A 57,671-nucleotide genomic window follows, 5' to 3' on the forward strand; every position below is an offset into this window, starting at 1 on the left:
GGGGGCTGTACAGAGGGAATGGTTAGATCGACTATAATACCAAATATCGTTCCCTCTCCCATAGGGAGAGGGGGCTGTACAGAGGAAATGGTTAGATCGGCTATAATACCAAATATCGTTCCCTCTCCCTTTGGGAGAGGGCTAGGGTGAGGGTAAAAATTACTGCCGATATCCATCCAAAAATCTGGCTAATCTGCCTAAAGCATCTTCTAGCGTGGTGACATGCGGCAAGGTCACAATACGGAAATGGTCAGGCGCATGCCAGTTGAAACCACGTCCATGCACTAACAACACTTTTTCTTGACGTAACAAATCCAATACCATTTTTTCATCATCATAAATATTGAATTTTTTAATGTCAATTTTCGGGAACATGTACATGGCGCCGTTCGGTTTAACGCAACTTACCCCAGGGATTTGGCTAATTAATTCATAGGCTTTGTTACGTTGTTCCAACAAACGCCCACCGGGTAAAATATACTCGTTAATGCTTTGATAACCGCCCAATGCCGTTTGAATGGCATGTTGCATTGGATGGTTGGCACACAAACGCATAGAGGCCAACATATCCAAGCCCTCAATATAGCCTTGCGCATGATTTTTCGGGCCGTTCAAAATCATCCAACCTTGACGGAAACCCGCTACACGGTAGGCTTTGGATAAACCGTTGAAAGTGATGGTTAATAAATCGGGAGCAAGGGCCGCAATATGATGATGAACGGCATTGTCGTACAAAATTTTGTCGTAGATTTCATCCGCAAAAATAATCAAACCATGTTGACGAGCCACGTCGACGATTTGTTCCAGTAATTCCTTGCTGTATACGGCGCCTGTTGGGTTATTTGGATTAATCACCACAATGGCTTTGGTGCGGGCGGTGATTTTGCTTTTAATGTCCTCAATATCTGGAAACCAATCAGAGGATTCATCACACACATAATGCACGGCTTTACCGCCTGCTAGCGTGGCGGCCGCTGTCCAAAGCGGATAATCAGGCATGGGGATCAACACTTCATCACCGTTGTTTAACAAGGCTTGCAATGACATGGTGATTAATTCCGACACGCCGTTACCAATGTAAACATCATCTACGGTGGCACCTAGAATATTTTTCGATTGATAATATTGCACAATGGCTTTACGTGCGGAGTAAATGCCTTTGGAATCGCAATAACCTTGAGCAGAGGGAAGATTGCGTAAAATATCCACTAACACTTCATCCGGCGCCTCAAAGCCAAAAGGGGCGGGATTGCCGATATTCAGTTTTAAAATTTTATTGCCTTCTTCTTCAAGGCGAAGTGCCTCTTTGTGTACGGGGCCACGAATGTCATAACAGACGTGTTCTAATTTGTCGGATTTTGGAAAAAAGTCCATATCATGTCCTTGGCTTGCTTAAAAATAACAGAAAATTAACCGCACTTTACCCTGATTTTGAACAGAATAAAAGATTTACTAAAAAAAATTTTTTATTTGCGGTAGAATAGACGCCATTTAACGGATATTTTACATAAATTTAATGGAAAACCTGTGTGCTGGCTTAATTGAGCAGATTCAAGCCCATCAATTATCAACACAAACGACGATTACGCATTTTGTTTCTGAGGCGACGGTTAGCGTTGCGTTATTGGCGTGGCTGAAAGGGCAACAACTGTACCCACAATTTTATTTTGCTTATCGTGATGAACCCGTATCGTTGGCTTGTGTAGGCAAGGTGCGGTGCTTTTCGGATGCGAATGTGGCGCAGCAGTTTGTTCAGCAACAGGATTTAGCGCTTGTGGGCGGCTTGACTTTTGATAAGCAAGCGATGTTTTGGTTGCCAAGATTGTTGTTGGAATGCGAGGGAGAGACCCTGTTTATTCATGTTTATTGGGATAATCAGCAAGATTTTGAGGCAGAACAACAGGCTTGTTTGCAAGCGGTGAAAACCTTGGAAAATATCACCGCACTTCAGACCACGAATCAAACCTTGTCGCAATCCGTACAACAGGCGGCACAGAAAGCAGATTTTGTGCAGTGGACGAATTGGGTCGGGCGTGCTTTGCAGGCGATTGAACAAGGGCAATTTAGCAAAGTGGTGTTGGCGAACCAAACGACGTTTTCCGCTGAACATGAGATTAACGCCTATGATTTTTTAGCGGAAAGCGAGCGGAAAAATATTGGCTGTTATCATTTTTTATTGGCGCAACAGCCCGAGCGTGTTTTTGTCGGTTCCAGTCCTGAGCGTTTATATGCACGTCAAGGGCGTCAACTTCAGACGGAAGCCTTGGCTGGTACGGCGACGATTAGTGAGAATGCAGTAGATAACCAACAACAAGCGGATTGGTTATTAAATGACAGCAAAAATGATCATGAAAATCGCCTAGTTGTGCAAGGAATTTGTGACAATTTACAGCCTTATATGAAACATCTTCAAGTCAGTGAGGTGGAACTGAAAAAATTGCGTCAAGTGCAACATTTACGCCGTTGCATTCAGGCAGAATTAACCCCACAGGCAACCGATGCAAACTGTTTACAAGCGATTCATCCTACGGCTGCCGTGTCTGGTTTGCCGCAGCAAAGTGCGGTGCAATTTTTGCAAAAAATGGAAAATTTTGACCGCACTTGGTATGCAGGCACCCTAGGTATGATGCGCCATACGCAGGCAGAATTTTGTGTTACGATTCGATCTGCGTTTATTGAACGCAATCAGCTATCAGTGTTTGCAGGCGCAGGGATTGTGGCGGGTTCTGAACCGTTGTTAGAATGGCAAGAAATCGAACGCAAAGCGTCGAGTTTGTTAAGTTTATTACGTATTGAAGAATAGAAAAGAGAACAAGAAATCATAAGAGAGAGCCTATGTCAGCCGTGAGTACCTTTAATCGTTGTTGGTCGAAAGTTATTTTAGAAACCCTTGTGCGTCAAGGCGTGCAACATTTTTGTATTGCACCGGGGTCACGCTCGACACCCTTGACGTTAGAGGCGGTGCGTTTACAAGAGCAAGGAAAGGCCTATTGTCATTCCCATTTTGATGAACGAGGATTAGCCTTTTTTGCCCTTGGTTTAGCCAAATCCACATTGGCGCCGGTGGCGGTGATTGTCACTTCTGGTACGGCCGCAGCGAATTTGTACCCAGCAATTGTTGAGGCTCGTCAAAGTGCGGTGAAATTGGTGATCTTAACCGCAGACCGCCCCGATGAATTGCTAGAGTGCGGTGCAAATCAAGCCATTTTACAAGCCAATATGTTCGCCCCTTATCCTGTGGCAACCGTAAATTTACCTCGTCCAAGTCAAGACTATCCAGTGAAATGGTTGGTGTCTAGTTTAGATCAAGCAGGCTATCAACAATACAAACAAGCGGGCGTGGTGCATATTAACGTTCCTTTCGCAGAACCCTTATACGATGCACAAATCAACGACATTGATAGCCATCCTTGGTTGGCGCCAGTGCAACGTTGGTTAACCCAAAGTAAACCTTGGGCGCAACATCAAGAGGTGCAACAAGAAGTGATGATGCACGAGCATTGGGATGATTGGCGCACCAAAAAAGGCATTGTGGTGGTGGGGCAGTTGCCACAAAAACAAGCCATGGGTATTCGCACTTGGGCGGATAACATGGGGTGGATTTTGTTAACTGATATCCAATCCAATGTAGAGCCAAGTTTACCTTATGCCGATATTTGGTTGGCGAATAAAACCGTGCGTGAAAAATTATTACATGCGGACATTGTGGTGCAATTTGGTTCACGTTTTGTGAGCAAACGTATTCATCAATTTTTAGCTAATTTCAACGGTGCATTTTGGGTGGTGGACGAACATGCCGAACGGGTGGATCCGCATCATCATCAGCAAACTCGTTTTCATGCCAAAGTGCATCATTGGTTGCGAGCGCACCCTGCGTTACGCCAAAAACCTTGGTTACTTGAGCCTTTAGCCTTGTCCAATTTCTGTGCCAGTTTTATAGAGCAGCAAGTGGGGGGTGGATTAAATGAGGCCGCCTTAGCGCATCATATCGAACGGATTTTACCGAAAAATTGCGCCTTGTTCCTTGGCAACAGCCTCTTTGTTCGTTTAGTCGATGCGTTGGCAAAATTATCTGACAGCTATCCTGTTTACACCAACCGTGGTGCCAGTGGCATTGACGGTTTATTAGCGACGGCGGCCGGTGTCGGTATCGGTGGCAATCAACCGGTGGCAGTGGTGTTAGGGGATATTTCAGCGCTGCATGATATTAATTCCTTGGCGTTATTTAAGAAAGTTAATCAACCAACGGTGATTTTTATTATTAATAATAACGGCGGGGCGATTTTTGATATGTTGCCCGTGGAGCAAGAGGTGAAAAATGCGTTCTATCGCTTGCCACATCAAGCCGAATTTGCGCAAGCCGCCGCCATGTTTGATTTGAAATATGCTCGTCCTTATACTTGGGCGGATCTCGGTTCGGTATTAAAACAAGCCTATTCACGCAAAGAAACCACGGTGATTGAAATTAAAGTCAATCCAAGTGATGGTAGCAATACTTATAAGCGTTTGATTGAGCAGATTAGTTATGCAGTGATTGGTGCCTAAAAATAGCATAAACAAAAACGACCCTAGGGTCGTTTTTTGATGCTTATTTTTCCATAAAGCTCGAATTTTGCTGATACACATCAAGGAACAGCCCCAAAGGTGGACGGCTAGACGACTCTGGCTGATAAGTGCGGTCGTATTTCTGATAGTTTCCTTTATTATCAATATGATATTGTGTACCGTTTGGCGTAATAATCACATTCCAACGGTAATTAGAGACCAATACCCACTCGCTTGGTGATTGGGTGTGGTCGAATAAATTATGCCCTTGGGTGTAATCTGCATTGCTGTTTTTCACCCAAAATAGGTTATACATCAAGGCCGGCACCACATCAATATGACTGGTGAGTTTGTCCTCCTCACCGGTATTCAATTCTTTCCACGCCACAATCATTGGCACATGAATTTCTTCTGGCGCAAAATAATTAAGCAATTCTTCTTCGGTTTTTTGGAACGAATAACCTTGCTCACCTGTGATAATCACGGCCGTATTCTCCAATGCCTGTTGAGCGTTTAAATCGGCTAAGATAAGGCTAATCTGGTGATCTAATTGCGTTAATTGCGCCTGATAAAAGGCTTGTTCTTGTGCCTCAGTCGGCAAGTGTTGCTGACGAGTGAGTTCTCCAATATCTAAATTCAAATAGCTAAACCAAGGTTGAGCGGCCGATTTTTGTTTAAACCAAACTTGCCAATTTTGCACCGCACTTTGATTATCAATTTGACTATTTTTCGCCTTCAGTTTGGGTAATTTCATCTGATGAAATAAGGCTTGGCGGAAAATGCTCGGTTTAAAATTTGTGGCGGAGAATAACCCGAATTGATAGCCATCTTGTTGCATTTTTTCAATCAAGACCGAGGTTTGTTTGTGATTTAACAAACTATCGGTATAGTTCGCATTTAAGCCATAGAATAAACCGGTAATCGCCGCATTATTGCTACTGCCCGTGGTGTAATGGTGCGTAAATTGCGTCGCTTTTTCGGCAAATTCCGTTAACGCTGGCATTTTTTCTTTTTGCACCGCATCTTGGCGTAAGCCTGATACCGTGATAATGAATAAATTAGGTTTATTTTCAACGGGTTCGTAACTCAATGCCTGTTTCGGATAGTGGATCATTGGCGTATCGGGACGCCCCTCTTGATCTAAGGTGGTTTCGTATTGTTGTTTATCTAATAAGCCGTGTTTTTCTAAAAACGTGCGGGCAGTCATGGGATAAGACAACGGGAAATTGGATTTTTGCATGGTAATCGGGCGATATAAATAAGCGTCCGCCCAAGCATAGATTAAATGCGTGGTAATAAACAGCCCCGTCAATAACACACCGACGCCACGGATCCATTTTTGCCGTTCTAAACTGCGTAATTTATACCAAGCCCAACGGGAAAACAGCATTTGCGCCAATAGCATTAACGGCATAGGCGTAAAGAAAATCTGCCAATCTCGTGACAGTTCGCCATTTTCAGGGTTAACCAGCAAATTCCATACCACGCTAGAAAGGTGCAAGTTAAAACGTGAAAAGACTTCAGTATCGACTAACAATAACGTCGTGGCAATGGTGGCAATAATCACGCTCACGCCACGGAAAGTGCGTTCATTTTTAATGATAAAACTGAGCGGAAACAGCACCAATAAATAGGCACCAAAGGCAATAAAACTAAAATGGCCGAGAATGCTGATAAAGAAATAAAGTCGTCCGAGAAAAGTATGTGGCCAGTCAATCAAAAAAGCGTAGCGAGAGCCAATGGCGACCGCCCAGAGAATATTAAAAAAGGCAAACCAATGTCCCCAAGAAATTTTTTGGGACGTCTGTTCACGGTATTGTCTGCCATTTTTAATCCAAAACATAACGCACTCTTAACTTTGTTATTTTGTGGGTTTGACGGAATTGATTAACGCCTCAGAAAAGGCTTGGGCGAGGGCCTGTTGTTGCTGTGTCCCCACGCTACTGATCAGCAAATTCGTCACCATATTACCTAACACCATTAAAGACAAATCCACCGGTGCTTGATGTTTTTCTAACACGGCGATCATTTCATTTAAGATTGCATCTACTTGTTTATCTTGATATTTTGATTTGCTAGCCATAATTGTATTTATTTTCTATCATGTATTTGCAAATACTACCACATTTTTAGCCAAAGTGCGGTTATAATTAACAGGATTTTACTATTTTCAAATAACAAAGAAGAAAAAATGAGCATTACCGTTAATCAAATTGTATTACATCAAATTATTAAAACCGCCAGTGAGGACGAAACTTCGCCGGTGAAATTAGATAGCATTTTACGTGAAACCTTGTTGCCAATTACGCCAGAAGTGGAGCAATTAATGCTTGAATTACATCAAGTATATCAAAGCAAAGCCAAAGGCTATGGTGTGTTCCAAGCACAATCGGTTTTTGCACAGGCACTCAATCGATTACTGGAAAAAGAAACGGATTTTTTACCGTTTAGCTATCAATCGACTCAACTTTTAGTCAATGAATTGGGCAAATATCCCTTTGCAGAAAGTGGTACGTTCGTGTTGTGTCAGTATAATTTCTTGGCAACGGATTATTTATTTGTTGCGCTGTTGGACAGTCGGATCAGCATGTTAGTGGACGAACAATTAGAAATTCACCGTACCCAATATTTGAACATTAACCAATTCGATATTGCCGCACGGATTAATTTAACGGATTTACGTGTGAACGCCACCTCAAACCGATATTTGACCTTTATCAAAGGCCGTGTTGGTCGCAAAATCAGCGATTTCTTTATGGATTTTCTCGGGGCCGAGGAGGGGTTAAATCCGAAAGTGCAAAATCAATGTTTATTGCAAGCGGTGAGTGATTATTGTGAACAGGGTGAATTGAGCAATGAGCAGACACAAGCCGTGAAAAAGCAAGTGTTTGATTATTGCAAAGGACAAATTAATTGCGGTGATGATATTGAATTACGGGAACTTTCTGAAGAATTACCCACTCTAAATGAGCGTCCTTTTGTGGAATTTACCCAACAGCAAGAATACGGCTTGGAAGAGAGTATTCCGCCTGTGGCGACAGCGTTGAAATCCTTAACCAAATTTTCTGGTTCAGGCAAAGGCGTAACCTTGAGTTTTGATGCGTCGTTGATCAATAATCGCATTATTTGGGACGAACAAAATGACAGCCTCACGATTAAAGGCTTACCCGCGAATTTGCGTGATCAGTTACAGCGGAATATAAAAAATTAATTTGGCAATAGCGTTCAGATTCGGTATTATCACAATCATAACAACGATTAATAAAAAGGTAGAAAAATGCAGTTAAAATCCATCACGGCGGTGATCGCACTCGCTTTAAGCGTTTCAGCTTGTTCAACTGTCAATAAAATTGTTTATCGCATTGACGTGCCACAAGGTAACTATTTGGAATCCTCCACGGTCCAAAAAGTGCAAGCGGGCATGACCAAAGAACAGGTGCAATATTTACTGGGTACCCCTGTGTTAATCGATCCATTTAGCAATAACACCTGGTACTACGTTTATTTACAACAACATTCTTATGAAGACCCTGTGCAACACAACTTTATTGTGAATTTCGATAGTAAAGGTATTGTCATCAGTACAGATTTAGATAAACCCTTGCCAGATGTGGAGAAACAAGAAGTGAATAACGCCATTATTGAGGCGCCAGAGGGCAGTGCTAAACGTTGGTGGCAGTTCTGGAAATAATTAAAATCTAGTATGATTTTTACCACACTTGTTGATAAGAAAGTTCAATTACAGAAATAATTTCGTACTAAAATAGGGGAAAAAGATGAAATGGTTGAAATTCATTGGTATAGCAGTGTTGCCTACTTTTTTATTATCAGCTTGTTTTACGGGTATGTTGTGGAATTCACCATCTAAATATAGTAGTACACCTTCCACGATTGACAAGAGCAACATATCTCATTTTGGACAAACAAAAGAAGGTTATTTAGTCTTATCGGGCGATAAATATGTTCTGATTGATGAGGATATAGAAAATAGTAAACAATGGTTAGCAGTATTAAATTCCCCATTACTGAAAAATTTAAAACTTGAATTATACAACTATGGTTCAGAGAAACAATTGGATATTTGGTTGGACGAAAAGACTCAACACTATGAAAGTGTCCATCTGGCATTATCTTATAATCAACCTAATATGGAATTGAAAAAGGAGCTTGAGTCCCTTGGGTTTCAATATGTTCTTCCTAGTAAGTATTCATATTTAGCTCTCCGTTCTAAGGGTAAGGTATATAAAAACGATCAGTCAATCATTAATGCCCATATGAAGGTGTTGCAACAGCCATTTAATATTAGATTTATTCAGCATTCAAAAACAGAACAAGCCGTAAATAAAACTCTTGATACTATAGAGAAAGTATCTATGACGCCAGTTTCATTAATACTTGATACGTTAAGTTTACCATTTATGATCGGTAGTGCTGTTTCTAATTGATTTTATAGATTTTTGCGATGAACTTTACAGTTAAAAAAGGCTATTCTTGTGCGAGAATAGCCTTTTTCACTCCTCTATAATATCTATAACGAATACACAAAAATCACCAAAATCAAAACTGGAATGACATATTTCACATAGTTAAACCAAATCGTGGTGAGTTTTTCGCCGGCATTTAACTCTTGTTTGGCTTCGTCTTTTAACACAAACCCCACAAACAAAGCACAGCCAAGTGCGGTTAAAATAAACAGGATATTGCCACTGATATAATCGAAAGCGTCAAAAATACTGCGTCCGATAATGGTGACATTGCTCCATTCATTATCGCCTAACACAGAGGGAACATTGCCCAATAAGAATGTCCCGCCCAATACTAAGGCAATGGACATTTTGCGGCCTAAGCGGGTTTTTTCCTGTAATGCGGTGATTAGCACTTCATAAATAGTTAAGGAGGTGGTTAACGCCGCAATGATTAATAAGCCAAAGAAAATCACCGCAAAGATGGAACCGCTCCACATGTGGGAAAAGACGATTGGCAAACTTTGGAATACCAAGGTTGGGCCTGAGTTTGGTGCTACGTTAAAGGTGAATAATGAGGGGAAAATCATAAAGCCCGCTGCTAACGCAATCAGCGTATTCATTACTGCTGTAATCGAGGCGGTTTTGACCAGATTTTCTTTTTTATCTAAGTAGCTGGATAAGGTAATCAGCACACCAAAACCAAGGCTTAAGGCAAAGAAAACTTGCCCTAACACAAACACAAATAATTCTTTGGTGATTTTGGAAAAATCGGGTACCAAATAAAATTCAATCCCTTGTCCGGCGCCCGGTAATGTGATGTTACGCACAATCATGACCAACAAGAAAATAAACAGAATGGGCATTAAATATTTCACCGAACGTTCAATCCCGTCCATAATCCCTTTGGCTAAAATGATATAGTTCGCCAACACAAACAGGGCGGTATAACCTAAAATGGTCAACGGGCTGTTGTGAATGTAGGTGGTGAAAAATTGTGCGGTGGTGTCTGGGCTAACGGGGGCGGATAAATCCAAGGAGCCGTTAATAATGCTCCCAATGTAAGTGAGCACCCAACCGCCTAATACCATGTAATAGGCCAAAATACCAAAGGAGCCTAATAATCCCATATAGCCTAAGATTTTCCAACCTCCATGAATGGGTTTACCATTCGCCGTGCCACTAAACGCATCCACCGCATTTTTGTGCATGCGGCGACCAATCACATTTTCCACTAAAATCATGGGAATACCAATGACAATCATGGCAATGCAAAACAACAAGACATAAGCACCACCGCCGTTTTCCCCGACTAAATACGGGAAACGCCAAGTCGCCCCGAAGCCCACAGTAGCGCCCGCCACCGTCAGCACATAGGTTAAGCGACTTGACCATGTTTGACGTTTTTCTGTTCCATTTACCGACATAAGATTCCTCTTTCCTAGATAAAGCACACTTTCCACGATGTGATAAACATAGCGGAAAGTGCGGTTAAAATTTAATTAAAAATTAATGGGTTAAAGCTGTTTTTGGATCCACATAGTCTAAATCTAACGCATCCGTCACCCCTTTGAAAGTACAGTGACCGCCGTAAGTATTGAGGCCTTGTAACAAGGCGGGATCGGCAAGACAGGCTTTCGCAACACCGAGTTTGGCAATTTCTAAACCGTATTGTAAGGTGGAATCCGTTAAACCGAGCGTAGAGGTGCGTGCGACGCAACCTGGCATATTGGCCACGCAATAATGGATCACGCCATCTACTTCATAAATCGGATCAACGTGGGTGGTGGCTTTGGATGTTTCAAAACAACCACCTTGGTCAATCGCAACGTCGACTAACACAGAACCTTTTTTCATTAATTTCAGATCGTCACGGGTTAATAAGTGCGGTGTTTTTGCCCCAGGAATTAACACCGCACCAATTACCACGTCTGCCTCTGGCAATAAACTAAGAATATTACCACGAGAACTGGTCAATGTTTTAATTTTCATTGAAAAAATTTGATCAATATAGGCTAAGCGAGCAGCATTTATATCTAAAATGGTCACATCTGCACCAATGCCCACGGCAATTTGTGCGGCATTTAAGCCCACCACGCCACCACCGAGAATGACCACTTTGGCTTTTGGTGTACCCGCCGTACCGCTTAATAAAATCCCTTTTCCGCCAAAGGTTTTTTGGCTATATTTGGCGGATTCTAAGGTGGCTAAACGGCCTGCAATGGAACTCATTGGCGCCAAACAAGGCAAACCGGTTGGGGTTTTAATGGTTTCATAGGCAATGGCTTGAATTTTTTTCGCAAGCAACATTTCTGTTAGCGGACGATCAGCGGCAAGGTGAAGATAGGTATAAAGAATTTGATTTTCACGGAAATAGTGGAATTCACTTTCAATCGGCTCTTTCACCTTAATGATCATCTCACTTTTGGCAAAGAGCGTGGCTTTATCCGTTAATGTGGCACCGGCAGCTTGATAATCTGCGTCGCTAAAACCAATTTCAGCCCCCGCATTATGTTCAATGTAAACCGTATGACCCGCCTCTACATAGGCTTGTACGTTGGCGGGGGTTAAGCCCACACGGTATTCTTGTACTTTGACTTCTTTTGGACAACCAATAATCATAATTTCCTCCTGAACGGAATGTTACTGACAAATAGTTTAAATAAGGATGTCATATTTTCTTAACATCTGGGTAACATTATAAAACGTCAAAAGAGAAATTAATGTGAAGTAGATCACAAATTCTGAAATTAATTGCTAAATATTGATAAGCTAATAATATATTGTATTGATTATCACAATATAATTAAGAATTAAATTCTCCGGCGACGACGGTGGAAATTCTGGCTTGCCTTGCTTTTGGTCGCTTTTACGGGCAACGTCACGGCAGAATGCTCAAGGCGTTTAACACGGCGAAAATGACCTAAAAAATAATGTACGGAACTGGCAAGAATCACGCCGGCTAAGAAAATAATCAATAATTCGCCATATAATTGGTGAAAAATCTGGTTAATTTTGCTTTGCGTGGTTTGTCTGTATTTCGCATCAAAGGTCACCCGTAAAAAGCCCTCTAAGCCATTGGCGGAATAAATGGGTTCCACGATTTGTTGGGTGAGTTTGTCATCATTCGACTTGTCGGTGAAGGTTGGACCATGGTTACTTTGTGCCAATAATGCGCCATTGGTGGCGTATAATGAGGCATCAAGGACAAAATTTTCTTTGGTGAGATTATCCAAATTTTCACTTAATTTGTCTGTATTCGCATTATTGACTAACAGCATGGAAAAGAAGTTGGTTTGTTGGCGCACCAATAAATGGGACAAATTGGCCACTTGATTAACACTGGCTAATTGTGAGCCGATTTGAAATTGTTTCACGCCAAATAAAATCACCCCCACCACGCCGAGGCATAAGCCAACAATCAGCAAAAGTAAACTTGATTTGACCAGTTTCTGTTTAACGATTTGCAAGTTATTTACCCAAAATAATGTAGAATATTGTATGATTGTAACATTCCAATAAAAAATTAACAGGATTTCTTATGCAAACAGTTCTTGAAAAATTGTCGCCTTTTCCCACCGCACTTTTAAGCGATCAACCGGTGGCAGAAAAAAGCGGTTATTCTATTTTATTTAGCCCTGATTTACGCCATGAAAAATTACTGGCATGGCAACAAAAGTGCGGTGAAAATTTTCAGATTTTTGACGGTTGGGAGATTGCCGGCAATAGCGTGCTGTTAATTCAAGGCGAATTTAAGCCCGAATTTATTGCTTATGCCCATGAATTACAATTAGATGCGGCGGTGATCAATTTTCACGCCAAATTAAGCCAAGCGGGCTTGTTGGTGATGGATATGGATAGTACGGCGATAAAAATTGAATGTATTGATGAAATTGCCAAACTGGCCGGCACAGGGGAAGAAGTTTCCGCCATTACGGCGGCGGCCATGCGAGGTGAATTGGATTTTGAACAAAGTTTACGCCGTCGAGTAGGCACCTTAAAAGGCGCAAAAGAAAGCATTTTAAGCGAAGTTCGCCGCCATTTACCCTTAATGGAGGGGTTACAAACCACCCTCACTGAATTACAAAAACAGGGCTGGAAAACAGCGATTGCCTCTGGTGGCTTTACGTATTTTGCGGATTATTTAAAAGACTTTCTCGGTTTAGATTATGCGGTGTCGAATCAATTTGAGATTGTGGATGGCGTGCTGACCGGCAAGGTTAAAGGGGATATTGTGCATGCCCAATATAAAGCCAATGTGTTACAACAATTAACCCAACAATTTCAGATTGATCCGCAAAATACCGTGGCCATTGGTGACGGCGCCAACGATCTTGCCATGATGAGTGTTGCGGATCTTGGCGCCGCATTTCATGCCAAACCAAAAGTACAACAACAAGCGCAAGTTGTGGTAAACTTTGCGGATTTAACAGGGTTGCTGTGTTTACTCAGTGCCAACGATCATATTGCTAATTTAAATCAATAGGAGAATAAAAAATGCCATCATTTGATATTGTATCTGAACTCACTATGCACGAAGTGCGTAATGCGGTGGAAAATGCCAACCGTGTATTAAGCTCACGCTATGATTTTCGTGGTGTAGAGGCCGTTATTGAACTGAATGAAAAAAACGAAAGTATCAAAATTACCTCAGAATCGGATTTCCAACTGGAACAGTTGTTAGAAATTCTTATCGGTTCTTGCGTGAAACGAGATATTGACAGCACTTCGTTAGATGTGCCAACGGAAAGCGAACACCACGGCAAATTGTATTCCAAAGAGATTAAATTAAAACAAGGTATCGAAACCGACATGGCGAAGAAACTGGTGAAATTAATTAAAGACAGCAAAATCAAAGTACAAACCCAAATTCAAGGGGAACAAGTGCGTGTGACGGGGAAATCTCGTGATGATTTACAGGCGGCTATTCAACTCGTGAAAGTCGCTGAATTGGGACAACCGTTCCAGTTTAATAATTTCAGAGATTAAGGTTTTTCTCTTTTCAATTTAAATGAGAGAGTGCGGTGAAAAAATGTTGCGTTTTTGAACCGCACTTTTTTTGTAAATTTTTTGTAAAATTCCCAAAATATTTTTTAAAAATATGACAGAGATCACATTTTTTTAATAAAATTTGGAGTAAAATTTCTTTCGCTGTAAGGAAATAAATTAAAACTTCAAATATTAAGGAGATTATTATGAGTACTCTCAATTATTTACAAAAAATCGGACGCGCCTTGATGGTGCCGGTGGCGGCATTGCCTGCGGCGGCATTATTAATGGGCGTGGGGTATTGGCTTGACCCTGATGGTTGGGGTGGCAATAGTCAACTGGCGGCATTGTTGATTAAATCGGGCGGTGCGATTATCGATCAAATGCCGTTCCTCTTTGCCATTGGTGTGGCCTTTGGTATGTCAAAAGATAAACACGGTTCAGCGGCGTTGTCAGGATTGGTCGGTTACTTAGTGGTAACGACCTTGCTTTCCCCTGGTGCGGTGGCCCAATTACAGGGCATTCCAGCGGATCAAGTGCCAGCCGCCTTTAATAAAATCAATAACCAATTTATTGGGATTTTAGTCGGGGTCATTTCGGCGGAATTGTATAATCGTTTCCACACCGTCGAATTGCCGAAAGCCTTGGCATTCTTTAGCGGTAAACGCTTAGTGCCGATTGTGGTGTCATTGGTGATGATTTTGGTGGCCTTTGTGCTACTTTACGTCTGGCCAGTGATTTTCGGTGGTTTAGTGTCCTTTGGGGAATCCATTAAAGATATGGGCGCAACGGGTGCGGGTATTTATGCGTTCTTTAACCGTTTGCTCATTCCTGTGGGCTTACACCATGCGTTAAATTCCGTGTTCTGGTTTGATGTGGCCGGTATTAATGATATTCCGAATTTCTTAGGTGGCGCACAATCCTTAGCGGATGGTAAAGCCGTTGTGGGGATAACGGGGATGTATCAAGCCGGTTTCTTCCCAGTGATGATGTTCGGTTTGCCTGCTGCTGCCTTGGCCATTTATCACAGCGCTAAACCGGCCAAAAAAGCACAAATTGCCTCCATTATGTTTGCGGCGGCTTTGGCGTCATTCTTCACCGGTATCACAGAACCCCTTGAATTTGCCTTTATGTTTGTGGCGCCTGTGCTTTATGTGGTACATGCCTTATTAACTGCGGTGTCGGTTTATATCGCGGCTAGCATGCACTGGATTGCCGGTTTTGGTTTCAGTGCGGGGTTAGTGGATATGGTGCTTTCTTCACGCAATCCGTTGGCGGTGAACTGGTATATGTTAATCGTGCAAGGTTTGGTGTTTGCCGGTATTTACTATGTGTTATTCCGTGCCGTGATTAAAATGTTTAACCTCAAAACACCGGGTCGTGAAGATGACGATATGGCAGAAAACGTGGTGACAACAGGGGATCAACATGCGAATCATGACCAACAAGCCGTATTGTTTGTGAAAGCCCTTGGTGGTAAAGAAAATCTCAGCAATATTGATTATTGCACCACCAGATTACGTTTAACCGTGCAAGATATGACAAAAATCAATGAAAACCAACTTAAAGCGCTAGGTTCGAAAGGTGTGGTTAAATTGGGTGAAAATGGTCTGCAAGTTATTCTTGGCTTAGAGGCAGAATTTATTGCGGAAGCCATGAAAAAAGTCAGTTAATTAAGCTGAAATCGACAGCAATGCCCTGTGGAATAACAGGGCATTTTTTTATCGGGCTTGCAAGAAATTCTGCAGAATTTCTGCAGTAAAGGCTTTGCGTAAATAAAAGCCTAACGGCAAAGTGTCGATCAGTTCGCCATGTTTGCCAATGCCTTTTGTGAGCGCTCGGCTATTGGCGCCTTTGGGGCGTAGCTGCAACACTTCGCCTAAGGTGGCGTTAATTTTTTCCACGTGACCGAGAACAATATATTCCATCAATTCTTCCCAATCTTGTCGAAGTCGTTGTTCTTGTTGTGGGTTCGGTTGCCATAGAATCGGCTGACCAATATAACGCTCGGCCAGTGGAATAGATCGTTCGCCTTGCACGGGGATCCACAACACTTTACTGAGTTTATGTTTTACATGTGAATGTTGCCAGTCCACGCCAGAATTTTGTACTAATGGCGCAAGGCTAACAAAAGTGGTTTCTAACGGATAGCCTTGTGCATTAATGGGAATGGTTTTTAACTCAATGCCCAAATGTGCGAAATCTTGCTCGGGCTTACTGCCAGCTTTGGCCCCTAAAGCGGTTTCAATCAGCTGACCGACCCAACCTTTATCTCGTTTTAAATCTGCAGGCACGCTTATGCCCAGTTCCTCTGCCAATTCGGAAAAAGTTAAGCCAGCAATGGCATTGGCTCGTTGCAATAGGGCTTGTTCGGTGAGTGGGGAGCTGATTTTTTTCATATCAAAGTGCGGTGTATTTTTTCAATAATTTTTGTTTCACATATTCCACGCCCTTATTCACATAAGGGATCTGTTCTAAATCTAAGAGATAACGTTTTGTCGGTAAACCGCCACCAAACCCCGTGAGTTGGCGATTTTTGCCTAGGATTCGGTGACAAGGAATAATAATGCTAATCGGATTACGCCCCACAGCCCCGCCTACGGCACGTACGGCTTTGGGGTTGTTTATCTGTTGTGCTAACTCCGCATAACTTAAGGTTTGACCATAGGGAACTTGACGTAACGCTTGCCAAATACGTTGCTGAAATGGCGTGCCTTGTGGCGCTAAGGGAATGTCCGCAAAGGTTTCCGGTTCGCCTTGAAAATAGCGGTCAAGTGCGGTGCAAATTTGTTGAAAAATCGCTAAATCGGGTTGATATTGCCAACGTGGATTGGGGGCAATTTGTTCAAGCTCAAAGTCTACATGGGTGAGCTGATTATTTTCCGTTAAGATTAACAGTTTGCCAATGGGGGAGGCGTAATAGCAATAGTGGATCATGATGTTTCAATAAAAAAGGGCGTAAAGATTACGCCCGATTATATGCTAATTTGTGATCAATTAGAAACGATAGTTTACGTTTAAGCCGTAAAGGTTAGCCGTGGCTTTCACTTTCACATCGGTGATCACACCTGATTGGCTTTCTTGGAAATGGTTTTTGCTGCCACGTAAGTGAGCGAAACCGACATCAACCGATAAATCTGGTGTGAAACGATAGGTTGCCCCGACGCTGTACCACATACGGTCGGTATCTGGAATGGAAATGGATTGATGATCGCCAGCAGCCGTTTCATCATAAGCCACACCCGCACGTACGGTTAACGCATCTGTTGCATGATAAGTTGCACCTAAGGCTAAACGAGAACTATCACGGAATTTTTCAGTTTTTTGGAATAATTCTTTACCAGAAGATCCCACCGCACGCAATTCTTTGAATTTAGACCATTCGGTGTATTTCCAGCTATAATGGAAAGCGAATTTATCGTTCACTTGGTGGAAACCCGAGAATTCCCAGTAAGCAGGCAATGGTAAGGTTAATGAACCCGGTTGGTTGCCTTGGGTGTAAGATCCGATGTAAGCACCAGAATCACTGTAATCGCCTTCAAAATCAATATCAATTTTGGAGTGGTAGGCTAAACCAAAACGGCTTGTTTCTGTGGCTTGCCACATTAAACCTGCGTTCCAACCAAAGCCCCATTCATCGCCTTCGATTTTACGTAAGGTAGCAGAAGATGGATTAGCGGCTGCTGTTTGGGCGGATGCAATGGCTTGCTGTGCTGCCGATTTGTAGCCTGCTGCCGCAGCGTAATCGCCCCCTTGTGCAGCGGCTGTGGCGTAGGCCGCATTGGTTTTGGCCGCAACAAGATAAGGTGCAGCGGTTAATGAGCCTAAACGACGCTCAATGATGGCATCTGCATAAACGGCATTGACACCTAAACCTAAGGTTAAACTATCTAATACTTTATAAGAACCGCTCAAATTAAAGTTTAAGGCAGTTAAATCGGTTTTTCCTGCGATAAAGCCAGCAGAATAGTTATCATCATATTCTGTTGCTAAACCATAGTTCACATTTAATCCACCACCGATTGCAAATTTATCGTTGATCGGGGCAACAAAATAAATGTTAGGCACGAGAGCACCTTTCGCAATGTCTTTGGCATTTGCATTAGTATCGGCACCTGTGCCATATAATGTAGTACCCTCAATATCAATATTTGGATCCACATAAATTGCACCTAAAGAGAGTTCAGGGCGTTTGAAAAGACTCATTAACGCAGGGTTTGTTGCGACTACGCCGGCATTATCTGCAATGGCTGCCTCACCAGAATAGGCACGGCCTAAACCTGAGGTTGAAATTTCAGCTAATTGGAATGCGGCGGCATTGGCTGCGCCTGTAGCGGCCAATAAAGCAGAGGATAGTAAGGTTTTAGTAAAAAGATTTTTCATGGATTTTCCTAGTAAGTAGTTAACATTTCTGTAAAAATTAGTCGAATTCTAATTAACTCAACAAGATAGTTCAATCTTTTTTGCCCATTAGACAGCTGTTCCGACCAGTTGACAAAAAAGGCATTGCTGCCTTATTTATTCGTGATAAACTGCGCTGAAACGATTTAATGATGTCAACAAATAAAGGAAAAAACATGTCAAATAATCTTGCTCAACGAATCGAACAAACCAGCCGCTGCGGTTCAAAATCCAAGGCCAATGGTTTTTTTGATGGCTCGGAAAGTGCGGTGAACATTTCACAGGTTTTTGTGAGCCAACAAGAGGCCGAACAAGCCTTAGCTTATTTTACCCTACAAGCTAAACAGATAGAAAGTGAACCTTGTGAAATCTATAGTGACATTCAAGCACAGGAGAACGTTTTTACATTAACGCTACATATTCAATTTTGCTGTGAAGTGGAAGCGGTATTATTTCAAATGAAAATGTAGGTCGGATAGTGTTATCGGATTTTGCTTATTTTAATGCCAATTTGATCTAAAAAAATTTCTTAAAAAATATTGTAAAAATTCAAATTATCGTGTTAAATCTGCATTTATTATGGGGTTTTTCTTTGTAGGTTTGATTATGTGCCAATTATTAGGAATGAATTGCAATACACCAACGGATATTGTCTTTTCATTTGAGGGATTTCGGCGCCGTGCGGGGTTGACGGATAGTCATTCTGACGGTTTTGGGATTGCTTTTTTTGAGGGCAAAGGCGTACGCATTTTTCGTGATAATCGTCCCGCCGCCTTGTCGCCGATTGGGGATTGTGTTAAACAATATAAAATAAAGTCATTAAACGTAATTGCCCATATTCGCAAAGCTACTCAGGGTAGCGTGGATATTGAAAACACGCACCCGTTTATTCGGGAAATTTGGGGTGAAAATTGGGTGTTTGCGCATAACGGCAATTTGCACGATTTGCCCGATATGACGGGCAGTTTTTGCCAGCCAATTGGTTCGACTGATTCTGAAGCAGCGTTTTGTTATATGGCTGAAGTGTTAAAAACACGTTTTCAGCGTAAACCCGCTGAACAGGACATTTTCTTAGCGGTGCAAGAGGTGACGGAATTTTTATCTCAGCACGGTACGTTTAATTTTATCCTGTCGAATGGCGAATGGATGATCGCCCATTGTTCTACCAACCTCCATTATTTGACCCGCCAAGCGCCTTTTGGCAAGGCTCAACGTATTGATGACGAGGGCGTGATTGACTTTAATGATTACGCCAAAGAGGGCGACAAGGTGACGATTATTACCACGTTTCCTTTAACCAAGGATGAAAAATGGACCAAAATGCTCAGTGGTGGCTTTGTGTTTTTCAAAGATGGCGAGAAAGTGAAAGAGATTATTGGCGTAGAAAAAGCGATTATTGATGATGGCACCTTGGGTGATCGTCAGGTCAATGAATGTTTATAATGTCCCTTAGGGCATGGTTAAAAAGAGGCATAACGTCAAATGTGATGCCTCTTTTTTTGGGTGAAATTTACGGTGTCTAAAAAATAATCGGTAGATTGATGATTTTTTTCTTCTTTTGAGTGTTCTGTTTATCTGGTTGAAAAATAAAGGTAAATTATGCGATTTTAAGCGTCGCTTGAATGTTTTTCCTTGTTATCATTGAACCAGTCACAATTTTATCCACAGTCCATAAGAATAAATCACACCGTTGTTGCTAAGTTAACCGATTTTGTCAACCTGTACAGATCGAATTGTGCATGATTCTGTGGAAAAGTGCGGTGTCATTTACGCCTGATTTTTTTATGGTGGATCTTTAAGCAAAAAGCCCAAATGCCTTGTCTAATAAAATGTTTTTGTGTGCTAAATGGGATTATCTTCTTTTATTCAAGGCTTTTCCCCATGTTATACACAGCGTTATACACAAGGCCAAGAAAATGCGCTGATGAAGATAAAAAGAGATAGAGTATTGGCTAAAATCACAGATTGTGCCATAATCCAACACAATACATTCAGATTAGCTAATTTTAAGGATAAACGATAGTGATCGATAGCGATGGCTACCGTCCCAATGTGGGTATTGTCATTTGTAATCAAAAAGGGCAAGTGCTTTGGGCAAAAAGGTACGGACAAAATTCGTGGCAGTTTCCGCAAGGGGGGATCAATGATAATGAAACGCCTGAGCAAGCCATGTACCGTGAATTATATGAAGAAGTGGGATTAACCAAAAAAGACGTTCGTATTGTTTGTTCCTCTCGGCACTGGTTACGTTATAAGCTACCGAAACGTTTGTTACGCCATGACAGTAAGCCGATTTGCATTGGACAAAAACAAAAGTGGTTTTTGTTGCAGTTAATGAGTGATGAACAAGCACTTAATATGAATTGCAGTAAAACCCCTGAATTTGATGGTTGGCGTTGGGTCAGTTTTTGGTATCCGGTGCGTCAAGTGGTGTCTTTTAAGCGTGAAGTGTATCGTAAAGCCATGAAAGAATTTGCTTTGGCGTTATTTGATCCACATAAAACGGATGTGCTGTTGGTTAATTCTAAAGTGACAGCAAAAGAAAAAGCGTCAGACAGCGTGCAAGAGATGCCGAAAGAAACCGCAAAAGACAACCCGAAAGAGAGAGCAAAAGGCATGCCAAATCGGTCGCCTTATTACCATAAATCTCAACAAAAAACCAAGAAAAAACGGAGATATTAAGATGTTATCATTTTTACTGATCTGCCTCGCCGTGGGCTGTGTGGTCGGCTTTCTCGCTGGCTTATTCGGGATTGGCGGTGGCTTAGTGATTGTGCCGGTGTTGGTGTATTTATTGCCCATGATGGGGATTCCTGATCCGATGTTGATGTCGGTAGCTTTGGGAACCTCATTCACCACGATCATTATTACAGGCGCCTCCTCCGCCTATAATCATTACAAATCGGGTAACATTGTTTGGCCATCCTTAAAGATTTTTGCGCCCGCTATTATGGTAGCCACTTATTTAGCCAGCTTTTTTGTGAGCCAACTGCCTAAAGCATATTCGAGTAAGATTTTTGCTTGTTTAGTGGTGTATTTAGCGATCAAAATGATCTTGTCTGCGAAATCTAAAATGCAAAATAAACCGTTAACCACGCAATCTGCGATTATTGGCGGTGGCTTGATTGGCATTGCCTCCAGTTTTGCGGGCATTGGTGGCGGTGGTTTTATTGTGCCATTCTTAAATGCAAGAGGCTATGAAATGAAACAAGCCATTGGTTCTTCCTCTTTTTGTGGTATGTTGCTCGCAACGTCGGGATCCTTAAGTTATATTTCCAGTGGTTGGAATTTAGAGAATATGCCTGATTGGTCACTTGGTTATGTGTATTTACCCGCCGTGTTAGGCATTACGTTAACCTCCATGTTTACCACTAAATTAGGCGTGATGGTGACCAATCGCTTACCGGTGGCGACCTTAAAACGTTGTTTTGCGGTATTTTTAATTTTTGTGGCATTAAAAATGTTAATTAGCTAATTCAAAAGGGAATTTATGCACGATTTTATTCATTTACCTTATATTGACCCCGTTGCCCTTTCACTGGGTCCGATCCATTTACATTGGTACGGCGTGATGTATTTATTGGGCTTTGGCTTTGCCTATTGGCTCGGTATGCGACGGGTTAAACAGTCGCCACACACGTGGAATACCGATCAATTCGATCAACTGCTTTATGGCTGTTTTGCCGGCGTGATCTTAGGTGGTCGTATTGGCGACGTGTTCTTTTATAGTTTTGACAAATTCCTACAAGATCCGCTGTATTTATTTCGAATCTGGGAGGGCGGCATGTCGTTCCATGGTGGATTAATTGGGGTGATTGTAGCCATGATACTCATATCCATACGCCAAAAACGTAGCTTCTGGCAGACGGCAGATCTGATTGCACCGCTCGTGCCATTTGGTTTAGGCTTAGGCCGTTTAGGCAATTTTATTAACAATGAATTATGGGGCCGCCCCGTTGAAAATCTGGACGCCGTGCCTTGGGCCATGTTCCCCTATGGCTATCAAGGTGACATTCCCTTGCACCCCTCACAATTATATGAGGCGATATTAGAGGGCGTGGTGTTATTTGTGATGTTAAATTTATTTATTCGCAAGCCACGTCCAATGGGTGCTGTGTCAGGGTTATTCTTGATTGGTTATGGCTGTTTCCGTTTCTTGGTGGAATATGTGCGAGAAATCGATCATCACGTGAATACGGCGCAAGATCTGATTACCCGTGGTCAGTTGTTGTGTTTACCGATGATTATCGGCGGGCTGATGATTATATGGTGGGCATACCGTAAAAGTGCGGTGAAAAATTAAGGAATTTTTATGCGACAATATTTAAATTTATGCCAACGTATCATTGATGAAGGCACGTGGATTGAGAACGAACGAACAGGCAAACGTTGTTTAACCGTGATCAATGCCGATCTGGAATATGATGTAGCGAATAACCAATTTCCGATTATTACCACAAGAAAAAGTTATTGGAAAGCCGCCATTGCCGAATTTTTAGGTTATATCCGTGGTTATGATAATGCCGCCGATTTTCGTCAACTGGGTACAAAAACTTGGGATGCGAATGCCAATGAAAATCAGGCTTGGTTAACTAACCCGAACCGTAAAGGCACGGACGATATGGGGCGTGTCTATGGCGTACAAGGTAGACGTTGGCAAAAGCCAAATGGCGAAACCGTAGATCAGTTGCGTAAAATCGTCAATAATTTAAGTAAGGGAATTGATGATCGCGGTGAGATTTTGACCTTTTTAAACCCTGGTGAAATCGAGCTAGGCTGTTTACGTCCTTGTATGTACAGTCACACGTTCTCTTTGTTGGGGGATACCCTTTATTTAACTAGCTATCAGCGTTCTTGTGATGTGCCATTGGGTTTGAATTTCAATCAAATTCAAGTATTTACGTTCTTGGTGTTAATGGCTCAGATTACTGGTAAAAAAGCCGGCAAGGCTTATCATAAAATTGTGAATGCGCATATTTATGAAGATCAGCTTGAATTAATGCGTGATGTGCAGTTAAAACGTGAGCCGTTTCCATCACCGAAATTAGATATTAATCCAGAGATCAAAAGTCTTGAAGATTTAGAGACTTGGGTGACAATGGATGATTTTAAAGTGGTGGGGTATGAGTGTCATGAGCCGATTAAGTATCCGTTTAGTGTTTAGCCTTACTTTTCTTTGCTTGTGCAAAGAAAAGTAACAAAAGAAACACACCCCGACTTCACCGCTTTTCTGAGCTTATTTGGTATTTTCTTCACGCTAAATTTTGAACTCGCTGCGCTCAGACAGTTCAGACGGGACCCCAATTTTTGACCGAGCGTAAATAAAAGTGCGGTTGAAAAATAGATATTTTTTTAAGCTACTCCGTAGCTTGCACTGAATTTTATTATTTCACCAATGGGGTCCCCATGTTTGCCGCCTGAAAAGGATTAAATTTGTAGGAAAAGTTGTGCTGTTTGAGCGAAGCGAGTTGACAACTTTTCCGTTAAGCAAATTTAATCCTTTTCAGGAAACAAGGCAAAGTTGGGGCGTGCTTTCTTTTTGCTTACTTTTGCTTTGCACGAGCAAAGAAAAAGTAAGTCGCCAACGGCGAAACCCGATTTAAAATAAAAAGATAAATATGAAAAAAAACCAACCCCAACTCGATCAACATTTCATTCAACACGCCCTCGATCTCGCCCAAAAAGCCCAAGATAATGGCGAAATCCCCGTGGGTGCCGTCCTCGTTGACGAAAACAACCACATTATCGGCGAGGGCTGGAACCAATCTATCACTCATAACGATCCCACCGCTCATGCTGAAATCATCGCATTACGTCAAGGAGCGGAAACCCTCCAAAATTACCGCCTACTCAACACCACACTCTATGTCACTCTCGAGCCTTGTACCATGTGTGCCGGTGCTATTTTACACAGCCGTATTAAACGCCTTGTTTTTGGTGCCTATGATTATAAAACAGGGGCAGTCGGTTCACGCTTTCATTTCTTTGATGATTATAAAATGAACCATGTTTTAGAAATTACAGGGGGCATTTTAGCGGAAAAGTGCGGTGAAAAATTGAGTGATTTTTTTCGGCAAAGACGTGAGCAAAAACGTCAAGCTAAATTAGCTGTAAACAAAAACAGTTAAAATTGACTTCATACCCTAATATTGATAGAATTTCCAACAACGAGAGTATGGAGAAAAGACCATGATACAGCAAGAGAAAATAATCACACCACCAGCCAATGCTGAATTAATACATACCTTGATTCAATATGGTGATGTCGTGGGAGAAAATATTAAAATTCAAGGCAATACTCGGGAAGAAAAGTTGGCCCATTTCAAGGAAGTTTATTATGCAAAAAATCATCGCCACGGTTCAACTAAATAGCCTATTTTCGGAAATTAGCAAAGAACTGGGTTTTACGGATGAAATACTAAAGCAATATGAAGATAATATTTTTGATTTACTCATTCAATGGGAAAATCAAGGTTATGTAGAAATTTACGAAAATGACAGTGAACGTAAAATAGGCAGATTAAAAGACTCTAATTCAGTTGTCGGATCCAGTCCATGGTACATTGATCTCTTTCATGCCAGAATTTCCGAAAACAATGATCCTTTACTCGTGTTACGCCGAGATGATGAATTTAGTTTTAGTGTCAGGTTTCTTGCCAATCATAATCAACTATTTGGTTCTAAAACTGAAAAAAATCAACCTGATTTAATGAGAAAAATCAGAATGTTGATTGACAGTTATATTCAAAAGGGTAACTGATATTAATCGCGTTGATACTATTTATTGCTAAATATCATAGTCCCTTTTGGGGCAATGTAATTTAGGTTTAATCTTTCCTTATTTCAGCGTATAATGCGTGCATTCCTTTGTATTAATTTTGGTTAATACGCTCTCTTTTATGTAAATTTATAAATTGGTAAAAATATGTCAGAACAAGTTGATTACAAAAATACCTTAAACCTGCCTGAAACAGGTTTTCCAATGCGTGGGGATTTGGCGAAACGTGAACCCGCTATGTTAAAAAATTGGTACGACAAGAATCTTTACGGCAAAATCCGTCAAGCAGGCAAAGGCAAGAAAACCTTTATTTTGCATGACGGCCCTCCTTATGCAAATGGCACGATTCATATCGGTCATGCGGTGAACAAAATCTTAAAAGATATGATTGTCAAATCCAAAACCGCATTAGGTTATGACTCGCCTTATGTGCCAGGTTGGGATTGTCATGGCTTGCCGATTGAGTTGAAAGTCGAAGGCTTGGTGGGTAAGCCGAATCAGAATGTCACGGCGGCTGAATTTCGTGCGGAATGCCGTAAATATGCAGCAGAGCAAGTGGCGGGTCAGAAAAAAGATTTTATCCGTTTGGGCGTAATTGGGGATTGGGATAATCCTTATTTAACCATGAACTTTGCGACCGAGGCGAATATTATCCGTGCGTTTGGTAAAGCGGTAGCGAATGGACACTTATACAAAGGGGCAAAACCGGTATATTGGTGTTTAGATTGTGCCTCTTCACTTTCCGAGGCGGAAGTCGAGTATGAAGATAAAACCTCACCGTCTATTTACGTAAAATTCCAAGCTGCTGATGAAAGTGCGGTGGAAAAAGCCTTTAATTTAACTGAAAAAGGGCAAGGCAAATTATCCGCAGTGATTTGGACCACTACCCCTTGGACCATTCCGTCTAATAAAGCCATTGCGTTAAATGCAGAATTTGATTATCAAGTGGTGCAATTCGGTGATGAACGCTTGATTCTGGCCAAAGAATTGGTGGAATCGGTGGCGAAAGCCATTGGCGTAGAAAGTTGGAAAGTACTTGGTTCTGCCAAAGGTGCCGATCTGGAATTATTGCCATTCAATCACCCATTTTATGCCTATCAAGTGCCGTTTATTTTAGGCGATCACGTTACCTTAGACGGTGGTACGGGTTTAGTGCATACCGCTCCCGATCATGGTCAAGACGACTATGTGGTGGCTCGTCAATATGATATTGGTATGGCTGGTTTAGTGGGTAATGACGGTAAATTTATTAGCTCAACAGAATTTTTTGCAGGCCTTGGCGTGTTTGAGGCCAACGGCAAAGTGTTAGAAAAATTAGACGAAGTGGGGGCATTACTTAAATTAGAAAAAATCCGCCACAGCTACCCACATTGCTGGCGACACAAAACCCCAGTGATTTTCCGTGCTACCCCACAATGGTTTATTGGTATGGAAACCAAAGGGTTACGTCAACAGGCATTAAGCGAAATTAAAAAAGTCCGTTGGATCCCAGATTGGGGTCAAGCGCGTATTGAAAAAATGGTGGAAAACCGCCCAGACTGGTGTATCTCACGTCAACGTACTTGGGGTGTTCCAGTGGCGTTGTTTATTCATAACGAAACCGAACAATTACACCCACGCACGCAAGAATTAATTGAACAAGTGGCAAAATTAGTGGAACAAAACGGCATTCAGGCTTGGTGGGATCTCGATCCAAAAGACTTGCTTGGTGACGATTCAGCACATTACCACAAAGTGCCAGATACTCTTGATGTGTGGTTTGACTCGGGATCCACCTATTCTGCGGTAGCGCCACACCGCCCTGAATTTGGTGGTAATGAACCGGATATGTATTTAGAGGGTTCCGATCAACATCGTGGTTGGTTTATGTCATCGTTAATGCTTTCCACGGCAACGGACAATAAAGCCCCTTATAAACAAGTGCTGACCCATGGTTTCACGGTGGATGGTCAAGGTCGCAAAATGTCAAAATCTATCGGCAATATCGTTACCCCACAACAGGTGATGGATAAATTTGGTGGGGATATTTTACGCCTTTGGGTGGCCTCCACAGACTATACCGGTGAAATGACGGTTTCAGATGAAATCTTAAAGCGTGCTGCCGACAGTTATCGCCGCATTCGTAACACCGCTCGTTTCTTATTAGCGAACTTAAACGGTTTTGATCCAACACGTGATCTTGTCAAACCAGAAGACATGATCGCCTTAGACCGTTGGGCCGTGGATTGTGCATTACAGGCACAAAATGAAATTAAAGACAATTACGATAATTATCAATTCCACGCTGTGGTGCAACGTTTGATGAAATTCTGTTCCATTGAAATGGGGTCATTCTATTTAGATATTATCAAAGACCGTCAATACACCACCAAAGCGGACAGCCTTGCCCGCCGTAGCTGTCAGACCGCTTTATGGCATATTGCTGAGGCTTTGGTGCGTTGGATTGCCCCGATTTTATCCTTTACTGCGGATGAAATCTGGCATTATATTCCAGGTGAACGCAGCGAATTTGTATTTACCGAAGAATTTTACAACGGCTTATTTGCCTTAGATTCAAATACACAATTTGATGATGCTTACTGGCAACAAGTGTTAACCGTACGTGATGAAATCAACCGTGTATTAGAAACCGCACGTAATGACAAAGTGATTGGTGGTAGCTTAGAATCAGAAGTCACCATTTTTGCTAATCAAGAATACCAAACCTTATTAGAAAAATTAGGCAATGAATTACGCTTTGTGACCATCACATCCAAAGCCGATGTAAAACCATTGGCAACAGCCGACGTAGCCGAGGGCGAAGTAAAAGGCTTAGCGATCAAAGTGATTCGTTCTGTGCACCACAAATGCCCACGCTGTTGGCACTATTCCGACAGCCCAGCAGAAAACACCTTGTGTTCACGCTGTGAAGAAAATGTCAATGGCAATGGCGAAGTGCGGAAATTTGCGTAGGTGAGGAACCCTCACCCTAACCCTCTCCCAAAGGGAGAGGGAATAATGAGCATAATTTTTGTAGTAAATATAATAGATACGGACGTAACGGGGCCCCGTCTGAACCGCCTGTTGAGCAACTCAGTTTTTGGGATTAGATAGACAAATCCCCGTCTTTGTCGCCTGAAAATGGCTTAATTTGTAGGAAAATGGCGTCTGTTTACTCACTGCGTTCGCCCTACGGATCGTTGCTAAAGCAACGTTCAAACGCTAAAGCGTTTGTGAGCGTAGCGAGTTCAGCCATTTTCCGTTAAGCAAATTAAGGCATTTTCAGGAAACAAGGCAAAATCGGGGCGTGCTTTCTTTTTGCTTACTTTTGCTTTGCACGAGCAAAGAAAAAGTAAGTCGCCAACGGCGAAATACGTTCTAGCCACAAACAAAAGAAAGTATGGTCGCCCATCGGGCGAAACCCGATTTAAATTAAAATCAACCCATTTTATAAAAAACAAAAAATGACATTAAAACAAAACAAAACCGGCTTACATTACCTCTGGCTCGCCCTTATCGCCTTTATCGCCGATCTTGCGACCAAATACCTTATCGTAGAAAACTTCCAACTCTACGAAAGCATTAACATCCTCCCCATTTTCAATCTCACCTACGCCAGAAACACTGGTGCAGCCTTTAGTTTTCTCGCTGATCACAGTGGTTGGCAAAAATACTTTTTTATTATCTTAGCTTTGGCCATTTCCGCCGTATTAATTTATTTTTTGAAAAAAAACACCGCACTTCAAAAGCTACAAAACACCGCTTATGCCTTAATTATCGGCGGTGCATTAGGTAATATGGTGGATCGTATGTATCACGGTTTTGTGGTGGATTTTTTTGATTTTTATTGGCAAGATTGGCATTATCCGGTGTTTAACGTGGCCGATATTGCCATTTGTGTGGGGGCCGGTTTATTGGTGTTAGACGCATTAAAAAACGGTGATAAAAACAAGGTGGAGAAAAAATAGTGAAGATTATTTTAGCCAACCCTCGGGGATTTTGTGCCGGTGTCGATCGTGCTATTAGCATTGTTGAGCTTGCCTTAGAAATTCATGGCGCCCCCATTTACGTGCGTCACGAAGTGGTGCATAACCGTTTTGTGGTAAATGGTTTGCGTGAACGTGGGGCGATTTTCGTGGAAGAATTAAGCGAAGTACCTGATGGGGCGATTGTGATTTTCTCTGCTCACGGTGTGTCACAAGCGGTGCGACAAGAGGCCAAAGATCGGGAATTGAAAGTATTTGACGCCACTTGTCCATTGGTGACCAAAGTCCACATGCAGGTGGCCCGAGCCAGTAAGAAAGGCACCAAAGCCATTTTAATTGGTCATAATGGTCACCCTGAAGTACAGGGTACTATGGGGCAATACAGTAATGATGACGGCGGTATCTTCTTAGTGGAAGATGTGGAAGACATTGCTAAACTCAAATTACGAGATGACGAAGATCTCACCTTTATGACCCAAACCACGTTGTCCATTGATGACACGGCAGATGTGATTGAGGCCTTGAAACAGAAATACCCAAGTATCCAAGGACCACGTAAAAATGATATTTGCTACGCCACCACCAATCGTCAACAAGCGGTGCGAGATTTAGCGGAACAATCGGATTTAGTGATTGTGGTCGGTTCTAAAAATTCATCAAATTCCAACCGGTTAGCCGAGTTATCTAATCGCATGGGAACGCCTGCTAAATTGCTTGACGACGCAGCAGATATTGATCCTGCATGGTTAACAGGAGTTGAAACCATTGGTTTAACGGCGGGGGCGTCTGCGCCTGAAGTATTAGTGAAATCGGTGATTGATCGTCTAAAAGCATTGGGCGTGACCGAGGTCGAAGAACTGGCGGGACAAGAAGAAGATATTGTGTTTGAAGTGCCGAAAGAGTTGCGGATTAAAGAAGTGAGTTAACTCAGAAAAAAGATAGAGAAAGTGCGGTGGAAAACACCGCACTTTTTTGTGATTAAAGAATACCTAACAATTCCACGTCAAACACTAACACGCTAAATGGCGGAATGGATTGACCGGCACCGCGTTCACCGTAGGCTAAATTGTGCGGAATGGTTAAACGCCATTTTGAACCCACCGGCATTAATTGTAGCGCTTCTGTCCAACCGGCAATTACGCCACTAACTGGAAATTCGGCAGGTGTGCCACGCACCACAGAACTGTCAAAGGTCGTGCCATCAATTAATTTACCCGTATAATGTACACGTACTTTACTGTCACGGCTTGGTTTGTCGCCATTGCCGGCGGTGATAATTTCATATTGCAAACCGCTTTCCGTCACGTTCACGCCCGCTTTCTTTGCATTTTCTACTAAAAACGCACGGCCCTCTTCTTCGATTTGTTGGAACTGCGCTTGCGCAGCGGCTTGGGCCTCTTGTTGAATTTGTTGTAAGGCTTGGCTCACTTCTTCTAAAGCAATGGCCGGCTTGTTTTGATTTAACACATCATAAATCCCTTTTGCCACGGCCTCAGCGGACACTTGCATACCGCTGTCAGCAAGCTGTTGGCCGATTTGCAAACCGATTCCGTAACCACCTTTTTCGGCGGTGCTTTCTAATTTTACTGCATCAAAAATTGACATGATTTTTCCTTTTTTGTTAATAAATTATTTTTTGTAAGCCAATACTTGGCCGACTTGGGTGACCGTATCGACAGCTAAATTATCCGCTAAACGCACCCGATCCGCTTGGAATAAATTAATCACCGTGGATCCCAACTGGAAAGCGCCCATTTCTTGCCCTTTACGCAAGGTTGGTGCATTGTCGCCTGAATAATCCCAGCTTTTCACTTCTTTTGCTCGAGGTGGATTAATCACGCCAGCCCATGCGGTGCTAATGCTGGCAGTAATGGTGGCGCCGACTAAGATTTGAATCATCTTGCCAAAAGCGGTATCAAACACACAAATCACCCGCTCATTGCGAGCCAATAGATTCGGTATGTGGGTATTTAAAAACGGATTGACCGAAAACAATTCCCCTGGCACATAAATCATTTTAGTGAGTGTGCCATCACAAGGCATGTGTACACGATGGTAATCTCGTGGCGACAAGTAAGTAGTGGCAAACTCGCCGTGTTTAAAGGCATCGACTAATGCCTGATCGCCCGCCAATAAATCCTCAAGGCTGAAAAAATGCCCTTTGGCCTGCAACAATAAATTATCTGAAATATGACCGCACTGGCTAATACGCCCATCGGCCGGCAGACAAAGTGCGGTGCTTTCTGGATTAATTTCTCGTGCGGCTGTTTTTAATGGGCGGATAAAAAATTCATTGAAACTGGCATAAGCGGTAAATTCCGTTTTTTCCGCCTCTTGCATATTCACCTGATATTTTTTGGCAAATAATTTAATGGCAAAATGCGTCACGGCGCCCCATTTTTGTTTAGCGAACCAACCTGCTAATTGCGTTAAATACAGTTGCGGCATCACATATTGAAAGGCAATTTTGATGCGTTGCCAGTAGCTTAATTGCGTCATGTTTTGTTTCCTCTTGATGAAAATCGCTGGATTATAGCATTATTTTACCGGTTGGCGAAATGAAATCCGCCTGTCGGTGGCGCCATGTCCTTTAGGACGAGGAGGAAGTCAATTGCTTAAAACACGCCACCGCTTGAATAATCAATTGATTTTGTGGAATGCCGTGCTGTTCACTTAATCGCTCAATTTCCGCAATCACCTCAAGGGGAAGTTTAAAGCCTTTTTGGCGAATACCACGCTTTTCATTGCTGCGATTCACAATTTCGGTTCTTGACAATGCCATAATAAATCACCATAATACGAGTTATTGAAGAACTGGGCGGTTTCCCACCCAGTGTAGTTTCATCAAATTAGTATGCCGGTAAGCTAATCACTAATAAGATGAGAACTAGGATAATGACTTTAATCATTTTCTTATCCTCTTCAAACGTAAGGATTAAGCCTTACGCTTACTTTCAGGCTATCTCCTGAAAGTGAGTATATTATAAGTTGGTTTTTCCAACCAAAACAACTAAATTTAAAAAAAGCCTACAAGTTCTTTGTAGGCTTTTTTGTGTTTAAATGAAATGGAAAATTTGGTTAAACGCCGGTTTTATTCGGCGATGACCCTCACCCTAGCCCTCTCCCAGAGGGAGAGGAATTTTTCCCATAAAAAATGCGACCTGTTGGTCGCATTTTGTGTTTTTGTTTTACTCTCACCTCAACCCTCTCCCAGCGGAAGAGGGGGAGTAAGTGAGCTTAATCAAGCGAGATTACCATTGGTAACCCGCACCGATAGTACCGGTGACATCGCCTTGTGTATTGGTGCTACCTGTGAGTTTAATGATCACTTTACCATTATCACTTGCACGAGAATAGCCCACTGCAATGGCGCCCTCGCCACGGTAAGTACCGGCGGCGGCGGCTACCATGGATTTACCTGGGATATAAACCTGTGGTAAACCGGCGGTTGCGGCGACGCCTGCGATACCACCACGAGCACGTTTGTCAACTTTGTGGATTTGATCACCCAGTTTTTGTGCCGTGCCTTTCAATTGGCTGACGTTCACGGCATCAGTGTCTGCGGTGCCTGGGGCAACGTTAGTGATTTTCACTGGTGCACCCGTTGTGGCATTACCGACCACTAAGTTACCCTCAGCGTTACCGCCGATATTCACTTGAGAACCCGCTGCGCCGACATTTACGGTGGTAAATGTTGGGTTTTCAGCGAATTTAATTTCAACGTTACCGTTAGTGACTTCGGTTCTTAGGTTCGCAGAAGATGCTGCGGCATCATTTGCCAAGCTACCTTTAATGTTTAACGTGCTGCCCAATTTTTGGGTTGTGCTGCCATCGTTACCCACGAACGTGATCGGTTGCTGTGTTGCTGTATTTACAGCATCAATCGCACCGGCAACGGTTGTCGGTTTGCTTGTTGCGCCTGAGGTTGCATTGGTAACCACGGTGAACGTTGGCGCATCAATTGCACCGGTTGTGGTGTTATAGGTTGCACCACCGCCTAACACGCTTGCCGTAGAATTACCTAGCGCATAAAGCTGGCTACCGTTTATCGCATCTTTGCTGGTGGCGGAAATATCGCCATTTTCAACACCTGTAATCTTGTTGGTGTCGGCACTGATGGTCACATTACCCACTTTCACGCTTTCCGTCGCATTCACATTTTTCACGGTGATGTTTTCTGCCAAGCCATAGGTCACGTTGGTGGTGCCGTTTGCTTCAACAGAAATATTCGCCACTAAGTTTTTGCCTGCCACGTAGTTTACTGTGTCGCCCGCATTGACTTTTTGTGCTGAACCGCCAGCAATGGTTTGCTCCTTATCTTGTGCCACGTTGATGGTATGGTAAGCACTGTTAATGGAGTCTGCCACGTTTTTGGCTGACACATAACCCGTAGGGTTTTCAGTATCATAAGAGACTTGACCCGCTTTTACCGTAATGTCACCCGCCTTCTGATCTTTATCTGAGGCCACTTTCACTTGACCGGCATCAGTCAAGCTAATCGTAATCGTGCGTTTATCGTCTTCAGATGTTCCTTGTACTTTCAAGCCAGCGCCCGCCACGAATTGTACTTCATTGGCATTTTTCACGCTATCCGCCCAAGGTTGGCCCGCTTCCGGTGTGGAAACCACCCAGCCCATATCACGCAAATCGCCCACGGTGGCAACGGAGTTGTCTGGCACATCTTCATTATCTAAATTGACAATGTCAGTTTTGGCCGCATTGACATAATCTGCTGCTGTCGGATTTGCTGCATCTGCTGGTGCCACCGGTGCATAGTTTGATAAACCTGATGTTACGCCGGTTAAGGTTGCATCTTCGGTGGTTGCCGGTGTCGTATCCGTTGCTGGCACGTTTTTCGCCAAGTTCAAGCCACCGTCAGTACCGGTAATGGTGGTGCCATTCACGGTTGTGCTGTTCACTGTAATGTCATCTTGCAACGCATAGGTGACATTGATCACATTGCTGTCACTTTCTTGTTCAATTTTTGACACTAAGTTTTTACCCGCAACATAAACCACTTTATCACCCGCATTGACGTTTTGTGCATTGCTGTCACCTTGTTTAAAGGTCTCATCGCTGCCAGCCACATCAACTCGGTGGAATGCATTGTTAATCGCATTGGTGACGGTGGTCGCATTAACCAATTGATCACCTGTCGATTTAATGTCATCACCGGTGACGGCTTCCGCATTGTCTACGGCTTTGCCATCTACCACATCGGCGGCTTTGTAGTAGGTGTCACCCACTTTCACCAAGGTATCGCCGTTGGCGTTGGTGTAAGTCACGTCCGCTTTACCAGTGTCCTTGGTGGTGGTATCTGTGGTGTTAGCGGTTAACACTTTAGAGGTTGAACCATCTGCATTGGTCACTGTCTTGGTGGTAATGGTGTCGTTATCCGTATTGACATTGTATGTCACATTTGCAACGGTACCGTCATCATTCATTTCCACCACAGCGGTGGTGCCTGTGCCATCGACAAAATTCACGGTGTCATAGGCTTTGACGAAGTCTTTTGCGGCGCCGTTGTTTCGCAAGTTCCAACCTGCATTTAAGATATCACCCACGGTCGCGGCATTGGTGTAAATATCAGCCACATTGGTTGGGGCATCTTGCTTGGTGGTGAACGCCGTTACTGGTGTTTTGGTTAAACCACCCGTATAGTTATCGCCGTCTTTCGCCGCTTCTAAATCACCTACATTGTAAGTTGGTGTGAGTGATCCTTTCACATTGGTCAAGGTGCTTGGTGTCGTGGTGGAGTTATCACCATTGTTCATACTGGCAATCACATCGGCAGGTTTCACCGTGTCACCTGAGCCATCTTGTTCCGTATTGAACGTCACCTCATTTGTCTCAGGATCGGTGATTTTATACACTTTTTTGCCATCGGCAGTGGTGTAAACCACCGGTAATTGTGCAGATTCGGCGACGCCTTGCGCATCGACATTCACGGTGATGGTACGTACGCCGGTTGTGGCATTGGTTTCACCGGTGACGGTCGCTAAACCTGTGCCGTTGAAGTGCACTTCGTTGGCATTTTTCACCACATCTTTATAGCCGTCTTCGGCGGAAACCACCCAACCCATATTTTGTAAATCACCCACGGTGGCGGCTGAGTTTGGATTAACTGAGCTTTCCGTTAAGTTCACTAAGGTGGCTGGAACCGTTTCGGTATCACCATCTGCATCAGGGTTAGTGTTAACCGTTTGCTTATTCAAGGTTGAACCCACACCGGTAATTTGCGTTGGGTTACCATCGCTTGATGTGATGTTTAACGCATTGGTTGGCGCTTTACCTTCTGGGTTGTTCGTTGCAGGTGTAGCGTTTTCTGCTTTGAACACCACGCCACTGTCTTTATTCGCAGGGTTGTTAATGGTGACGTTGTTGGCTGTCACATTATTCACGCTGATATTTTCTGCCAAACCGTAAGTCACATTGGTGACGCCTTTGTCTGTTTCAACAGAAATATTTGCCACTAAGTTTTTACCCGCCACATAGTTAACCGTATCACCCGCATTCACTTTTTGTGCAGCACCGCCTTCAATGGTTTGCGCTGTATCTTGTGCTACGTTGATGGTGTGATACGCATCGTTAATTGCCGTTGCCACATCTGCTGCAGTAGTTAAACCCGTTGCATCAGTTGGCACAGTGATAGTACCATCACCTTTATTGGTTAAATCCGTCGTTTTAACGGTAATATCATATTCCGTTGTGCTTGTGCTCTCTGTGGTAACTGGCGTCACCTTGATTGAGTTATCAGACGATTTCACCGTTGTGATGTTGTTGGTGGCCGTTATACTTGAAGAATCCACATAAAGCTGACCCGCATCATTAATTTTAACCGTTGAGTCATCTACATTCACGCTATAAGTAATGGTATTGGTTGTACCGCTTAACGCATTATTCACTGTCAAGCCACTGCCTGCTTGTAAATTCACTGTATCTGCTGGGTTAATCAAGGTAGAAGCCGTTAAGCCTGTTGCTTTACCACCTGTGGTTGCAGACGTTTTCACATTCCAACCAGACGCATTGATCGCTTTCGCTACGTCAGAAGCTAATGCCACACCGTCCGTGCTTGGAACAGTAATCGCACCTGTAGAAGTCGTTTGGCTAACATTTGCCACTTTCACATCATACACAACTTTCGCTGTATTATCGCCATCAGTTACCGTTGCAGTGGTATAAGTACCGCTTGCATAATCCACGATACCGTTGTTATTGATACGTGAAGTTGCTGTGCCGTCATCTTTAATGTTAAAGCCCGTATAAGTTGCGATAGCATAAAGTTGTGAACCGTTCACCGCATCCGTACTGTCTACTGCTACTTCGCCTGGGGCAACGTTAATCAACTGACGTTCCGATCCTACTGCACCAATAGACACCACGCCATTTGAAGCACTGTTTGCTTTGAAGTCAATAGAAGCCGCACCTGTTACAGAACCTGTTGCCTGACCAACACCTTTGGTATCAGTTGGGCTATTCCAGTTAGATGAATGGTCGCCTGTAGTAACGGTGCTCGCTCTTGTAACTGAACCTTTACCCAATGCCACCGAGTTATCTGTTGATGCAACCGCACTATCACCAATCGCGACTGTCCCTGAGCCTGTTGATTTAGCCAATTTACCAATGGCTACATTACCATTTGCAGTCGCACTTGCACCACTACCGACCGCAACCGTATCGCTTTTTGCAGCATTCGCATTCACCCCTACTGCCACGGCGTTATTGCCTGCAGCTGACGCATTTGGACCTGCAGCAAGTGCTTCTGCACCAGTTGCTTGAGCTTCAGCATCAATTGCATCTAAGTTTTCAGTTTTTTCAGAGTTTACGTGGAAATAGGTTTTTGGTGCTGAGCCTGAGCTTGAAAGTAAAGACGGAATAGTATCCAACACGGCATAAAGCTGTGAACCGTTGATTGCATCGGTTGAAGTCGCAGAAATTTCACCTGCTGCCACGTTTTGAATACGGCGTTCTGAGCCAGACGCACCGACAGTTACCACACCGACAGGCGTTGTGCCAGCAAAGCCTGAGTAAGTTGTGCCGTTTACGGTGGCTTCATTTACTACACCTTTTACACCGCCACTGGTTGTTGCACCTTCTGCACCATCTACAGTGGTATTTTTTCCTGCCGCACTAACTGCGGTAGAGTTTGAGCCTAAATAGACTGAGTTCTCCACTGTGCCAAGTTGGTCAGCAGTCGTTAAACCTGATGTAGCGGTAGATTTTGTGCCGATATTATTACCAAGAGCAAAGGTGTTAGCGGTGCTGATGTAGTTGTTGTTACCTACAGAGTAAGAACCGTCTGCACCTGCAGCAATATAAGTTGGATCACCGAATGCACCTGCACTTTTCGCATCAACTTTGTTGCCATAGCCGATAGCGATTGATTTGTCGCCTGAAACGCTGTTGGCTGTACCGATGGCAACTACACCGTCCAGTGTCGCACTACTATTGGCTACAGTTTGGTTGTTACCGATGACTGTTGCATTGGTTACAGTAGTTAAAGTATTGGCATTACCCGTTACATGGCTAGTATTGGCATTGGTTAGAACGTTTTCATTACCTGTTTGAGTCGTATTATGGATAACACCTTCCAGTTTATTATCAAAACCTGCAAGAGTGCTGTTCATAATGTATTTTTTACCACTCGTTCCTGTTAAGGTGTTGTTTGAACCATGCACATTGCTTCTGTAAGCGTAGGTAAGTGCATTATCAGCTCCAATCACTGTTGTATTGTAAGAGTTGGTAATTGTATTTTGAATACCGACTAACGTACTATTTGCAGAATCGGTTACCGTGTTATTTGAACCAAAAATATTTGCACGTCTTGAACCGCTATCATCATTGAAGTTACCCACTGTTACGGTATTAATGGACGTACTCTTAAGATTTTTACCCAAACCTACTTGCCCATTATTAATGGATATATTTTCACCAAACGCAACAGCCGTGTCTTCCATATCGGTACTCAAACCACGAGCATAGATATGTTCACCAACAGCGAGACTCTGTCTGTGTGCTGTGATATTGCTACCAATAGCAATAGGCGAGTTATTAAGATCTAGGTGATTACCTAACGCTACAACATTAGAGCTATTGCCAAAATTGACCACGCTAGCATTATTACCACCTGTAAATATGGAAAGTTCAGCAGTTTCATCCTTAGCTGACTGTTTTCTAACTGTCAGATTGTTACCAAACGTACTGACATTATTTCCTGCAAAAACACGTACACCTTGCCCCACAGCAGTAACTATCGGCGTATCCGAACCGAAATAACTATTACTTGCACCTCCAGCTGCCTTAATCTCAGGATACAGGTCAACATCCACAGGACCGACATCAATATCCTTACCAATCAATGTCGCATTGCCTGCATCAGGTAAATCGTTGTAATAAGAAGCAGCTGTCAATACACCATGTGTCAATGCATAACCGATACTGACATTCTCACCATACATCACGCCTTTGGAATCAAGTGGAGCAGACACATCAGTCTTGTTTTTAGCACCACCTGATGAACTACTGCTACCAGAAGTTACAGTCTCAGACGTTATCGTATTATAGGTAGCGGCAGTTGCTGCAAATGCCCCCTCAGAAATGACCGCACCCCCGAGCATCACCGCACCAGCGGTTGCAATGCTTAAGGCAATGCTAGATAGCGAGCCACGCTCGTCTACCGTTTGAGAATTAGACTTAGTATGATTTTTGCCAAGTTCCGAGGTTACCACGAATTGCTGTGTGGCGTGATTAAAAATCACTTTAAAAATTTTATTCATAAAGAATGTTCCTTTATAATATTCATTTGAATATTGTATTAACTAATTGGTCGTGCAAAACTGAATATAGCAAGATGTCCCTCCCACCCCACAATTTTACTTCATTTCGGGCTTGAAAAGCCCAGACGATCATTATAACGTATTTTAATCAGAATGTGAACAAAAAACTGATTAGACATCGGATTTGTGCGGGGGGGGGTAAAAGTGTTTTTATTTCAATGGGTTAGTGTTTTTAGACGGGTGTTTTAGGTCTGCTGGAGATGATTTGACGGAGTTTGGCCATAATTTTTATTCGGGGTTATCAAAATAAGATGATTATTAATAAAATTATCGATTGTGGCAAAGTGGCTCAGTGCATGAAATCGGCTTTTTTGCAGAAAAACGATAATTTCCTTTGACTAATCGGCATTCAACAGGTAATATTCGCACCGTATGCAAAAGGTAAAACTACCCCTAACCACTGATCCTGTTAAAGATGCGCAGCGAAGATTGGATTATGACGGCTATTATGCCGCTAATCAGCTTGAGCGTTTGAGCGAATCTGTGGTAAAAGTGCTTGATGATGCACAGGTGACATTATCGTTTTTCATTGATCCGCAAAAATTGGTGGTGATGAAAGGTCGGGCAACCGTTGATGTTGAACTTGAATGTCAGCGTTGTGAACAACCTTTTGTACAAACATTGTGCTGTGAATTTTGTTATAGCCCAGTGAAAAATTTGGATCATATAGATGAATTACCTGAAATCTATGAACCCATTGAATGTAATGAATTTGGGGAAATTGATTTGTTGGCGGTGATCGAAGATGAATTTATTTTGTCTTTGCCCATTGCACCGATGCATTCATCTGAACACTGTGAAGTGTCCGTAACGGAACAGGTTTTTGGTGAATTGTCAGATGAACTGGCAAAAAAACCAAACCCGTTCTCTGTATTAGCTAGTTTAAAGCAAAAGTAACATTTAGGAGATAAGCCCGTGGCTGTTCAACAAAATAAAAAATCTCGTTCACGTCGTGATATGCGTCGTTCACACGATGCCTTGACTACTGCTGCCGTATCTGTTGATAAAGCAAGTGGTGAAACCCATTTACGTCATCACGTGACGGCTGACGGTTTTTACCGTGGTCGTAAAGTGATCAATAAGTAATTGCTGTTATAAGGTAATAACTTGAGCCGTCTAACCCTAGCGTTAGATGTGATGGGCGGGGACGTAGGTCCCCGTATTACTATCCCCGCATCGTTAAAAGCATTGGAAAATGATCCAATGTTGTCTTTGTTATTGTTTGGCGATAGCCAACAGATTTCGCCTTTGCTGGCAAATATTCCTGAAAACCTTACCAAACGTCTGACCCTTTGTCATACTTCCCATCAAATTGAAAATAATCAAGGTTTAGCCTATGCCTTACGTCACAGTAAAGGGACGTCCATGCGTTTAGCCATTGAGGCGGTGCAGAAAGGTGAGGCGCAAGGCTGTGTCAGTGCGGGCAATACGGGCGCATTAATGGGGTTGTCAAAAGTAATTTTGCAACCGCTGAAAGGGATTCAACGCCCTGCCTTGTTGGCCATTTTGCCGACCATTGAGGGGCGATGTTCGGTGATGTTAGATCTGGGCGCCAATATTGATTGTGATGCGGAAAATCTGTATCAATTTGCTCTGATGGGGGCGATTTTCGCTGAACATCAATTAAATTTGGTGTATCCTCGAGTGGCATTGCTGAATATTGGGGTAGAAGAAATCAAAGGGCATCAGTCCATTCGTTCGGCGGCAGAAATGTTGCAAAAAGACACCGCACTTAATTATATCGGGTTTATTGAGGGCAATGATTTGCTCAATGGCAAAGCGGATGTGATTGTGAGTGATGGGTTTGCGGGCAATATTGCGCTGAAAACCTTAGAGGGCGTGGCGAAGAATATCATTGATATGCTCAAAGGGCATTCACGTCAGCATGTATTATGCCAACCGTTATTGCGTTGGTTTGGGCGTCAATTATTGCCTAGTAGTTATCAGCGTTTAAAAAACATTAATCCGGATAAATACAATGGGGCATCTTTAATTGGATTGACCTCCGTGGTAGTGAAAAGCCATGGCAGTGCGAACGTGGAGGCGTTTAGCAATGCAATTAAAGATGCGGCATTACAAGTCCGTCAACAAATTCCACAGAAAATTTTAGCGGGATTAGCACGCTATTAGAAAAATAATGAGAACATTATGCACAGTCGAATTTTAGCCACAGGTAGCTATTTACCTGAACAAATAAGAACCAATGCCGATTTGGAAAAAATGGTGGACACCTCCGATGAATGGATTGTCACCCGTTCAGGGATCCGTGAACGCCGTCTTGCTCGCCCTGATGAAACCGTGGCAACCATGGGCTACCAAGCCGCACAAAAAGCCTTTGCGCAAGCGCAGATTGATCCGAATGATATTGATCTTATTGTGGTTGGCACCACCACCAATTCCCATGCTTACCCAAGTGCGGCCTGTCAAATTCAAACCTTGTTAAATATTGATGATGCCATTGCTTTTGATGTGGCGGCGGCTTGTACGGGTTTTGTGTATGCCTTATCCGTGGCCGATCAATTTATCCGCACAGGACAAGTGAAAAAAGCCTTAGTGATTGGTTCAGATATCAATTCTCGTAATTTAGATGAAACCGATCGTGGCACGGTGATTTTATTTGGTGATGGTGCGGGTGCGGTGATTTTAGAGGCCAGTGAACAGCAAGGCATTATTTCTACCCATTTACATGCTAGCCCTGATCGCCATGAAACCCTGTTGTTGCCGCAGTCTAAGCGCGGTGAAAAACAATCGGGTTTTATTCAAATGCAAGGTAATGAAACCTTTAAATTAGCCGTGCGTGAATTGGCCAATGTGGTGGAAGAAACCTTGACCGCAAACAATTTAGATAAATCCGATCTGGATTGGCTCGTGCCACATCAGGCGAATTTACGTATTATTGCGGCCACTGCCAAAAAATTGGAGATGGATATGTCGCAAGTGGTGGTGACCCTTGATAAATATGCTAACACCAGTGCAGCAACGGTGCCAGTGGCATTAGATGAAGCTATTCGTGATGGACGTATTCAACGTGGTCAGTTGTTATTGCTTGAAGCCTTTGGTGGCGGCTGGACATGGGGTTCAGCGTTAGTTAAATATTAACCTTCTCTTTATTTTAACCCTCACCCTAGCCCTCTCCCAGAGGGAGAGGGGATTAGAAAAGAGGGGATTAGAAAAGAGGGAACCAGAGATTGAGAGAGAAGAAATAAGCATTTAAAAAAGGAATAAAAGATGAAAAAATTTGCAATGGTTTTCCCCGGTCAAGGTTCGCAAGCTGTCGGTATGTTGGCCGAACTAGCCAGTGAATTTCCGATCGTCGAACAAACGTTTAAACAAGCCTCTGACGTATTAGGTTATGATTTATGGCAGTTGGTGCAACAAGGCCCAAGCGAAGAATTAAATAAAACTTGGCAAACTCAACCCGCCTTATTAGCCGCCTCTGTGGCGATTTATCGTGTTTGGCAACAACAATATCCCGATTTGCAACCTGCGCTGATGGCAGGTCACAGTTTAGGGGAATATTCGGCCCTAGTTTGCTCTGGCGCCATAGATTTTCAAGATGCGATTAAATTAGTGGAATTACGTGGTCGCTTAATGCAACAAGCCGTCCCTGAAGGTACGGGTGCCATGTATGCGATTATTGGATTAGACAATGAAAGCATTATTGTAGCATGCAAACAAGCCGAACAAGGCGAAGTGGTGTCAGCGGTGAATTTCAATTCACCGGGTCAAGTGGTGATTGCGGGTGCCAAAGCGGCGGTGGAACGTGCGGCGGTGGCTTGTAAAGAGGCCGGTGCAAAACGTGCCTTGCCGTTGGCGGTGAGCGTGCCATCTCATTGTGCATTAATGAAACCGGCGGCCGATCAATTAGCGGTGGCGTTAGAAAGCATTGCGATTAAAGCACCGACAACGCCTGTTATTAACAATGTGGATGTGAAAACCGAAAATGAAAGTGCCGACATTCGTACCGCACTTGTGCGCCAACTTTACAGCCCTGTACGTTGGACAGAAAGTGTAGAAAAAATGGCAAAATCAGGCGTAGAAGTGTTAGTGGAAATCGGGCCGAATAAAGTCTTAACAGGTTTAACGGGCCGTATTGTCAAAGAACTGACTGCGACGGCGGTTAATGAGGTGAAATCATTGCAAGCAGTACAAGATGTTTTATTATAGGAATATTGCCCATGAAAAAATATTTGTTTATGTTATTGACTACGCTTTCATACAATGTAATGGCTGATTATGCGTTGGTTTCAGAACATTCTTCTTGGGGAATGAACCCAGTTGTTCAATCTAAAACATTGGAACAATGTCAGCAGAATAAAGCGAATTTTGAAGCGGTTATTCAACAAGATGAACAAAAAAAGAAAAGATATAATTTTCACTGTATAGAATTAGCACAAAGCTCAACTATTTAAATTTATAAGGAAAAATGATGCAAGGTAAAATCGCATTAGTCACGGGCGCAACCCGTGGAATTGGTAAGGCTATCGCCGAAGAATTAGTCAGCCGTGGGGCCTTTGTTATCGGTACCGCCACCTCGGAAAAAGGGGCGGAGAGTATTTCTGCTTATTTGGGCCAACAAGGTAAAGGCTTAGTGTTAAATGTGGCAGATCAAGGTTCTATTGACGCTGTTTTGGCGAAAATCAAAGAAGATCACGGTGATATTGATATTTTAGTCAATAACGCAGGGATTACCCGTGATAACCTGTTAATGCGCATGAAAGAAGATGAATGGTTTGATATTATTCAAACCAACTTAACTTCCGTATTCCATTTATCTAAAGCCATGTTACGTTCAATGATGAAAAAACGTTTTGGGCGCATTATTACCATTGGTTCCGTCGTGGGATCGATGGGTAACCCTGGTCAAGCTAACTATTGTGCGGCCAAAGCGGGATTAATTGGATTTAGTAAAGCATTGGCCAAAGAAGTGGCATCACGTGGTATTACCGTAAATGTTGTGGCACCGGGTTTTATTGCAACAGATATGACAGAGGTGTTAACGGAAGAACAAAAAGCCCAAACCCTTGCAAATGTGCCTGCGGGTCGTTTAGGTGAGGCGAAAGATATTGCCAAAGCGGTGGCGTTTTTGGCGAGTGATGATGCGGGGTATATTACAGGAAATACGTTGCATGTGAATGGTGGGATGTACATGGCGTAGCTTTTTACTTTTCTTTGCTTGTGCAAAGAAAAGTAACAAAAGAAACACACCCCGATTTTGCCTTGTTTCCTGAAAATTTTTTAATTTGTTTAACGGAAAATGGCTGAACTCGCTTCGCTCAGACAGACGCCATTTTCCTACAAATTAAAAAATTTTCAGGCGGCAAAGACGGGGCCCATACTGGTAGGGGCGTATTGCATACGCCCTAAAAAAAGCAGGCTTTTGCCTGCTTTTTCTGTTTTTGGGAATTACATTGAGCCAGTGGCACTGCCTAATCCAATTAGGCCTAATAATAATGGGGAGGTGAATAAGCCGATTATGGTTAAAACCCATGCCAGTATATTTACGCCGATACCGCCAATGTTTTTGTTTTTGATGGCAATAATACTGCCAATGAGCGCAGTGATGGCGGCTAAGGGGACAAAAACCGTGCCTAGAAATAAAATACCTAAAATGGCTAATACGCAACTAATAATACCAGCAATGAGTCCAGTTCCTGTTGCTTTTGGTACATCTGTCATATCTTTCTCCTTTTGTCGTTTAGAATAAGCCTTAATCTTAACCTCGATCTAAAATAAATTCAATTAGATAGATAACCTTGGTGGTCTAATCAGTGATCACATGATTGAAAATAAATACAAAGAAAATTGCAGATTTAGCCTAGCCAAATTGCTTTGTTGATGATAGAATGGGCCCAGTTTGGTCAGGGTTTTTATGGTTTGGCCTGTAATAAAAGACTTGCAAATTTTGTAAAAATCCATAAACTAATCATTCTAACCAGTTAGGTAAACTACAATAGGAAACAAAAATGAGCATTGAAGAACGCGTAAAAAAAATCATTGTTGAACAATTAGGTGTGAAAGAAGAAGAAGCAAAACCAGAAGCTTCATTTATTGAAGATTTAGGTGCAGATTCTTTAGATACCGTTGAATTAGTGATGGCTTTAGAAGAAGAATTTGATATTGAAATTCCTGATGAAGAAGCAGAAAAAATCACCACTGTTCAATCAGCGATTGATTACGTACAAAACAATCAATAATTTCTTTTAGGCGGTTTCGATAACCGCCTAAATTTTTTACCCTCACCCCGACCCTCTCCCAGAGGGAGAGGGGGTTGATTGGGTTACTTCGTTTTCCAGTCCTTTTTAAATTCTTGTAACGATTGCCCCTGTTTTAAAATATGCGGTGTGACAAAAATTACTAATTCTCGTTTTTGATGTTTATCACTTTGCTTGCGGAATAAATGTTTCACTACGGGAATATCACCTAGCAACGGGACTTTATCCACGCCTTTACTGAGCGTGTCTTGAAATACCCCGCCTAACACAATGGTTTCGCCGTCTTTGGCGAACACTTGGGTGTTAATCTCCTGTTTATCAATGGTGACAACTTCGCCCTCGCCAGATTGCACGGCCGCACCGGGGGAATTTTGACTGACGATTAAATCCAATAAAATAGCGTTGTCTTGTGAAATATGCGGAGTGACTTCCAAGCCGAGGACGGCTTCACGAAAATCGACGGTTTGCGATCCGCTTTTTTCATTGGTGGACACATAAGGAATTTCTGTCCCTTGTTTGATGCTGGCCGCTTTTTTATTGGTGGTGAGCAATTTCGGGCTGGCGATAATTTTTACGTTATTCTCTCGTTCTAAGGCAGTGAGTTCTAAATCTAATAATCGCCCGTTAATTTTTGCTACTTGCAAGGCCAGTGATCCTGCGGGGGTGTTGACGGCGCCAAAATTGACGTTTAAATTGTTGGTAACATTGCTGAATCCGTTGGCAGCAAGGCTGCCTGCTACCTTATGCGAATTGGACGTGGGGTCAAATAGTCCCCAACGAACACCGAGTTCTTGTAAACTTTCATCGGTAATCGTCACAATACGAGCCTCAATCGCAATTTGTTCAATGGGTTTATCTAATGTTTTGATAAGTTTCCGAATATTGTTAATGGAATGGGCGTTATCTTTGACAATTAAGACGTTGCTACGATCATCAAAACTCATGCTCCCCTCGCCTGACAATAAGGAACCGCTCCCCGTGGTTAAGGATTTTATAATTTCTGAGGCCTTGGCAAACTGCAGTTTGATAGTGGTTGTTTGTAGCGGGGCGGCAATCGGCATCGCGGGTATTGTGGGTAAATTTTCCATCGCCCGTAGATTGGCTGCCTGAGTTGCTTGTTCTGGAGTGGTTTGATTGAGGTAATAAATACCTTTTTCTTTGCTTAATGAAAGATGTTTGATTTTGGCCACCGCATGAAACAATTCATCTAGCGTGGTGTCTTCAAGCTGTAATGACAAGGTGCCAGTGAGTTCATCATTAATCATTAAGTTGGTATTTTGATCCAACGCAAGTTGTTGTAAGGTGGTCACTAAAGGGGCTTGTTTGAGGCGGATCGAGAATGTGGGATCTTCGTTTTCGGCATAGCTCATACTTGAAAAAATCCCTAAAATTACACCGCACTTTAGGCCAAATTTAATAACAGAAATCCATGTTTGCATTGCTATGTTCCTATAATTTACGTTTAATAATCTCACCAGCTGAACAATCCGCTTTCCAGCTTTGGAATTCGGCATGACTTTTATTGATGGTCAGTAATTGATAGGCTTCTGCGCCAATCAAATCTTGTTCCGTGGCGCTTTCGACTTCACCGGCTTTATTTTGGAGCAGAATTTGTTTTTTCTCCTTGAACAGGAGAATGCCGATCAAGGTGAGTTGCTCAAAGGGGCTGTCTGGCAGAATATCTGCTTGTTTTTCTGGGCATCGTACGGCTTTGCTTTTGGCGACCTGTTGAACAGGGGCTGCCTCTGGCGTGCGTTGTTGTTTATCAAAGGGATCGGCTTTGGCAAAGGCGGTCAGGCCGTAGCAGGTTAAGAGAAGTAGGGCGATTTTTCGATACATAGCTTATTTTCCTATTGCGGGTTTTCTGCTGGTGTGCCTTGGGAGGCAAGGGTTAATTGAAAGATCACATCACTTTCAATGGAAGAGTCCGTCTGATCGGCTTGCTGAATCTGCAGCGACACCACATGTAACCTCGGGTATTGCGCTAAAAGTGCGGTGATAAATTGCTGAAGATCCTGAAAATAACCTTGAATATGCAGGCTTAGTTGCGGTTTTTGATTAAAAATCCATTGTGGGTTTTCAAGCTGTAAAGGGCCAGATAACTGTTGAATGGCTTGATTAATCGGCGCTAACTGATTGGCTAATTCAGGAGTTAATAAATGCTGTTCAAGTTGTTGTTTAACCTGTTGTAATTGCTGTTGTTTTGTCACCATATCTTGTTGTATTTGGCGGTTGGTTTGCTCGCTTTGGTGCAATAAATAATAATGCGAACCGCCTTGAAATAGCGGCCAATATAACATGGTGCCACCCAGCAACAAGAGGCCGCTGAGTTGTTTTAGGGGCGACAGTTTTAACCACTTGCCCCATAAGTTATCGGGGTTATTCAGTATCGTCCAAGGCATGTGCGTGCTCCATATTGACTAATTGTAAGCGAAATTCAAATTGCAGCCGGCCGTCAGTCTGCGGTGAAAATTGCGCCAGTTTTAATTGCTTGATCTGTGGGGATTGTTTAAAAAATTGATGAATTTGTTCAAACTCACTTTGCTGTTGAGCCAGTCCTTGCAGGCGAAATTGTTGGGCGGAAAATTGTAACCCCGTCAGTTCGCCTTGTTGCAAGGGTAACTCCGCAAGCAAATCAAATAAGGCGGTGACAAGATCTGTCGAAATATCCACCGCACTTTGCTTGCCTTGTTGCTGTAAACGTTGTTGAGATTGCACTAATTTTTGCTCCATTTGATGATGTTGCAGCTGGATAGTCTGTTGTTTTTGTTGTAGCTCGGCATATTGCTGTTGATAATGTTGCGCCATTTTATCCAACGCAAATCCGCTGAGAGCGATCAATATCACGCACACACCCAGTCGCCATAGGCCTTGCCGACTGCGTTGTTGATGCTGTTCAAGGCGCCAAGGCAATAAATTGATTGTACTCTCTTGTTTATTGTTCATCTTGTTCATCCATTTGCCAACCTGTCTTCCATAACGCAGCGCCTAAGGGAATCAGGGGAATGTCAGAGGTGACCCGTTGATGTGGCACGGAAAAATGGTAGTCTGGCAGCGTGGAATAGTACAAAATCTTATCAATGGGTTGCTCGTAGCGTTGGGTAAATTGTTGATATAACTCGGTTAAATCTGCTTGCTTGGATTGCGAGAGAATTTGCCATTCCTGCTGAGTTTGACGGAATAACAGGGTGAATTGTGTATCTTGATAAATATATAAACTTTGTGCAGAGGGCGTGCTGTTTAACACATAGCGAAAGGCACGATAAAGGCAGCCCGTCATGGTATCAAGTACTTTTATTTTTAAGGGCAGAAAGTGGGTTAATAAACCTTGTGCCACCTCTCTTTTTACTGCAAATATATCCAAGCGTAGCCCTTGTTTTAATGGTGTTGTGACATAATCAAACCAAAGCTCATCAAGCGGAATTGGCAATTCCTTTTCTATGGTGTAACGGCATTGCTGTTTGCATTCACTTTCTGCTAACTGTTCCTGTAACAATAAATTTTTATACCACACTTGATGGGGCAAGCAGGGGGTGACCCAATCAATTGACAAAGGCCGTGGGGTGGTCATGTGTGCAGGCAGTTGTTCGTATAAAGTGGTGCGAATATCGGTGATGGCAAGATGTGTGACACGACAAAAGTGCGGTGTTTTTTTGGCGTTTTTCTCGTCCGTAAACCAAACCAGCTCATAATGATGTTTGGTTATCCAGATGCCAACTTGTAGGCTGTTGTGTTTTTTGATGAATTTTCCCATTTGTTGTCCTTTTCTGTTGATTTTTACTTTCGTTTAAGGGTGTTAATCTTTATACTATTCACATGAAGTATGAACGAGAAATCAAATTCACGCATTAATTAAGAGTAAATTTTGGAATGAAGATCACAAAATTAATATTAAGCACCTTACTCACCCTGATCATTTTGGGCTGTGTGTTGGTGGGATTAGGCTATATGCACATCAAATCACAACTTCCTGACGTGGAAAGTTTGAAAACCGTGGAACTGCAACAGCCTATGCAAATTTATACCGCTGATGGAAAACTGATTGGCGAAGTGGGGGAACAGCGCCGTATTCCAGTGAAATTAGCCGAGGTGCCGAAACAGTTGATTAATGCCTTGATTGCCACCGAAGACAGCCGTTTTTATGAACATCATGGCGTGGATCCGGTGGGGATTGCTCGGGCGGTGTCGGTGGCGATCAGCAATGGTGGCGCCTCACAAGGGGCGAGTACGATTACCCAACAGTTGGCGCGTAATTTCTTTTTAACCCCTGAAAAAACCTTAATGCGCAAGGCCAAAGAGGCGGTATTGGCCATTGAAATTGAAAATACCTTAAGCAAAGACGAAATTCTAGAACTCTATTTAAATAAAATTTATTTGGGCTACCGTTCTTATGGCGTGGCGGCGGCGGCTAAAACCTATTTTGGTAAAAATTTAAATGAATTGTCGTTGTCTGAAATCGCCGTCATTGCTGGCTTGCCAAAAGCACCGTCCACCATGAATCCATTGTATTCCTTAAAACGGGCAACGGAGCGCCGAAATGTGGTGTTAGGTCGGATGCTTGAAACCCAATTTATTAGCCAAGAAGAGTACAAGCAAGCGGTGAATGAGCCCGTGGTAGCCTCTTATCATGGCGCCCAGTTAGATTTCCGTGCCGATTATGTGACGGAAATGGTGCGCCAAGAAATGGTGAAACGTTATGGCGAAGACGTGTCCTATAATCGGGGTTATAAAGTGTACACCACGGTGTTGTCGCAAGATCAATATCAAGCCCAGAAAGCGTTGCGTAAGAATGTGATAGATTACGACCGACGCCATGGTTATCGTGGTGCAGCGACATGGTGGACACCGAGCGAAAAAGCGTGGGAGCCAGAGAAAATTATTGATGAATTGCGTAAATTACCTAATTCAGACCCTTTTGTGCCAGCGGTGGTGTTGGCCACAGGCAAGGCCAGTGCGCAATTATTGTTGAGTTCTGGTAATAATGTGACGATGTCCAATGCGGCGATGAAATGGGCGGGCAGTAAATTGCCGAAAACAGGTCAGCAAATTTGGGTGTATCAGCAGGAAAACGGCGATTGGGTATTGGGGCAAATTCCCGACGTGAACTCCGCCTTAGTGGCATTAAACAGTGATAATGGAGCGATTGAAGCCATTGTGGGGGGCTTTAGTTTTGAACAAAGTAAATTTAACCGAGCCACGCAATCCTTGGTGCAAGTGGGATCGACGATTAAACCCTTTATTTACGCTGCGGGGTTAGAAAAAGGCTTGACCCTGTCGAGTGTGTTGCAAGATACGCCTATTGTGATTAAAAAACCGGGGCAAAAAGAATGGCGGCCTAAAAATTCGCCGAATAATTATGCTGGCCCTGTGCGTTTGCGAGTGGGCTTGGGGCAATCTAAAAATATGATTGCGATTCGTACCATTCAAATGGCGGGCGTACCGTTTACGGCGGAATTTTTGCAACGTTTTGGTTTTAAACGAGAACAATATTTTGCTAGCGAATCCTTGGCACTTGGTGCCGCCTCTTTTACCCCGTTAGAAATGGCCAGAGCCTATGCGGTGTTTGATAATGGGGGTTTTTTAATTGACCCTTATTTGGTGGAAAAAGTGTTGGATAACACAGGCAAAGAAATTTTTGTGGCTAACCCAAAAATAGCTTGTTTACGCTGTGATGATATTCCCGTAATTTATGGCACCACCAATGAAAAAATTGACGGTTTCCAAGAAAATACCTCCGCCCTTGAAAAGGGACAGCAAGTACAGAATAATGAAGTCAATGTGGAGCCGGATAACACCGATGTGGCGGAAGACGATAACCCAGAATTAGCCGGTAAAAACGGTCAATTAAAGGACGGTGAAATCAGTTTAATGGCCGACAACTCGCAAAATTCAGCCACGCAATATGCCCCTCGGGTGATCAGTGGGGAAATCGCTTTCTTGATTCGCAGTGCGTTAAATACGGCGATTTTTGGCGAGAAAGGGTTAGGTTGGAAAGGCACCAGCTGGCGTATGGCCAATGAGATCAAACGTACGGATATTGGTGGCAAAACGGGGACAACCAATAATTCCAAAGTCGCATGGTATGCGGGGTTTGGGGCGAATATTACCACCACCGTCTATATTGGTTTTGATGACAATAAGCGCAATCTTGGACGGGGTGAAACGGGGGCGGCCAGTGCTATGCCAGCGTGGATCACCTATATGAAAACGAGTTTACAAGATCTGCCTGAAAGAGAGAACCTGTTACCGGCCAATATTGTTGAAAAGCAAATTGATATTGCCTCTGGCCTGCTTTCTGCCAGTGGTGGTCGGGTAGAATATTTCATTAAGGGAACGGAACCGAAACGTGCCTATGTGCAAGAAAAAGGCTATTACGTGCCACAGGGCTTGATGGAACGGTTTGAGCCAAAACCGAGCGGCGACAGTCATTTACCGCCGGTTAATCCATCAGGTGCGCCACAAGAATTGTTTTAATTGAGAGGCAAGTGCGGTGTAAAAAAGATCATTTTTACACCGCACTTTTTTATTTTGCAATGAGCGATAACCACAATGCCGAAATGGGCATCGCAAGAAACAACGCTGGCAGCATATTGGCGACAGAAAAGGGTTTAATATTGCAAATGCGTAAACCCGTAGCAATCATAATGGCACCACCGACACCGCCAAAATCTGCTTTCATTTCAGGGGTAATTAGCGGCAGAATAATAATGGCTAAATAGGCCAGAATGAATTGCAAGCTCATTTGTGGTAGACAGATTGTACACACGGAAAGACCTAAGGTGGTGGCGAAGATAATGGCGGTGAAAAAATCCAGTGAAGATTTGATAATCAAAATACTGCTATCGCCTACTAAGCCCTCGTGCATGGCACCAAAAATACCCGTGCCACTGAAACTAAATAGCACCATTAAGCCGACAAATTTTTGTAAAAATTCTTCTTGAGAGAGGCCATTTCTTTGTTGTGGAAAGAAACGCTCAACGCCTTTTTTCGCTTGGTTAGAAAGACGATTTATCCAATGTTCAATAGAGAGAATCTCGCCCACAATGGTTCCGATCAACAGGGCAAAGACCATGGCCGGCATACTGGCGACTCGAGAAAGCATGACCACGCCCATCGCCACGGAACAGAGGCCAAAGAGCAAGGTTAAGTTATTGCGTAAACGCTCGGGAATTTTGCCTCCTAAATAGGCACCAAGCAAACCACCAAGCACAATACAGGCACCGTTAATATAAGGGCCGAGAATCATTATCTTTCTCCTAAAAATCAAAGATCGGCAAGAAAAAAGCGGTTAAATTTAACCGCACTTTGTTCAGGTTGAGGGCGTGTTTATTTGCGCAAGCCTTAATGAAATAAACGGCGTTGATGTTTCACTCGTCCACCAAAGCATTGGCTTAATAAAATGAATGCGAAAAGCAAACTGTATACCGCAAAAATAAACACTAACCATTGCACCATGGTAAAATTTAAAAAGGTCCAACTGATTTCACTGCATAACCCTGTGGGATGAAAAACGGCAGGCAACCACTTATCTAAGGGCAGTGTTGAGGGAAAATCCACGTTGACGGGGCATTGATCCCACGGATTAGGATTCAGTTGATAGCCTACATGTTTAATGGATAGCAATAACCCTTTTATGGCCCCCCATAATCCTAAAGCGAGGGCCAATAAACGGATAATCATAAAACGAGGGGCAAGCAAGCCAAGCAAGCCAGAAAACAGCACACCGAATAGCGCTACTCGTTCATAAATACACATCACGCACGGCTTTAATCCCATGCCATACTGAAAATAAAGTGCGGTCAATTCTAAGCACAAAGCAGAAATAAGGCATAATAACCAGATTGTTCGTTGGCTTGACAGCACTTTAATTTTATTCAGCATGCTTGTTCCTTTCTTAACAAATTAATGACCAATCATTGATTCCAATGGAATATGTGGACTACCGATTAAGCCGATATTCATTAACCATTGTGTGACACCAGGTAAAATATATTCGACCGACACTAAACCGACCAAGGTTAATACCAAGGTGTAAGGCAACGCCATATACACCATTCTGCCATAGGATAAACGAATTAATGGCGCAAGTGAAGAGGTGAGCAAGAATAAGAACGCCGCTTGTCCGTTTGGTGTGGCAACGGATGGCAAGTTAGTCCCCGTATTAATCGCTACCGCAAGCAATTCAAATTGTTGTGCGGAAATAGAATTTTCCATTAAGGCTTGTTTGGCCTCATTAATGTAAACTGTGGCCACAAATACGTTATCAGAAATGGCCGATAACAAGCCATTAAACACGTAGAACAGCAAGAGTTGGACATTTTCTGCGGCATTAAGGACAAAGTGAATTAATGGCGCAAATAAGTGTTGGTCGATAATCACCGCGACAACGGAGAAAAAGACCACTAATAACGCCGTAAATGGCAAGGATTCTTGGAACGAACGGCCGATTTCATGTTCGCTTGTCACGCCACAATAGGCCGTGGTTAAAATAATCACGCTTAACCCAATCAAACCCACTGAGGCTAAATGGAACGCTAATCCGATAATCAACCAGACGCCCACAAAAACCTGTACCCATAATTTGACTTTATCTTGTGAAGTCATTTTCATTTCTTGGTTATGGTCAAATTTGGCTAACACCGACCACACTTTACGGGGTAATTTTGTACCGTAGCCAAATAAACGGAATTTTTCAACCAACACACAAGTTAAAAGCCCACAGATTAATACCGGTATTGTCACCGGCCCCATGCGTAAGAAAAATTCCACAAAGTGCCAACCCGATTGTTCGGCGATGATCAAGTTTTGCGGTTCTCCCACCATCGTCATCACGCCCCCCAAGGCGGTGCCCACGGCGGCGTGCATTAATAAACTGCGTAAGAATGCGCGAAAATCCTCTAGCGTGCGTTGATGATGATTAATTTTATCATCATTGGTAATATCGGTGGAATCTTCAAAAGAGCCACCGGACGCCACTTTGTGATACACGCCGTAGAATCCCATGCCCACACTGATAATCACCGCAATCACGGTTAACGCATCTAAAAATGCAGAAAGAAAAGCGGCACTTAAGCAAAAAGCAATAGACAAGACAATTTTAGAATGAATACGCAGCAATAATTTGGTGAACACATAAAGCAACAGCTGTTTCATAAAATAAATACCGGCCACCATAAACATCAAGAGCAAGATGACCTCAAAGTTGGCCATGATTTCTGCTTTTACGTGTTCTGTGCTAGTCATGCCGATGGTAATCGCCTCAATGGCTAACATGCCGCCGGGTTGGAGTGGATAACATTTTAATGCCATAGCGAGGGTGAAAATAAACTCGACCACCAATAACCATCCAGCAACAAACGGATTGATCCAAAAAATAACAGGGTTAATCAATAAAAATGCCACAATCGTGACTTTATACCAATTGGGACTTTTGCCCAAAAAGTTATTCATAAATGCTTGAACATACGTCATATAAATACACCCTTTAAAAATATGCTTTGCATATTTATTATTTTAAACTGATAATAGGCTACTATTCTTACCTGTAAATGAAAAAATTGCTAGTATCTTTGCTCTTTTTGAGTATTTTTTTGATCTATATTAAACAAAGTAGCTAAATATGACGAATCGACAACCATTATTAAAAGCACAAAGCCCTGCGGCCTTAGCCGAAGAATATATTGTGCAAAGTATTTGGAATCAGCATTTTCCTGCTGGCACCGACTTGCCTGCAGAACGTGAATTGGCGGATAAAATCGGTGTGACTCGCACCACCTTACGTGAAGTGCTACAACGTTTGGCGCGTGAGGGGTGGTTGAGTATTCAACATGGTAAACCGACCCATGTGAACAATATTTGGGAAACCGGCGGACCGAATATTATCAGTAAAATTATTCAGCTTGATCGTGGCATTATGCCAACCATTATTGCTAATGTGGTGTCACTGCGTACCAAAATGGCGGAATATTATATTCCTGAGGCGGTTCGTCTGAATCCAGAGGAATCCTTAAAATTATTTGAGAATTTAACCGCACTTTCTGACGACGCACAGGCTTATGCAAAATTTGATTATTATTTATTCCGTCAATTTACCTTTATTGCCAATAAACCGGTGTATGGCTTGATTTTAAATAGCTTTAAGCAAATGTACCATCAGGTAGCCCATTTATTTTTTGTGAATCCCACGTCACGTCAAATTGCCTTGGCCTTTTATCAAGCCTTGCAACAGGCTTGTGAAATGAAAGATAGCGAGCAAGTGGCCGCTTGTATGGCGTTACACCGTGAACGCAGTACCGCCATTTGGGGGGATATTTTGAAACATTTACCTGAAGATTTTGGGTTATAATGTAAAGTAGCATGAAAGATAACGCACTGATTGATTTATTTTTAAATGAACTCTGGTTAGAAAAGGGCTTGTCAGATAATACGATTCAGTCTTATCGCCTTGATCTCACCGCACTGTCTGACTGGTCAGCCAAGCAAACCCTGAGCCTGATCGAAGTGGATGCGGTGCATTTACAACAATTTCTCGGTGAACGTGTCGACAAAGGCTATAAGGCTACTAGCACGGCACGCTTGCTCAGTGCCATGCGCAAATTATTTCAATATTTGTATCGGGAACAATACCGCCAAGATGACCCCAGTGCGGTGTTAAGTTCGCCAAAATTACCCAGTCGCCTACCGAAATATTTAAGCGAAGAACAAGTGGGCGATTTACTTGATTGCCCTTGTACTGATGAACCGCTCGAATTACGGGATAAAGCCATGTTGGAGCTGTTATATGCCACGGGGCTGCGGGTGACGGAATTGGTGTCCTTAACCATGGACAGTATCAGTTTGCAACAAGGCGTGGTGCGTGTGATTGGTAAAGGCAATAAAGAGCGCATTGTGCCCATGGGCGAGGAGGCGGCTTATTGGGTCAATCAGTTTGTGTTATATGGGCGTCCGATGTTGCTGAATGGGCAAAGTTCAGATGTGGTGTTTCCAAGTAAACGAGCCGTACAAATGACAAGGCAGACCTTTTGGCACCGCATTAAACATTATGCGATTTTAGCGGAAATTAATACCGAAAGCCTGTCGCCGCACGTATTACGCCATGCCTTTGCCACCCATTTAGTTAATCATGGGGCGGATTTGCGAGTGGTGCAAATGTTGCTTGGGCATAGCGATTTATCCACCACGCAAATTTACACCCATGTGGCAAAAGAACGCTTAAAACGCTTGCATGAGAAATTTCATCCAAGGGGATAAGTGATATTTGGTGGAAGAATCAAAATAAATTGCGATTTAAGGTTGAAAACATAGGGCATTTATTGAGATAATTCCGCCGTTTTGGTGATCCTTTTTTTATCGTTGAGAAATTTTTACGATATTGGGTCAATTTTTTACTTTAATAATAATGAAAAGATAATAACAATGGCAGAAAAACGTAATATTTTTTTAGTTGGACCTATGGGGGCGGGCAAAAGCACGATTGGTCGCCAGTTGGCCCAACAACTAAGCATGGAATTTGTTGATTCCGATAATGAAATTGAATCTCGGGCAGGGGCCGATATTGGCTGGATTTTTGATATTGAGGGCGAGGCGGGTTTTCGCAAGCGTGAAGAACGTATTATTAGCGAGCTCACTCAGCGTCAAGGGATCGTGCTGTCGACGGGCGGTGGCGCAGTGTTGTCAAAAGATACCCGAAATCATTTATCCGCACGGGGTATCGTGATTTACTTAAAAACCACCGTGGATAAACAATACGAACGTACTCAACGTGATAAAAAACGCCCACTCTTGCAAGGGGTAGATGATGTGCGTCAAGTGTTGGAAGATTTAGCCAAAGTGCGTAATCCGTTATATGAAGAAATTGCGGATATCGTGTTACCCACAGATGAACAAAGTGCGAAATTAATGGCCAATCAGATTATTGATTTGATTGATAATTTTCAAAATTAATCTCTCCCTGAATTAAGGTTAAAAGGTGCAATATGTTAACTGTCAATGTTGAATTAAAAGAACGCCGTTATCCTATTTACATTGGCGAAAACTTACTCAAAGATCCCGCTGTTTATCCCTTGAAATCGGGCGATAAAGTGATGATTGTGAGTAATGAAACCGTTGCACCCTTGTATTTAGCCACGGTCACGCAAACCCTTGAAAAAATCGGTTGCCAAGTGAGCCATGTGTTATTGCCTGATGGCGAAAAGTACAAAACCTTGCCATCTTTAGACTTAATTTTCACCGCACTTTTAAAAGAAAATCACGGCCGAGATACCACGCTGATCGCCTTGGGTGGCGGTGTGATTGGTGACGTGGCGGGCTATGCAGCAGCGAGCTATCAACGTGGCATTAAATTTATTCAAATCCCGACGACGTTATTGGCGCAAGTGGATTCCTCCGTGGGCGGCAAAACGGCCGTTAATCACCCGTTAGGCAAAAACATGATCGGGGCGTTTTATCAACCCATCACCGTGATTGTAGACACCTTGACG

General features: G+C 42.9%; 55 protein-coding genes (1 of these 55 running past the window's edge). 33 read left to right on the plus strand and 22 right to left on the minus strand.

The genetic code is table 11. The features are described from left to right. Positions 1-159: 159 nt before the first annotated feature. Positions 160-1,374 carry a pyridoxal phosphate-dependent aminotransferase gene (locus ACTG7L_RS00005; protein WP_439286878.1) on the minus strand — a complete coding sequence of 405 codons (1,215 nt, stop codon included), beginning with the start codon at positions 1,372-1,374 and terminating at the stop codon, positions 160-162. Between the two features lie 133 nt (positions 1,375-1,507). Here ACTG7L_RS00005 and ACTG7L_RS00010 point away from each other — a divergent pair, with 133 nt between their 5' ends. Both ACTG7L_RS00010 and menD read left to right on the plus strand, forming a co-directional pair. Further along, positions 1,508-2,803 carry an isochorismate synthase gene (locus tag ACTG7L_RS00010; RefSeq protein ID WP_439243396.1) on the plus strand — a complete coding sequence of 432 codons (1,296 nt, stop codon included), beginning with the start codon at positions 1,508-1,510 and terminating at the stop codon, positions 2,801-2,803. A 32-nt stretch (positions 2,804-2,835) separates the two neighbouring features. Next, on the plus strand, positions 2,836-4,545 hold the full coding sequence (gene menD, locus ACTG7L_RS00015; protein ID WP_439286879.1) for a 2-succinyl-5-enolpyruvyl-6-hydroxy-3-cyclohexene-1-carboxylic-acid synthase: 1,710 nt from the start codon (positions 2,836-2,838) through the stop codon (positions 4,543-4,545). A gap of 43 nt (positions 4,546-4,588) precedes the next feature. Here menD and ACTG7L_RS00020 read toward each other — a convergent pair whose 3' ends face one another. Both ACTG7L_RS00020 and ACTG7L_RS00025 read right to left on the minus strand, forming a co-directional pair. After that, positions 4,589-6,388 (minus strand): DUF3413 domain-containing protein, encoded by a 1,800-nt coding sequence (locus ACTG7L_RS00020; protein ID WP_439286880.1) that lies wholly within the window; start codon positions 6,386-6,388, stop codon positions 4,589-4,591. Between the two features lie 18 nt (positions 6,389-6,406). Next, positions 6,407-6,628, minus strand: coding sequence for a YejL family protein (locus ACTG7L_RS00025; RefSeq protein ID WP_439286882.1), 222 nt, complete (start codon positions 6,626-6,628; stop codon positions 6,407-6,409). Positions 6,629-6,736: 108 nt separating this feature from the next. On the opposite strand from ACTG7L_RS00025, the gene yejK reads away from it, so the two are divergent. From yejK to ACTG7L_RS00040, 3 genes are all read left to right on the plus strand, one after another. Continuing rightward, a complete protein-coding gene (gene yejK, locus ACTG7L_RS00030; RefSeq protein ID WP_439286884.1) occupies positions 6,737-7,756 on the plus strand; it encodes a nucleoid-associated protein YejK in 1,020 nt (339 codons plus the stop codon). Between the two features lie 66 nt (positions 7,757-7,822). Then, the gene (gene bamE / locus ACTG7L_RS00035; protein ID WP_439286885.1) at positions 7,823-8,236 is read left to right on the plus strand and encodes an outer membrane protein assembly factor BamE; all 414 of its coding nucleotides are present in this window, start codon (positions 7,823-7,825) and stop codon (positions 8,234-8,236) included. Positions 8,237-8,321: 85 nt separating this feature from the next. Beyond that, positions 8,322-8,990 (plus strand): hypothetical protein, encoded by a 669-nt coding sequence (locus ACTG7L_RS00040; RefSeq protein WP_439286886.1) that lies wholly within the window; start codon positions 8,322-8,324, stop codon positions 8,988-8,990. 83 nt (positions 8,991-9,073) lie between these two features. Here ACTG7L_RS00040 and ACTG7L_RS00045 read toward each other — a convergent pair whose 3' ends face one another. The 3 genes from ACTG7L_RS00045 to ACTG7L_RS00055 all read right to left on the minus strand — a co-directional run bounded on the left by ACTG7L_RS00045 (position 9,074) and on the right by ACTG7L_RS00055 (position 12,478). After that, positions 9,074-10,435 (minus strand): sodium-dependent transporter, encoded by a 1,362-nt coding sequence (locus tag ACTG7L_RS00045; protein ID WP_439286888.1) that lies wholly within the window; start codon positions 10,433-10,435, stop codon positions 9,074-9,076. 82 nt (positions 10,436-10,517) lie between these two features. Further along, complete coding sequence (gene ald / locus ACTG7L_RS00050; protein ID WP_439239791.1) at positions 10,518-11,630, minus strand: alanine dehydrogenase; 1,113 nt, start codon at positions 11,628-11,630, stop codon at positions 10,518-10,520. A 191-nt stretch (positions 11,631-11,821) separates the two neighbouring features. After that, positions 11,822-12,478: a YtjB family periplasmic protein gene (locus ACTG7L_RS00055; protein WP_439258101.1), complete on the minus strand. Its 657-nt coding sequence runs from the start codon at positions 12,476-12,478 to the stop codon at positions 11,822-11,824. A gap of 71 nt (positions 12,479-12,549) precedes the next feature. Between ACTG7L_RS00055 and serB the strand changes: the two genes are divergently transcribed. The 3 genes from serB (at position 12,550) to nagE (ending at position 15,670) form a co-directional block, all read left to right on the plus strand. After that, positions 12,550-13,494: a phosphoserine phosphatase gene (serB, locus tag ACTG7L_RS00060; RefSeq protein WP_439286890.1), complete on the plus strand. Its 945-nt coding sequence runs from the start codon at positions 12,550-12,552 to the stop codon at positions 13,492-13,494. An 11-nt stretch (positions 13,495-13,505) separates the two neighbouring features. Then, the gene (locus ACTG7L_RS00065) at positions 13,506-13,997 is read left to right on the plus strand and encodes a YajQ family cyclic di-GMP-binding protein (RefSeq protein WP_439286892.1); all 492 of its coding nucleotides are present in this window, start codon (positions 13,506-13,508) and stop codon (positions 13,995-13,997) included. A 206-nt stretch (positions 13,998-14,203) separates the two neighbouring features. Continuing rightward, a complete protein-coding gene (nagE, locus tag ACTG7L_RS00070) occupies positions 14,204-15,670 on the plus strand; it encodes an N-acetylglucosamine-specific PTS transporter subunit IIBC (RefSeq protein ID WP_439286894.1) in 1,467 nt (488 codons plus the stop codon). Between the two features lie 48 nt (positions 15,671-15,718). Here nagE and mutH read toward each other — a convergent pair whose 3' ends face one another. Genes mutH through ACTG7L_RS00085 form a run of 3 tightly spaced genes read right to left on the minus strand, consistent with a single transcriptional unit; the run spans position 15,719 to position 18,380 of the window. Continuing rightward, positions 15,719-16,396 carry a DNA mismatch repair endonuclease MutH gene (mutH, locus tag ACTG7L_RS00075; RefSeq protein WP_439286896.1) on the minus strand — a complete coding sequence of 226 codons (678 nt, stop codon included), beginning with the start codon at positions 16,394-16,396 and terminating at the stop codon, positions 15,719-15,721. Between the two features lies 1 nt (position 16,397). Next, complete coding sequence (locus tag ACTG7L_RS00080) at positions 16,398-16,934, minus strand: methylated-DNA--[protein]-cysteine S-methyltransferase (RefSeq protein ID WP_439286897.1); 537 nt, start codon at positions 16,932-16,934, stop codon at positions 16,398-16,400. Positions 16,935-16,994: 60 nt separating this feature from the next. Then, the gene (locus ACTG7L_RS00085) at positions 16,995-18,380 is read right to left on the minus strand and encodes an outer membrane protein transport protein (protein ID WP_439286899.1); all 1,386 of its coding nucleotides are present in this window, start codon (positions 18,378-18,380) and stop codon (positions 16,995-16,997) included. 194 nt (positions 18,381-18,574) lie between these two features. Here ACTG7L_RS00085 and ACTG7L_RS00090 point away from each other — a divergent pair, with 194 nt between their 5' ends. From ACTG7L_RS00090 to ispH, 12 genes are all read left to right on the plus strand, one after another. After that, the gene (locus ACTG7L_RS00090; protein WP_439286901.1) at positions 18,575-18,868 is read left to right on the plus strand and encodes a YfcZ/YiiS family protein; all 294 of its coding nucleotides are present in this window, start codon (positions 18,575-18,577) and stop codon (positions 18,866-18,868) included. Between the two features lie 136 nt (positions 18,869-19,004). Next, complete coding sequence (locus ACTG7L_RS00095; RefSeq protein WP_439286903.1) at positions 19,005-19,841, plus strand: class II glutamine amidotransferase; 837 nt, start codon at positions 19,005-19,007, stop codon at positions 19,839-19,841. 579 nt (positions 19,842-20,420) lie between these two features. After that, positions 20,421-21,080, plus strand: a complete 660-nt coding sequence (gene rppH, locus ACTG7L_RS00100) for an RNA pyrophosphohydrolase (RefSeq protein WP_439258109.1) — start codon at positions 20,421-20,423, stop codon at positions 21,078-21,080. 1 nt (position 21,081) lies between these two features. Continuing rightward, positions 21,082-21,873, plus strand: coding sequence for a sulfite exporter TauE/SafE family protein (locus ACTG7L_RS00105; protein WP_439286905.1), 792 nt, complete (start codon positions 21,082-21,084; stop codon positions 21,871-21,873). 15 nt (positions 21,874-21,888) lie between these two features. After that, a complete protein-coding gene (gene lgt, locus ACTG7L_RS00110) occupies positions 21,889-22,701 on the plus strand; it encodes a prolipoprotein diacylglyceryl transferase (protein WP_439286906.1) in 813 nt (270 codons plus the stop codon). Positions 22,702-22,710: 9 nt separating this feature from the next. Continuing rightward, entirely contained in the window at positions 22,711-23,562 is an 852-nt protein-coding gene (locus ACTG7L_RS00115) for a thymidylate synthase (RefSeq protein ID WP_439286908.1), read from the plus strand. 454 nt (positions 23,563-24,016) lie between these two features. Next, the gene (gene tadA, locus ACTG7L_RS00120) at positions 24,017-24,526 is read left to right on the plus strand and encodes a tRNA adenosine(34) deaminase TadA (RefSeq protein WP_439286910.1); all 510 of its coding nucleotides are present in this window, start codon (positions 24,017-24,019) and stop codon (positions 24,524-24,526) included. Between the two features lie 61 nt (positions 24,527-24,587). After that, positions 24,588-24,770 carry a hypothetical protein gene (locus tag ACTG7L_RS00125; protein ID WP_439286912.1) on the plus strand — a complete coding sequence of 61 codons (183 nt, stop codon included), beginning with the start codon at positions 24,588-24,590 and terminating at the stop codon, positions 24,768-24,770. Continuing rightward, positions 24,736-25,158: a hypothetical protein gene (locus ACTG7L_RS00130; protein WP_439286914.1), complete on the plus strand. Its 423-nt coding sequence runs from the start codon at positions 24,736-24,738 to the stop codon at positions 25,156-25,158. The genes ACTG7L_RS00125 and ACTG7L_RS00130 overlap by 35 nt, the downstream gene beginning before the upstream one ends. 165 nt (positions 25,159-25,323) lie before the next feature. Then, positions 25,324-28,128 (plus strand): isoleucine--tRNA ligase, encoded by a 2,805-nt coding sequence (ileS, locus tag ACTG7L_RS00135; RefSeq protein ID WP_439286916.1) that lies wholly within the window; start codon positions 25,324-25,326, stop codon positions 28,126-28,128. Between the two features lie 491 nt (positions 28,129-28,619). Continuing rightward, positions 28,620-29,123, plus strand: coding sequence for a signal peptidase II (gene lspA, locus ACTG7L_RS00140; protein WP_439286918.1), 504 nt, complete (start codon positions 28,620-28,622; stop codon positions 29,121-29,123). Further along, the gene (gene ispH, locus ACTG7L_RS00145; RefSeq protein ID WP_439286920.1) at positions 29,123-30,067 is read left to right on the plus strand and encodes a 4-hydroxy-3-methylbut-2-enyl diphosphate reductase; all 945 of its coding nucleotides are present in this window, start codon (positions 29,123-29,125) and stop codon (positions 30,065-30,067) included. Before lspA ends, ispH begins: the two co-directional genes overlap by 1 nt. Before the next feature lie 52 nt (positions 30,068-30,119). Here ispH and ACTG7L_RS00150 read toward each other — a convergent pair whose 3' ends face one another. The 4 genes from ACTG7L_RS00150 to ACTG7L_RS00165 form a co-directional block, all read right to left on the minus strand. Further along, entirely contained in the window at positions 30,120-30,746 is a 627-nt protein-coding gene (locus ACTG7L_RS00150) for an FKBP-type peptidyl-prolyl cis-trans isomerase (protein WP_439286922.1), read from the minus strand. A gap of 24 nt (positions 30,747-30,770) precedes the next feature. Then, positions 30,771-31,640: an archaetidylserine decarboxylase gene (gene asd, locus ACTG7L_RS00155; protein ID WP_439286923.1), complete on the minus strand. Its 870-nt coding sequence runs from the start codon at positions 31,638-31,640 to the stop codon at positions 30,771-30,773. 91 nt (positions 31,641-31,731) lie between these two features. Further along, on the minus strand, positions 31,732-31,923 hold the full coding sequence (locus tag ACTG7L_RS00160) for a ribbon-helix-helix protein, CopG family (RefSeq protein WP_439286925.1): 192 nt from the start codon (positions 31,921-31,923) through the stop codon (positions 31,732-31,734). A 469-nt stretch (positions 31,924-32,392) separates the two neighbouring features. Next, positions 32,393-38,917: a YadA-like family protein gene (locus tag ACTG7L_RS00165; protein ID WP_439286927.1), complete on the minus strand. Its 6,525-nt coding sequence runs from the start codon at positions 38,915-38,917 to the stop codon at positions 32,393-32,395. Between the two features lie 432 nt (positions 38,918-39,349). Here ACTG7L_RS00165 and yceD point away from each other — a divergent pair, with 432 nt between their 5' ends. The 7 genes from yceD (at position 39,350) to fabG (ending at position 44,135) form a co-directional block, all read left to right on the plus strand. Next, positions 39,350-39,874: a 23S rRNA accumulation protein YceD gene (gene yceD, locus ACTG7L_RS00170; protein ID WP_439286928.1), complete on the plus strand. Its 525-nt coding sequence runs from the start codon at positions 39,350-39,352 to the stop codon at positions 39,872-39,874. Between the two features lie 18 nt (positions 39,875-39,892). Then, positions 39,893-40,063 (plus strand): 50S ribosomal protein L32, encoded by a 171-nt coding sequence (rpmF, locus tag ACTG7L_RS00175; protein WP_132302023.1) that lies wholly within the window; start codon positions 39,893-39,895, stop codon positions 40,061-40,063. A 21-nt stretch (positions 40,064-40,084) separates the two neighbouring features. After that, positions 40,085-41,107, plus strand: a complete 1,023-nt coding sequence (gene plsX / locus ACTG7L_RS00180) for a phosphate acyltransferase PlsX (protein WP_439286929.1) — start codon at positions 40,085-40,087, stop codon at positions 41,105-41,107. Between the two features lie 18 nt (positions 41,108-41,125). Then, positions 41,126-42,076 (plus strand): beta-ketoacyl-ACP synthase III, encoded by a 951-nt coding sequence (locus ACTG7L_RS00185; RefSeq protein WP_439286930.1) that lies wholly within the window; start codon positions 41,126-41,128, stop codon positions 42,074-42,076. Between the two features lie 129 nt (positions 42,077-42,205). Then, positions 42,206-43,144 carry an ACP S-malonyltransferase gene (gene fabD / locus ACTG7L_RS00190; RefSeq protein ID WP_439286932.1) on the plus strand — a complete coding sequence of 313 codons (939 nt, stop codon included), beginning with the start codon at positions 42,206-42,208 and terminating at the stop codon, positions 43,142-43,144. Positions 43,145-43,155: 11 nt separating this feature from the next. Then, on the plus strand, positions 43,156-43,389 hold the full coding sequence (locus tag ACTG7L_RS00195) for a hypothetical protein (protein ID WP_439286933.1): 234 nt from the start codon (positions 43,156-43,158) through the stop codon (positions 43,387-43,389). Positions 43,390-43,406: 17 nt separating this feature from the next. Next, positions 43,407-44,135: a 3-oxoacyl-ACP reductase FabG gene (gene fabG / locus ACTG7L_RS00200; RefSeq protein WP_439286934.1), complete on the plus strand. Its 729-nt coding sequence runs from the start codon at positions 43,407-43,409 to the stop codon at positions 44,133-44,135. 248 nt (positions 44,136-44,383) lie between these two features. On the opposite strand, the gene ACTG7L_RS00205 is transcribed toward fabG, so the two are convergent. After that, the gene (locus ACTG7L_RS00205) at positions 44,384-44,656 is read right to left on the minus strand and encodes a hypothetical protein (protein WP_439286935.1); all 273 of its coding nucleotides are present in this window, start codon (positions 44,654-44,656) and stop codon (positions 44,384-44,386) included. A gap of 287 nt (positions 44,657-44,943) precedes the next feature. Here ACTG7L_RS00205 and acpP point away from each other — a divergent pair, with 287 nt between their 5' ends. Continuing rightward, positions 44,944-45,174: an acyl carrier protein gene (gene acpP, locus ACTG7L_RS00210; RefSeq protein WP_132302013.1), complete on the plus strand. Its 231-nt coding sequence runs from the start codon at positions 44,944-44,946 to the stop codon at positions 45,172-45,174. An 83-nt stretch (positions 45,175-45,257) separates the two neighbouring features. Here the strand turns inward: acpP and ACTG7L_RS00215 are convergent, their stop codons facing one another. From ACTG7L_RS00215 to ACTG7L_RS00235, 5 genes are read right to left on the minus strand one after another with little or no spacing between them, the layout of a single operon-like run. Then, a complete protein-coding gene (locus tag ACTG7L_RS00215; RefSeq protein ID WP_439286936.1) occupies positions 45,258-46,631 on the minus strand; it encodes a type IV pilus secretin PilQ in 1,374 nt (457 codons plus the stop codon). Between the two features lie 10 nt (positions 46,632-46,641). Beyond that, positions 46,642-47,031 (minus strand): hypothetical protein, encoded by a 390-nt coding sequence (locus tag ACTG7L_RS00220; RefSeq protein ID WP_439286937.1) that lies wholly within the window; start codon positions 47,029-47,031, stop codon positions 46,642-46,644. 11 nt (positions 47,032-47,042) lie between these two features. Beyond that, entirely contained in the window at positions 47,043-47,594 is a 552-nt protein-coding gene (locus tag ACTG7L_RS00225; protein ID WP_439286938.1) for a competence protein, read from the minus strand. Beyond that, positions 47,572-48,138 (minus strand): hypothetical protein, encoded by a 567-nt coding sequence (locus tag ACTG7L_RS00230; RefSeq protein ID WP_439286939.1) that lies wholly within the window; start codon positions 48,136-48,138, stop codon positions 47,572-47,574. The genes ACTG7L_RS00225 and ACTG7L_RS00230 overlap by 23 nt, the downstream gene beginning before the upstream one ends. Then, positions 48,128-48,946, minus strand: a complete 819-nt coding sequence (locus tag ACTG7L_RS00235; RefSeq protein ID WP_439286941.1) for a hypothetical protein — start codon at positions 48,944-48,946, stop codon at positions 48,128-48,130. Before ACTG7L_RS00235 ends, ACTG7L_RS00230 begins: the two co-directional genes overlap by 11 nt. Positions 48,947-49,062: 116 nt before the next feature. On the opposite strand from ACTG7L_RS00235, the gene ACTG7L_RS00240 reads away from it, so the two are divergent. Continuing rightward, positions 49,063-51,666, plus strand: a complete 2,604-nt coding sequence (locus ACTG7L_RS00240) for a penicillin-binding protein 1A (RefSeq protein WP_439286942.1) — start codon at positions 49,063-49,065, stop codon at positions 51,664-51,666. Between the two features lie 49 nt (positions 51,667-51,715). Here the strand turns inward: ACTG7L_RS00240 and ACTG7L_RS00245 are convergent, their stop codons facing one another. From ACTG7L_RS00245 to nhaB, 3 genes are all read right to left on the minus strand, one after another. Then, positions 51,716-52,438, minus strand: a complete 723-nt coding sequence (locus tag ACTG7L_RS00245) for a DUF554 domain-containing protein (RefSeq protein ID WP_439286943.1) — start codon at positions 52,436-52,438, stop codon at positions 51,716-51,718. A 95-nt stretch (positions 52,439-52,533) separates the two neighbouring features. Next, a complete protein-coding gene (dsbB, locus tag ACTG7L_RS00250; RefSeq protein WP_439286945.1) occupies positions 52,534-53,073 on the minus strand; it encodes a disulfide bond formation protein DsbB in 540 nt (179 codons plus the stop codon). A gap of 21 nt (positions 53,074-53,094) precedes the next feature. Then, positions 53,095-54,663 (minus strand): Na(+)/H(+) antiporter NhaB, encoded by a 1,569-nt coding sequence (nhaB, locus tag ACTG7L_RS00255; protein WP_439286946.1) that lies wholly within the window; start codon positions 54,661-54,663, stop codon positions 53,095-53,097. A gap of 148 nt (positions 54,664-54,811) precedes the next feature. Between nhaB and fadR the strand changes: the two genes are divergently transcribed. From fadR to aroB, 4 genes are all read left to right on the plus strand, one after another. Further along, positions 54,812-55,537, plus strand: coding sequence for a fatty acid metabolism transcriptional regulator FadR (gene fadR, locus ACTG7L_RS00260; protein ID WP_439241430.1), 726 nt, complete (start codon positions 54,812-54,814; stop codon positions 55,535-55,537). Positions 55,538-55,548: 11 nt separating this feature from the next. Further along, positions 55,549-56,442 carry a site-specific tyrosine recombinase XerD gene (gene xerD / locus ACTG7L_RS00265; RefSeq protein ID WP_439286947.1) on the plus strand — a complete coding sequence of 298 codons (894 nt, stop codon included), beginning with the start codon at positions 55,549-55,551 and terminating at the stop codon, positions 56,440-56,442. Between the two features lie 165 nt (positions 56,443-56,607). Continuing rightward, positions 56,608-57,135, plus strand: coding sequence for a shikimate kinase AroK (gene aroK, locus ACTG7L_RS00270; RefSeq protein ID WP_439241426.1), 528 nt, complete (start codon positions 56,608-56,610; stop codon positions 57,133-57,135). 32 nt (positions 57,136-57,167) lie between these two features. Further along, positions 57,168-57,671, plus strand: partial view of a 3-dehydroquinate synthase gene (gene aroB / locus ACTG7L_RS00275; RefSeq protein WP_439286948.1) — the start only. 585 nt of this gene lie beyond the right edge of the window; only the first 504 of its 1,089 coding nucleotides appear in the window; it begins with the start codon at positions 57,168-57,170; the stop codon falls past the right edge of the window.

Origin of the sequence: Lonepinella sp. BR2357 (assembly GCF_051851525.1) — a bacterium.
In the GTDB taxonomy this organism is placed as follows: Bacteria; Pseudomonadota; Gammaproteobacteria; order Enterobacterales; family Pasteurellaceae; genus Lonepinella.

Coding starts and splice junctions, on each gene's coding strand:
- ACTG7L_RS00005 (WP_439286878.1), bottom strand. CDS start 1,374: ATGGACTTTTTTCCAAAATCCGACAAATTAGAACACGTCTGTTATGAC.
- menD (WP_439286879.1), top strand. CDS start 2,836: ATGTCAGCCGTGAGTACCTTTAATCGTTGTTGGTCGAAAGTTATTTTA.
- ACTG7L_RS00020 (WP_439286880.1), bottom strand. CDS start 6,388: ATGTTTTGGATTAAAAATGGCAGACAATACCGTGAACAGACGTCCCAA.
- ACTG7L_RS00025 (WP_439286882.1), bottom strand. CDS start 6,628: ATGGCTAGCAAATCAAAATATCAAGATAAACAAGTAGATGCAATCTTA.
- yejK (WP_439286884.1), top strand. CDS start 6,737: ATGAGCATTACCGTTAATCAAATTGTATTACATCAAATTATTAAAACC.
- bamE (WP_439286885.1), top strand. CDS start 7,823: ATGCAGTTAAAATCCATCACGGCGGTGATCGCACTCGCTTTAAGCGTT.
- ACTG7L_RS00040 (WP_439286886.1), top strand. CDS start 8,322: ATGAAATGGTTGAAATTCATTGGTATAGCAGTGTTGCCTACTTTTTTA.
- ACTG7L_RS00045 (WP_439286888.1), bottom strand. CDS start 10,435: ATGTCGGTAAATGGAACAGAAAAACGTCAAACATGGTCAAGTCGCTTA.
- ald (WP_439239791.1), bottom strand. CDS start 11,630: ATGATTATTGGTTGTCCAAAAGAAGTCAAAGTACAAGAATACCGTGTG.
- serB (WP_439286890.1), top strand. CDS start 12,550: ATGCAAACAGTTCTTGAAAAATTGTCGCCTTTTCCCACCGCACTTTTA.
- ACTG7L_RS00065 (WP_439286892.1), top strand. CDS start 13,506: ATGCCATCATTTGATATTGTATCTGAACTCACTATGCACGAAGTGCGT.
- nagE (WP_439286894.1), top strand. CDS start 14,204: ATGAGTACTCTCAATTATTTACAAAAAATCGGACGCGCCTTGATGGTG.
- mutH (WP_439286896.1), bottom strand. CDS start 16,396: ATGAAAAAAATCAGCTCCCCACTCACCGAACAAGCCCTATTGCAACGA.
- ACTG7L_RS00080 (WP_439286897.1), bottom strand. CDS start 16,934: ATGATCCACTATTGCTATTACGCCTCCCCCATTGGCAAACTGTTAATC.
- ACTG7L_RS00085 (WP_439286899.1), bottom strand. CDS start 18,380: ATGAAAAATCTTTTTACTAAAACCTTACTATCCTCTGCTTTATTGGCC.
- ACTG7L_RS00090 (WP_439286901.1), top strand. CDS start 18,575: ATGTCAAATAATCTTGCTCAACGAATCGAACAAACCAGCCGCTGCGGT.
- ACTG7L_RS00095 (WP_439286903.1), top strand. CDS start 19,005: ATGTGCCAATTATTAGGAATGAATTGCAATACACCAACGGATATTGTC.
- ACTG7L_RS00105 (WP_439286905.1), top strand. CDS start 21,082: ATGTTATCATTTTTACTGATCTGCCTCGCCGTGGGCTGTGTGGTCGGC.
- lgt (WP_439286906.1), top strand. CDS start 21,889: ATGCACGATTTTATTCATTTACCTTATATTGACCCCGTTGCCCTTTCA.
- ACTG7L_RS00115 (WP_439286908.1), top strand. CDS start 22,711: ATGCGACAATATTTAAATTTATGCCAACGTATCATTGATGAAGGCACG.
- tadA (WP_439286910.1), top strand. CDS start 24,017: ATGAAAAAAAACCAACCCCAACTCGATCAACATTTCATTCAACACGCC.
- ACTG7L_RS00125 (WP_439286912.1), top strand. CDS start 24,588: ATGATACAGCAAGAGAAAATAATCACACCACCAGCCAATGCTGAATTA.
- ACTG7L_RS00130 (WP_439286914.1), top strand. CDS start 24,736: ATGCAAAAAATCATCGCCACGGTTCAACTAAATAGCCTATTTTCGGAA.
- ileS (WP_439286916.1), top strand. CDS start 25,324: ATGTCAGAACAAGTTGATTACAAAAATACCTTAAACCTGCCTGAAACA.
- lspA (WP_439286918.1), top strand. CDS start 28,620: ATGACATTAAAACAAAACAAAACCGGCTTACATTACCTCTGGCTCGCC.
- ACTG7L_RS00150 (WP_439286922.1), bottom strand. CDS start 30,746: ATGTCAATTTTTGATGCAGTAAAATTAGAAAGCACCGCCGAAAAAGGT.
- asd (WP_439286923.1), bottom strand. CDS start 31,640: ATGACGCAATTAAGCTACTGGCAACGCATCAAAATTGCCTTTCAATAT.
- ACTG7L_RS00160 (WP_439286925.1), bottom strand. CDS start 31,923: ATGGCATTGTCAAGAACCGAAATTGTGAATCGCAGCAATGAAAAGCGT.
- ACTG7L_RS00165 (WP_439286927.1), bottom strand. CDS start 38,917: ATGAATAAAATTTTTAAAGTGATTTTTAATCACGCCACACAGCAATTC.
- yceD (WP_439286928.1), top strand. CDS start 39,350: ATGCAAAAGGTAAAACTACCCCTAACCACTGATCCTGTTAAAGATGCG.
- ACTG7L_RS00185 (WP_439286930.1), top strand. CDS start 41,126: ATGCACAGTCGAATTTTAGCCACAGGTAGCTATTTACCTGAACAAATA.
- fabD (WP_439286932.1), top strand. CDS start 42,206: ATGAAAAAATTTGCAATGGTTTTCCCCGGTCAAGGTTCGCAAGCTGTC.
- ACTG7L_RS00195 (WP_439286933.1), top strand. CDS start 43,156: ATGAAAAAATATTTGTTTATGTTATTGACTACGCTTTCATACAATGTA.
- fabG (WP_439286934.1), top strand. CDS start 43,407: ATGCAAGGTAAAATCGCATTAGTCACGGGCGCAACCCGTGGAATTGGT.
- ACTG7L_RS00205 (WP_439286935.1), bottom strand. CDS start 44,656: ATGACAGATGTACCAAAAGCAACAGGAACTGGACTCATTGCTGGTATT.
- acpP (WP_132302013.1), top strand. CDS start 44,944: ATGAGCATTGAAGAACGCGTAAAAAAAATCATTGTTGAACAATTAGGT.
- ACTG7L_RS00215 (WP_439286936.1), bottom strand. CDS start 46,631: ATGCAAACATGGATTTCTGTTATTAAATTTGGCCTAAAGTGCGGTGTA.
- ACTG7L_RS00220 (WP_439286937.1), bottom strand. CDS start 47,031: ATGTATCGAAAAATCGCCCTACTTCTCTTAACCTGCTACGGCCTGACC.
- ACTG7L_RS00225 (WP_439286938.1), bottom strand. CDS start 47,594: ATGCCTTGGACGATACTGAATAACCCCGATAACTTATGGGGCAAGTGG.
- ACTG7L_RS00230 (WP_439286939.1), bottom strand. CDS start 48,138: ATGAACAATAAACAAGAGAGTACAATCAATTTATTGCCTTGGCGCCTT.
- ACTG7L_RS00235 (WP_439286941.1), bottom strand. CDS start 48,946: ATGGGAAAATTCATCAAAAAACACAACAGCCTACAAGTTGGCATCTGG.
- ACTG7L_RS00240 (WP_439286942.1), top strand. CDS start 49,063: ATGAAGATCACAAAATTAATATTAAGCACCTTACTCACCCTGATCATT.
- ACTG7L_RS00245 (WP_439286943.1), bottom strand. CDS start 52,438: ATGATTCTCGGCCCTTATATTAACGGTGCCTGTATTGTGCTTGGTGGT.
- dsbB (WP_439286945.1), bottom strand. CDS start 53,073: ATGCTGAATAAAATTAAAGTGCTGTCAAGCCAACGAACAATCTGGTTA.
- nhaB (WP_439286946.1), bottom strand. CDS start 54,663: ATGACGTATGTTCAAGCATTTATGAATAACTTTTTGGGCAAAAGTCCC.
- fadR (WP_439241430.1), top strand. CDS start 54,812: ATGACGAATCGACAACCATTATTAAAAGCACAAAGCCCTGCGGCCTTA.
- xerD (WP_439286947.1), top strand. CDS start 55,549: ATGAAAGATAACGCACTGATTGATTTATTTTTAAATGAACTCTGGTTA.
- aroK (WP_439241426.1), top strand. CDS start 56,608: ATGGCAGAAAAACGTAATATTTTTTTAGTTGGACCTATGGGGGCGGGC.